This window comes from Acinetobacter sp. MB5 (assembly GCF_003261585.1).
GTDB lineage: Bacteria > Pseudomonadota > Gammaproteobacteria > Pseudomonadales > Moraxellaceae > Acinetobacter.
This window is the reverse complement of the sequence record NZ_POVU01000006.1, coordinates 173,015-216,423: the sequence shown is the minus strand read 5'-3', so window position 1 is coordinate 216,423 and position 43,409 is coordinate 173,015. Positions and strand designations below refer to the sequence as shown.

At 43.6% G+C, this 43,409-nt stretch carries 37 protein-coding genes and 1 pseudogene (1 of these 38 cut by a window edge); 26 read left to right on the top strand and 12 right to left on the bottom strand.

What is annotated here, in order from left to right:
* From C1A47_RS09990 to C1A47_RS09940, 11 genes are all read left to right on the top strand, one after another.
* On the top strand, window positions 1-657 hold a 657-nt coding region (locus C1A47_RS09990), incomplete at its 5' end, for an acetyl-CoA C-acyltransferase (RefSeq protein WP_162625934.1).
* 2 nt (window positions 658-659) lie between these two features.
* On the top strand, window positions 660-2,021 hold the full coding sequence (locus C1A47_RS09985; RefSeq protein WP_111894888.1) for a 3-carboxy-cis,cis-muconate cycloisomerase: 1,362 nt from the start codon (window positions 660-662) through the stop codon (window positions 2,019-2,021).
* Complete coding sequence (gene pcaD / locus C1A47_RS09980) at window positions 2,021-2,806, top strand: 3-oxoadipate enol-lactonase (RefSeq protein ID WP_111894887.1); 786 nt, start codon at window positions 2,021-2,023, stop codon at window positions 2,804-2,806. Before C1A47_RS09985 ends, pcaD begins: the two co-directional genes overlap by 1 nt.
* 44 nt (window positions 2,807-2,850) lie before the next feature.
* Window positions 2,851-4,206, top strand: coding sequence for an MFS transporter (locus tag C1A47_RS09975; RefSeq protein ID WP_111894886.1), 1,356 nt, complete (start codon window positions 2,851-2,853; stop codon window positions 4,204-4,206).
* 16 nt (window positions 4,207-4,222) lie between these two features.
* Window positions 4,223-4,642: a 4-carboxymuconolactone decarboxylase gene (gene pcaC / locus C1A47_RS09970; RefSeq protein WP_111894902.1), complete on the top strand. Its 420-nt coding sequence runs from the start codon at window positions 4,223-4,225 to the stop codon at window positions 4,640-4,642.
* A gap of 26 nt (window positions 4,643-4,668) precedes the next feature.
* Window positions 4,669-5,394, top strand: coding sequence for a protocatechuate 3,4-dioxygenase subunit beta (gene pcaH / locus C1A47_RS09965; RefSeq protein WP_111894885.1), 726 nt, complete (start codon window positions 4,669-4,671; stop codon window positions 5,392-5,394).
* A 15-nt stretch (window positions 5,395-5,409) separates the two neighbouring features.
* The gene (pcaG, locus tag C1A47_RS09960) at window positions 5,410-6,039 is read left to right on the top strand and encodes a protocatechuate 3,4-dioxygenase subunit alpha (protein ID WP_111894884.1); all 630 of its coding nucleotides are present in this window, start codon (window positions 5,410-5,412) and stop codon (window positions 6,037-6,039) included.
* 99 nt (window positions 6,040-6,138) lie between these two features.
* Window positions 6,139-6,942 carry a type I 3-dehydroquinate dehydratase gene (gene aroD / locus C1A47_RS09955; protein ID WP_413772957.1) on the top strand — a complete coding sequence of 268 codons (804 nt, stop codon included), beginning with the start codon at window positions 6,139-6,141 and terminating at the stop codon, window positions 6,940-6,942.
* Between the two features lie 27 nt (window positions 6,943-6,969).
* Window positions 6,970-8,430: a nitrous oxide reductase family maturation protein NosD gene (locus tag C1A47_RS09950; RefSeq protein ID WP_111894882.1), complete on the top strand. Its 1,461-nt coding sequence runs from the start codon at window positions 6,970-6,972 to the stop codon at window positions 8,428-8,430.
* Window positions 8,431-8,495: 65 nt separating this feature from the next.
* A complete protein-coding gene (locus C1A47_RS09945) occupies window positions 8,496-9,812 on the top strand; it encodes a carbohydrate porin (RefSeq protein ID WP_111894881.1) in 1,317 nt (438 codons plus the stop codon).
* A 363-nt stretch (window positions 9,813-10,175) separates the two neighbouring features.
* Window positions 10,176-12,611, top strand: coding sequence for a glucose/quinate/shikimate family membrane-bound PQQ-dependent dehydrogenase (locus tag C1A47_RS09940; RefSeq protein WP_111894880.1), 2,436 nt, complete (start codon window positions 10,176-10,178; stop codon window positions 12,609-12,611).
* 320 nt (window positions 12,612-12,931) lie between these two features.
* On the opposite strand, the gene C1A47_RS09935 is transcribed toward C1A47_RS09940, so the two are convergent.
* A complete protein-coding gene (locus tag C1A47_RS09935; protein ID WP_111894879.1) occupies window positions 12,932-13,129 on the bottom strand; it encodes a heavy-metal-associated domain-containing protein in 198 nt (65 codons plus the stop codon).
* Between the two features lie 193 nt (window positions 13,130-13,322).
* On the opposite strand from C1A47_RS09935, the gene C1A47_RS09930 reads away from it, so the two are divergent.
* The 3 genes from C1A47_RS09930 to C1A47_RS09920 all read left to right on the top strand — a co-directional run bounded on the left by C1A47_RS09930 (window position 13,323) and on the right by C1A47_RS09920 (window position 17,474).
* Window positions 13,323-15,800 carry a heavy metal translocating P-type ATPase gene (locus C1A47_RS09930; protein ID WP_111894878.1) on the top strand — a complete coding sequence of 826 codons (2,478 nt, stop codon included), beginning with the start codon at window positions 13,323-13,325 and terminating at the stop codon, window positions 15,798-15,800.
* Window positions 15,797-16,186, top strand: coding sequence for a Cu(I)-responsive transcriptional regulator (gene cueR, locus C1A47_RS09925; RefSeq protein ID WP_111894877.1), 390 nt, complete (start codon window positions 15,797-15,799; stop codon window positions 16,184-16,186). Before C1A47_RS09930 ends, cueR begins: the two co-directional genes overlap by 4 nt.
* Before the next feature lie 88 nt (window positions 16,187-16,274).
* Window positions 16,275-17,474, top strand: coding sequence for an aromatic amino acid transaminase (locus C1A47_RS09920; protein WP_111894876.1), 1,200 nt, complete (start codon window positions 16,275-16,277; stop codon window positions 17,472-17,474).
* 26 nt (window positions 17,475-17,500) lie between these two features.
* On the opposite strand, the gene C1A47_RS09915 is transcribed toward C1A47_RS09920, so the two are convergent.
* Window positions 17,501-18,679 carry a YbfB/YjiJ family MFS transporter gene (locus C1A47_RS09915; RefSeq protein WP_111894875.1) on the bottom strand — a complete coding sequence of 393 codons (1,179 nt, stop codon included), beginning with the start codon at window positions 18,677-18,679 and terminating at the stop codon, window positions 17,501-17,503.
* Between the two features lie 188 nt (window positions 18,680-18,867).
* Here C1A47_RS09915 and C1A47_RS09910 point away from each other — a divergent pair, with 188 nt between their 5' ends.
* Window positions 18,868-19,446, top strand: a complete 579-nt coding sequence (locus C1A47_RS09910; protein ID WP_111894874.1) for a DJ-1/PfpI family protein — start codon at window positions 18,868-18,870, stop codon at window positions 19,444-19,446.
* 47 nt (window positions 19,447-19,493) lie between these two features.
* Here the strand turns inward: C1A47_RS09910 and betA are convergent, their stop codons facing one another.
* From betA to betI, 3 genes are all read right to left on the bottom strand, one after another.
* Window positions 19,494-21,200, bottom strand: a complete 1,707-nt coding sequence (gene betA / locus C1A47_RS09905; protein WP_111894873.1) for a choline dehydrogenase — start codon at window positions 21,198-21,200, stop codon at window positions 19,494-19,496.
* 85 nt (window positions 21,201-21,285) lie between these two features.
* Window positions 21,286-22,755, bottom strand: a complete 1,470-nt coding sequence (gene betB, locus C1A47_RS09900; protein WP_111894872.1) for a betaine-aldehyde dehydrogenase — start codon at window positions 22,753-22,755, stop codon at window positions 21,286-21,288.
* Window positions 22,748-23,371 (bottom strand): transcriptional regulator BetI, encoded by a 624-nt coding sequence (betI, locus tag C1A47_RS09895; RefSeq protein WP_111894871.1) that lies wholly within the window; start codon window positions 23,369-23,371, stop codon window positions 22,748-22,750. The genes betB and betI overlap by 8 nt, the downstream gene beginning before the upstream one ends.
* 368 nt (window positions 23,372-23,739) lie before the next feature.
* Between betI and C1A47_RS09890 the strand changes: the two genes are divergently transcribed.
* Together C1A47_RS09890 and C1A47_RS09885 are read left to right on the top strand one after the other, a co-directional pair.
* Window positions 23,740-25,818 carry a choline transporter gene (locus C1A47_RS09890; protein ID WP_111894870.1) on the top strand — a complete coding sequence of 693 codons (2,079 nt, stop codon included), beginning with the start codon at window positions 23,740-23,742 and terminating at the stop codon, window positions 25,816-25,818.
* Window positions 25,819-25,824: 6 nt separating this feature from the next.
* Complete coding sequence (locus C1A47_RS09885; RefSeq protein WP_111894868.1) at window positions 25,825-26,439, top strand: MarC family protein; 615 nt, start codon at window positions 25,825-25,827, stop codon at window positions 26,437-26,439.
* Window positions 26,440-26,479: 40 nt separating this feature from the next.
* On the opposite strand, the gene C1A47_RS09880 is transcribed toward C1A47_RS09885, so the two are convergent.
* Both C1A47_RS09880 and lpxO read right to left on the bottom strand, forming a co-directional pair.
* Window positions 26,480-27,148, bottom strand: coding sequence for a flagellar biosynthesis protein (locus C1A47_RS09880; protein WP_111894866.1), 669 nt, complete (start codon window positions 27,146-27,148; stop codon window positions 26,480-26,482).
* 156 nt (window positions 27,149-27,304) lie between these two features.
* Entirely contained in the window at window positions 27,305-28,210 is a 906-nt protein-coding gene (lpxO, locus tag C1A47_RS09875; protein ID WP_111894864.1) for a lipid A hydroxylase LpxO, read from the bottom strand.
* A 949-nt stretch (window positions 28,211-29,159) separates the two neighbouring features.
* Between lpxO and sbmA the strand changes: the two genes are divergently transcribed.
* The gene (gene sbmA / locus C1A47_RS09870; RefSeq protein ID WP_111894862.1) at window positions 29,160-30,356 is read left to right on the top strand and encodes a peptide antibiotic transporter SbmA; all 1,197 of its coding nucleotides are present in this window, start codon (window positions 29,160-29,162) and stop codon (window positions 30,354-30,356) included.
* 294 nt (window positions 30,357-30,650) lie between these two features.
* On the opposite strand, the gene C1A47_RS09865 is transcribed toward sbmA, so the two are convergent.
* Both C1A47_RS09865 and C1A47_RS09860 read right to left on the bottom strand, forming a co-directional pair.
* A complete protein-coding gene (locus tag C1A47_RS09865) occupies window positions 30,651-31,172 on the bottom strand; it encodes a chromate transporter (protein WP_111894860.1) in 522 nt (173 codons plus the stop codon).
* Window positions 31,169-31,723, bottom strand: a complete 555-nt coding sequence (locus C1A47_RS09860) for a chromate transporter (protein WP_111894858.1) — start codon at window positions 31,721-31,723, stop codon at window positions 31,169-31,171. The genes C1A47_RS09865 and C1A47_RS09860 overlap by 4 nt, the downstream gene beginning before the upstream one ends.
* Window positions 31,724-31,825: 102 nt before the next feature.
* Here C1A47_RS09860 and C1A47_RS09855 point away from each other — a divergent pair, with 102 nt between their 5' ends.
* From C1A47_RS09855 to C1A47_RS09830, 6 genes and pseudogenes are all read left to right on the top strand, one after another.
* Window positions 31,826-32,728 carry a LysR family transcriptional regulator gene (locus tag C1A47_RS09855; protein WP_111894856.1) on the top strand — a complete coding sequence of 301 codons (903 nt, stop codon included), beginning with the start codon at window positions 31,826-31,828 and terminating at the stop codon, window positions 32,726-32,728.
* Window positions 32,729-32,856: 128 nt separating this feature from the next.
* Window positions 32,857-33,651: a hypothetical protein gene (locus C1A47_RS09850; RefSeq protein ID WP_111894854.1), complete on the top strand. Its 795-nt coding sequence runs from the start codon at window positions 32,857-32,859 to the stop codon at window positions 33,649-33,651.
* 408 nt (window positions 33,652-34,059) lie between these two features.
* Window positions 34,060-35,523 (top strand): autotransporter outer membrane beta-barrel domain-containing protein, encoded by a 1,464-nt coding sequence (locus tag C1A47_RS09845; RefSeq protein WP_111894852.1) that lies wholly within the window; start codon window positions 34,060-34,062, stop codon window positions 35,521-35,523.
* Window positions 35,524-35,867: 344 nt separating this feature from the next.
* Window positions 35,868-36,575: pseudogene (locus tag C1A47_RS09840) on the top strand (hypothetical protein).
* Between the two features lie 107 nt (window positions 36,576-36,682).
* Window positions 36,683-37,189, top strand: a complete 507-nt coding sequence (locus C1A47_RS09835) for a hypothetical protein (protein ID WP_111894850.1) — start codon at window positions 36,683-36,685, stop codon at window positions 37,187-37,189.
* 338 nt (window positions 37,190-37,527) lie between these two features.
* Complete coding sequence (locus tag C1A47_RS09830; protein WP_111894848.1) at window positions 37,528-38,757, top strand: hypothetical protein; 1,230 nt, start codon at window positions 37,528-37,530, stop codon at window positions 38,755-38,757.
* 29 nt (window positions 38,758-38,786) lie between these two features.
* On the opposite strand, the gene gatB is transcribed toward C1A47_RS09830, so the two are convergent.
* From gatB to gatC, 3 genes are all read right to left on the bottom strand, one after another.
* Window positions 38,787-40,262, bottom strand: coding sequence for an Asp-tRNA(Asn)/Glu-tRNA(Gln) amidotransferase subunit GatB (gene gatB / locus C1A47_RS09825; protein WP_111894846.1), 1,476 nt, complete (start codon window positions 40,260-40,262; stop codon window positions 38,787-38,789).
* On the bottom strand, window positions 40,262-41,740 hold the full coding sequence (gene gatA, locus C1A47_RS09820; protein ID WP_111894844.1) for an Asp-tRNA(Asn)/Glu-tRNA(Gln) amidotransferase subunit GatA: 1,479 nt from the start codon (window positions 41,738-41,740) through the stop codon (window positions 40,262-40,264). Before gatA ends, gatB begins: the two co-directional genes overlap by 1 nt.
* Before the next feature lie 89 nt (window positions 41,741-41,829).
* Window positions 41,830-42,141 carry an Asp-tRNA(Asn)/Glu-tRNA(Gln) amidotransferase subunit GatC gene (gene gatC, locus C1A47_RS09815; protein WP_004750883.1) on the bottom strand — a complete coding sequence of 104 codons (312 nt, stop codon included), beginning with the start codon at window positions 42,139-42,141 and terminating at the stop codon, window positions 41,830-41,832.
* Between the two features lie 131 nt (window positions 42,142-42,272).
* Between gatC and C1A47_RS09810 the strand changes: the two genes are divergently transcribed.
* Together C1A47_RS09810 and mreC are read left to right on the top strand one after the other, a co-directional pair.
* Complete coding sequence (locus tag C1A47_RS09810) at window positions 42,273-43,319, top strand: rod shape-determining protein (RefSeq protein WP_111894842.1); 1,047 nt, start codon at window positions 42,273-42,275, stop codon at window positions 43,317-43,319.
* 14 nt (window positions 43,320-43,333) lie between these two features.
* Window positions 43,334-43,409, top strand: the start of a protein-coding gene (gene mreC / locus C1A47_RS09805) for a rod shape-determining protein MreC (RefSeq protein WP_111894840.1). The gene runs 782 nt beyond the window's last position; the window shows 76 of its 858 coding nt (coding positions 1-76); the start codon lies at window positions 43,334-43,336; its stop codon lies beyond the right edge, outside the window.

Here is a 43,409-nt window from a genome sequence, read left to right as displayed (position 1 = left end):
AAGTTTGCCTTAAACAGCCAGCAACGTACGGCTGCTGCACAAGCCAAAGGTTACTTTGCCAATGAAATCGTGCCTGTCACCATTCCACAGCGCAAAGGTGATCCGATTGTTGTGGATACTGATGAACACCCGCGTGCAACCACCATTGAAGCGCTCACCAAACTCAAACCTGTGGTGAAAGCGGAAGGTAGCGTAACTGCGGGCAATGCCTCAGGCATTAACGATGGTGCAGCAGCACTGCTGATTGCATCGGATGAAGCCGTTGCCAAATACGAACTGAAAGCGCGTGCCAAGATTGTTGCAGCCACTACGGTGGGTGTTGAACCGCGCATCATGGGCTTTGCCCCAGCCCCTGCGATCAAGAAATTACTGAAACAGGCCAATCTGACTTTGGCACAGATGGATGTGATTGAACTGAACGAAGCCTTTGCAGCACAAGCACTCGCTTGTACCCGTGACCTTGGTTTGGCGGATGACGATGCACGTGTCAATCCAAACGGTGGTGCGATTGCATTGGGTCATCCACTCGGCGCATCAGGTGCGCGTCTAGTAACTACAGCCTTGAACCAGCTTGAACAGACTGGCGGTAAATACGCCTTATGTTCAATGTGTATTGGTGTCGGTCAGGGCATTGCTTTGATTATTGAGCGAGTTTAAGTATGAGCCAGTTATATGCCAGCTTATTTTATCAGGAAGAAGTGACTGAGATTTTTAGTGATCAGTCCTTGGTTTCTTACATGATTCAGGCTGAAGTTGCACTGGCAAAAGCTCAGGCGCAGGTTGGGGTCATTCCTCAATCTGCGGCAGATTCAATTGACGCAATTGCACAAAAGACGGCATTGGAAAGCATTGATTTTGCAGGCTTAGCAATAGCAACTGGTCTTGCAGGCAATATTGCGATTCCATTTGTAAAACAGTTGACTGCGATTGTGAAACAGCATGACGAAGATGCAGCACGTTATGTGCACTGGGGCGCAACCAGTCAGGATATTTTAGATACAGCTTGTATTTTGCAATGCCGCGATGCGTTGCAATGGGTCGAACGTAGTGTGCAACATAACTATCAAACGGCTTTAGCACAAGCACAAGTTTATCGTGACCAAGTCATGATTGGGCGGACATGGCTACAGCAAGCCTTGCCAATTACCTTGGGTCACAAGTTTGCTCGTTGGGCAAGTGCGTTTAAACGTGATTTGGATCGGATTCAGGCAATGAAAGCCCGCGTATTGGCTGTTCAGCTCGGCGGTGCAGTGGGTTCATTGGCATCACTGCTTGATCAGGGATCCGCAGTTGTCGAAGCATTTGCCCAACAGCTCCAGTTAAGTGCACCAAGTTGTACTTGGCATGGTGAGCGTGACCGTATCGTTGAGATTGCCAGTGTGCTCGGCATGATTGTGGGTACAACAGGCAAAATGGCGCGTGACTGGTCATTGATGATGCAGACCGAAATTGCAGAGGTGTTTGAACCGACAGCCAAAGGTCGTGGTGGTTCATCAACCATGCCACACAAACGTAATCCTGTTGCAGCAGCATCTGTTTTGGCGGCTGCAAACCGAGTTCCAGTACTGATGGCAAGTCTGTATCAGAGCATGGTTCAGGAGCATGAACGTAGTTTAGGTGCATGGCATGCTGAATGGTTGGCATTGCCTGAAATTTTCCAGCTTTGTGCGGGTGCATTGTGGCGTACGCTAGATGTGCTACAGGGTATGGAAGTGAACACCGAAAACATGCAGCGCAACTTGGAATGCACGCAAGGTTTGATTATGGCTGAAGCGGTCATGATGGCACTGGCACCAAAACTAGGGCGTTTAAATGCACATCATGTGGTGGAAGCTGCATGTAAAACCGCAGTCGCTGAGCAAAAACATTTAAAAGAAGTGATCGCTAAGCTCGATGACATTAAAAATAATTTTTCTACAGCAGAAATTTCCGCAATTTTTAAACCCGAATCGTATTTAGGCAATATTCAAGCCCAAATTGATGCGGTGTTACAGGAAGCAAGGACAGGAGTGGCAAAGTGATGATCACGATTACCAATCGTCAAGGCAAGCATTTATCGGTTGTTGTGGAAGGTCTTGAAAATGCACCTGCCATTATCTTTTCCAACTCTTTGGGAACCGATCATGGGATGTGGCAACCTCAAGTTGCTGCACTTAAACAGCAGTTCAAGGTTATTACTTATGACACGCGTGGACATGGTCAAAGTGATGTCATTGCGGACACCACAGTTCAAAACCTTGCTGAAGATGTGGTTGATATTTTAGATGCGTTAGACATTGAAAAAGCACACTTTTGCGGTATTTCAATGGGCGGACTGACTGCACTGTATTTAGGTATTCACCATGCTGCTCGTTTTAACAGCATTACAGTTGCTAACTCCGCAGCAAAAATTGGTACGGCAGAAGCTTGGCTGACTCGAGCTAACGCGGTAGAACAAAATGGCTTGGCTGATTTGGTGGCGTCGACCCATAGCCGCTGGTTTAGCAGTGAATTTGACTACCTAGAAGATGCATTGGCGCAACAAACCATTCAAAGTTTGGCCAATACACCTGCTCAGGGTTATGCCAATGCCTGCCGTGCTTTGGCACATGAAGATTTACGTGAGCAAATTGCTCAAATCCATATCCCAACTTTATTGGTCGCTGGGAAGTTTGACCCGATCACGACTGTTGCTGATGCTGAATTTATGCAACAGCAGATTGAACATAGCCAGCTCAGTATTTTGCCAGCATCGCATTTGTCAAATATTGAGCAGCCTGAAGGATTTACTCAGGCTCTGCAGCATTTTATTGAAAAGATTTCATAAAGATACTGCAGTTTTAAAAGGATTTTCGCCTAAGGAGGCAAAATATGGCGTCTCAGGATACTACACGCTCAAATATCAGCATGGATGCACAAGCACTAATTAATGATTCTCCATTAAGTGCTTTTCAGTGGATGATTGCAGCGATTTGTTTTTTCATCATTTTCTTAGATGGTATTGATACAGCCGCAATGGGCTTTATTGCACCTGCATTGGCTCAAGACTGGGGGCTAGATCGCTCTCAGTTGGGCCCTGTCATGAGTGCTGCACTTGGCGGCATGATCATTGGAGCGTTGGTGTCTGGCCCAACGGCTGACCGTTTTGGTCGTAAAGCTGTTTTATCTGTCTCGATGTTGATTTTTGGTGGTTTTACCATTGGGTGCGCTTACGCCAACAACCTCGATACTTTGGTTCTTTTGCGTTTCTTGACAGGAATCGGTTTGGGGGCAGCCATGCCAAATGCCACCACACTGTTTTCTGAGTACTGTCCAAACCGTATTCGTTCATTACTCGTTACGGGCATGTTCTGTGGTTATAACTTGGGCATGGCAACTGGCGGTTTTTTAAGTAGCTGGTTGATTCCAAAATTTGGCTGGCACAGTTTATTTCTGTTCGGTGGCTGGAGTCCGTTAATTCTGGCGTTCTTTGTGGTTACTGTATTGCCAGAATCTTACCGCTTCTTGATTGTTCATGGTAATAGCACAGAGAAAGTACGCAAAATTTTGAGTCGTATTGCGCCTACTCAGATTCAGAACGTGACTGAGTTTCATGTGCCTGAAGAAAAAAGCCCAGTACAGAAAAAGCAGAACGTATTTGCAATGCTATTTTCACCAAGCTACGTGAAAGGCACATTATTGCTTTGGTTCACTTATTTCATGGGCTTGGTGATGATTTACCTGCTGACTAGCTGGTTACCAACCTTAATGCGTGAAACAGGCGCAAGCATGGAACGAGCAGCATTTATTGGTGGCATCTTCCAGTTCGGTGGTGTTCTCAGTGCACTGTTCATTGGTTGGGCAATGGATCGTTTCAACCCGAACCGTATTATTGCTGGCTTCTATTTTGTTGCAGGGATTTTCGCTTTTGCTGTAGGTCAAAGTTTAAGTAGCCCAATTTTGCTTGCTGTGCTCGTGCTTTTTGCAGGGGTTGCTATCAATGGTGCGCAGTCTTCTATGCCAGCGTTAAGTGCTCGTTTTTACCCAACACAGTGCCGTGCAACAGGTGTTGCTTGGATGACAGGTATCGGGCGTTTCGGTGCCGTATTCGGTGCGTGGATTGGTGCAGTACTGTTAGGTCAAAACTGGTCATTTACCGCAATCTTAAGCATGTTACTGATTCCTGCTACGGCAGCAGCAGTTTCTATTTTTGTTAAATCTTTGGTTGCGCATACCGATGCAACCTAAATCTGAGGGTCTTCTTATGAATGATGATGAACGCTATACACAAGGCATTCAAGTTCGAACGGAAGTTTTAGGCGAAAAGCACGTCAATCGTTCGATTGAAAATCTCAACGATTTCAATAATGACTTTCAGAATTTTATTAGCCGTTTTGCTTGGGGCGAAGTGTGGTCTCGCCCAGGTATGCCGCGTCATACCCGTAGTTTGGTGACGATTGCAGTCTTGTTGGCACTGGGGCGTGAGGCAGAGTTGCGTATGCATTTACGCGCATGTTTTAACAATGGGGTAACGAAGGACGACTTAAAAGAGTTGATTCTACATTGTTCACTTTACGCAGGGTTACCCGCAGCAAATGCAGCCATGCATATGGCAGAAGAGGTTTTTGCAGATTTGGGCATTGCACCGAAAAAGTTAAACCAAGAACAAACCAACGAAGAGTAATGGAACAAAATTAAGAGGGACGTCACATGTCGCAACTTATTTTAGGTGCTTATGCACAACGTAATACAGATGATCATCCGCCAGCATATACACCTGGCTATAAAACCAGTGTTTTACGTTCGCCTAAAAATGCATTGATCTCAATTGCAGAAACTTTAACTGAAGTCACAGCACCACATTTTAGTGCAGATCAGTTTGGTCCTAAAGATAACGATTTGATTCTGAACTATGCCAAAGATGGTTTACCCGTTGGTGAGCGCATTATTGTGCATGGTTATGTTCGCGATCAGTTTGGGCGTCCTGTTAAAAATGCATTACTCGAAGTATGGCAAGCCAATGCATCAGGTCGCTATCGCCATCCAAATGATCAGTTCATTGGTGCGATGGATCCGAACTTTGGTGGTTGTGGTCGTATGTTAACAGATGCCAATGGTTACTTTGTATTCCGTACCATTAAACCAGGTCCGTATCCTTGGCGTAACCGTATCAATGAATGGCGTCCAGCACACATCCACTTCTCTTTAATTGCAGATGGTTGGGCTCAGCGCTTGATTTCGCAACTTTATTTTGAAGGCGATACGCTCATTGATTCATGTCCGATTATTAAAACCATTCCTTCGGAAGAACAACGTCGTGCATTGATTGCCTTAGAAGACAAGAGCAACTTCATTGAAGCAGATAGTCGTTGTTACCGCTTTGACATCACTTTACGTGGTCGTCGTGCGACTTATTTCGAAAATGATTTGACTTAATTCAGGGAGAACAACATGAACAATTGGAATTTTCAAGAATTGCATGAAACTCCATCTCAAACAGGTGGTCCTTACGTTCATATCGGTTTGTTACCAAAGCAAGCCAACATTGAAGTGTTTGACAATAACTTCAACAACAATCTGCTACAAGAGCATACACAGGGCGAGCGTATTCGTCTTGAAGGTCAGGTCTTTGACGGTTTAGGTTTGCCACTACGTGATGTCTTGATTGAAATCTGGCAGGCCGATGCAAATGGTGTTTATCCAAGCGATGCAGATATTCAGGGTAGAACAGCAGACCCGCATTTCCAAGGTTGGGGACGTGCAGGTGCAGACTTTGAAACTGGTTTCTGGCACTTTGACACGATTAAACCTGGTTCAGTTCCTGGACGTAAAGGCACTCAACAAGCACCGCATATTGCAATGGTGATTTTTGCCCGTGGTATCAACATTGGTTTGAATACCCGTGTTTATTTTGAAGATGAAGCAGAAGCCAATGCCAATGACCCGATTTTAAAAGGAATCGAGTGGGCACCACGTCGCAATACTTTAGTGGCTAAACGTGAAGAACGTGACGGTCAGATCGTTTACCGCTTTGATGTTGTGATTCAAGGCGACAATGAAACAGTTTTTTTTGATATCTAAGCTGCGCGCTGTATGGAGCCCCCATACAGCGACATTACACAAGGAATGGTAATGATGAACCTTAAACATGAAGCCCTTCAAATTGCACTTGCATGCAGCATGCTGACTACAGCTACAGTTGCTTTGGCAGAGCCAATGACAACAGATCACTATGTTGTGAAAAATGTTGATATTGGTGTAATGCCAGTAAAAACAATTGTGCCAATTACTGCAAAAACAGCTGAAGAAGCGATTGCTCAGGCAAAAGTGATTGAAGCGAATCCAAATGCAGATTTGGCTGAGTTTCGTATTGATTTGTTAAATTTTGCATCTGATACCAAACAAGTGATTGCTTTAGGTCAACAGTTGAATCAGATTTTAAAAGACAAACCATTAATTGCAACAATTCGTACTGCCAATGAAGGTGGGAAACTTGCAGTGAGTGATGAAGAGTACGGCAAAATTTATAGCGCGTATTTGAAAAAACCATTCATGCAATTACTTGATGTCGAAATGTTCCGTGATGGTAAAGTAGTACGTAAAGTCACCGACTTGGCACATCAGAAGCATGTACTGGTCATTATGTCGAATCATGATTTTGCGAAAACACCAAGCGAACAGGTCATTGTGGATCGTTTGATGAAACAGGATCAAATGGGTGCTGACATTCTTAAAATTGCGGTCATGCCACAGTCAAAAGCTGATGTGTTTACGCTCATGAATGCGACTTTAAAAGTGAGCCAGCACAGCAAAAAACCATTGTTGACGATGTCGATGGGCCGTTTAGGAACGATCTCTCGTATTGCAACAGCAAGTTCAGGTGGTAGCTTGAGCTTCGGTATGATTGGTCAAGCTTCAGCTCCAGGTCAAATTGATGTGACCCAGCTACGTCAATTCTTACAAACAGTACAACCAACACCATAATAAAAAGTGAAAAAAGGAATATTTACAATGAAAGCAATGGCTTTGCGAGTGACTGCATTAAGTTTAGGTTTAATGGCTTCAGGCTGGGCGGCGGCAACAACGTATGTAGTTGACCGTTATCAGGATGACCAAAATCAGGGTTCATTACGTTGGGCGATTGAGCAATCGAATGCCAATCCGTCTGATGACAACGAAATTTTGATTCAAGCCGTAGGTAAGGCACCTTATAGCATTAAGGTGGATTCACCACTGCCTGAAATTAAAGGCCCTGTAAAAATTATTGGAACACAATGGGATAAAACTGGTGAGTTTATTGCCATTGATGGTTCTAACTACATTCATGGTGAAGGTGCAAAAGCTTGTCCAGGCGCAGTTCCTGGTCAGTATGGTACCAATGTGCGTACTATGACTTTACCAGGCTTGGTTTTACGTGACACACACAATGTTGTGCTTAAAGGCCTAGACATTCACCGTTTCTGTATTGGTATTTTGATTAACCGCGCAAGTAATAACGTGATTCAACATAACCGTATTAGCAATAACTACGGTGGTGCTGGGGTTATGTTTACTGGCGACGATGGCAAGGGTAACCCGACATCAACCACAACCAACAATAACAAATTCATGAACAATATCCTTCAGGATAATGGTGATGGTTTGGAGTTGACTCGTGGTGCAGCGTTTAACTTGGTTGCCAACAACTTGTTTACCAACACCAAAGCCAATCCAGAACCATCACAAGGTATTGAAATCTTGTGGGGCAATGACAACGCAGTTGTAGGCAACAAATTTGAAAACTATTCAGATGGTTTACAAATTAACTGGGGCAAACGCAACTATGTGGCATACAACGAATTGACAGCAAACTCAATTGGTTTAAACCTCACTGGCGATGGCAATATCTTTGACAGTAACAAGATCCATGGCAACCGTATCGGGATTGCACTGCGTTCAGAAAAAGATGCCAATGCACACATTACCTTGACCAAAAACCAGATTTGGGACAACAGTAAAGACATTAAACGTTGTGAAGCGGGTGGTTCTTGCGTACCAAATCAGCGTTTAGGTGCAATTGTGTTTGGTGTACCTGCACTTGAACATGAAGGTTTTGTCGGTTCACGTGGCGGCGGTGTTGTGATTGATCCGAGCAAATTGCAGAAGACCTGTACTGCACCTGGTCAACAAGGCTGTAATCCTCAACCAAACCAATGGATTCAAGCGCCTAAATTGAGTGCACATCAAGGTCAACTTGTAGTGAGTATCAATGGCGAAGCAAATCAGCGTTACCGTGTTGAGTTCTTTGGAAATCACAATGTGAAGTCTAAAGAAGCTGAGCAATTTGTAGGTGCTGCAACAGTAGCGACCAATGCACAAGGTCATGCGACTTTGACATGGAAACCAACTGAGAAATTTGCTAATTACACAGCAAATATCACAGATCACTTGGGTGCTAGTTCAGAACTCAGCCAACCAGTAAAATTAAAATGATGAAATACAGGCATTTTGGCTTAAAGTTAGAGTGCCTAACTTTATTAGGCTAAGGAAGAGCAAATATGAAGAAAACAAATTTAGTCAAATTGAGTGCAGTTTCGCTCGCAATTTTATTTAGCCAAGCTGCTTTGGCAAATGAGCCATGGTCTCAAGACCGCCAATGGCTTTTTGGGGATTGGAATGGTGAACGTCAGCACTTAGAAGATCAAGGCTATAAGTTTACAGCATCAATTATGAGTGAAGGCGCAACCAATATTGATGGGGGCTACAATGACAACAACACTTTTACAAATGCTGCACAACTGACACTTGGGGCAAATTTCGATTTAAATAAAATCGCAGGTTGGAAGGATACAACGGCAGCTATCATGATTACCAAACGTGATGGTAATGCATTAACCAATGAACGTATCAAAGACCCACGTGCGACAACTTTAGGGAATTCACAAGAGATTTACGGACGCGGGAAGATTTGGCGTTTAACTCAGGCATGGGTGAAAAAAGGCTTTGATGACAACAAAGTTCAAGTCAAAGTCGGTCGTATGGGCATGTCCGATGATTTCAACAGCTCACAATGTGAATTTCAGAACTTACTGCTTTGTGGTGGCCAGCTCGGTAAATCGATTGGTTCAATCTGGTACAACTGGCCAGTAAGCGTATGGGCTGCCAATGTAAAGTATAACTTTGCTCCTGAGTGGACGTTTGGCATTGGTGTTTATGAAGTGAACCCCGATGACATTAAAACCAAGTCAGCGAGTGACGGCTTTAATTTGGATATGCGAGGAACCAATGGTGCCACCATTCCTGTAGAACTGGCATGGAAACCAAAACTGAATGGTTTACCAGGTGAATATAAAGTAGGTGCTTTGTATTCGACTGCTGAAGCCAATGACATTAAAACATCAGGCAAAGTTCATGATGGTAAACACAGTTTCTGGTTCAACTCACAACAACAGTTAACTCAGCGTGGTGATGATCCGAAACGCGGGTTGTATGTAGGCTTCAATGCTGTATTTAACGACAAAGCGACGACATTTGTAGAAAGCACACAGCAATTGGCATTTTGGTATAAAGGCCCATTTGACAGCCGACCAGCCGATGAAATTGGACTCGGTTTTGCTCGTTATCAGGTTAATGATCGTGCGCGTGATAAAGAGATTGCGACCAATATTGCAAATGGTTTTACGGGTTACGATCCAACCGACAGTGCTTATGTCCCAGTACAAAGCAGTGAGCTGAATGTGGAATTAAACTATACCTATCAATGGTCGCCAGCAGTCATGATCCGTCCAAACTTACAATATATTCACCAACCATCTGGGGTGAAGCAAGTGGACGATGCTTGGGTTGCAGGTCTAACTATGCGTGTGAATTTCTAAAGTGGGCTTAGGGCTTGTTGAGTATCCCTGTGGTGCTCAGCGAGATCCCAAATATAGTTTCGACGATTGAGCACTCTTTTTTCGGTTAGGCTTTGGGTTGTGTACAGATCTAAAGCCAACTGTTTTTAACTGCGCTGCTTTATGAGTTGATGAGCTATCTGATTTAGATCCGCTGCATCAACATAAAGATGAAAGGAATCATCGTGACTATAGCGAAGGAGTGAAGCCGTTTTTATGCCATGGGGCATAAAGACGTTTTTTGGTTTTTGTTTTGGCGCATCGTGCAAATTGGTTGCAGTGCTGCAAAGTACTGTTCTGTTTCAGATGAAAAACTGATTTGACATTAAAACTGGAGATAGTTGTATGTCTGATTCACATACTCAGCCACACCCCATATTTAAGATATGGTGTGCGATTTTAGCGTTGGCGTTACTGGCTACAGGATTATTTTATGTGATTGGTGGTGCTAAGCTCATCAGTCTCGGTGGTTCTTGGTATTTCTTGCTTGCAGGGATTTTTATTACCCTCGCATCTATTCTTACTTTTAGAAGAAAAGCACTCGGTGGATTGGTCTACGCGGGTGTGTTCGTTGTCACGGTCATTTGGTCATTGTTCGACAAAGGCTGGGATTTTTGGGGCTTGTTCTCAAACCTCATGTTCCCGTCTGGACTTTTTGTCGCAATGATGCTGACTCTGCCAAGCTTACGTTGTTATGAACAAAAAGCACGTTGTGCTGCACCGACTTATGGTTCAGGTTTAGTGGTGCTTGTTGGAATGCTGGTGGCGTTTTATCAAATGTTCCAGCCTCATCCGACAGTTGCAAGCTCAGGTCAAGATTTGCCTTTGGTTCCTGTAAATGCAAGTACGCAACAAAAGAACTGGGATAACTATGGTAATGATGCAGGCGGTAGCCGTTTTGCTGCATTAGACCAAATTAACCGTGACAATGTGAAAGACTTGAAAGTCGCTTGGACATACCGTACGGGTGACATGACAACAGGTTCAGGTAATGGTGCTGAAGATCAGGAAACACCGTTACAAGTCGACAATAAAGTCTTCTTGTGTACCCCACATAACAATGTAATCGCGGTTGAAGCCGATTCAGGCAAGCAACTGTGGAAAGCGGAAGTGAATTCACATGCTGATGCATGGGAACGTTGCCGTGGTTTAGCCTATTTTGATGCGACCAAAGCTGTGCAACAGCCAACCTTACAAGGTGCAAGCCCTGTAACTGCTGTAGCAACCAATACGTCATGTCCACGCCGTTTATACACCAATACTCCAGATGGTCGTTTAATTGCAATCAATGCAGACAATGGTCAACGCTGTGAAGACTTTGGTGATCACGGTACAGTGAACCTGCTTGAAGGCATGGGCGGTGGTACCAAAGCACCACGTTTTGAGGTGACTTCTGCGCCAACTCTTGCAGGAACAACGCTTGTGGTGGGTAGTCGTGTTGCCGATAACGTTGCCGCAGATATGCCAGGGGGGGTCATCCGTGGTTATGACGTGATTACAGGTAAATTACGCTGGGCATTTGATGCACGTAACCCTAATCCAAACTATGTGTTAAAACCAGGTGAAGTTTACAAACGTAGCTCAGCGAACTCTTGGGCGCCAATGTCTTACGATCCGAAAATGAACACTGTGTTCTTGCCAATGGGTAGTTCATCGGTAGACGTTTGGGGTGCAAACCGTACTGCACCTGACCATAAGTACAATACGTCTGTATTGGCACTTGATGCGACGACTGGTAAAGAAAAATGGGTTTACCAAACTGTACACAACGACCTATGGGACTTTGACTTACCAATGCAGCCAAGCTTGGTCGATTTCCCAATGAAAGATGGTACGACTAAACCTGCGGTGGTGATTGGAACTAAATCAGGTCAGTTCTTTGTACTTGATCGTGTAACAGGTAAACCGCTGACTAAAGTGATTGAGCAGCCTGTAAAAGTTGCAGACATTCCACACGAGCAATATTCAAAAACTCAACCACGTTCAGTCGAAATGCCACAAATTGGTAACCAGACGTTGAAAGAGTCTGACATGTGGGGTGCAACGCCATTTGACCAATTAATGTGTCGTATTAACTTTAAGTCAATGCGTTACGATGGCTTGTTTACTGCACCTGGTACAGATGTTTCACTCAGCTTCCCAGGTTCTTTGGGTGGTATGAACTGGGGTAGTATCTCGTTTGACCCAACACACCGCTATATGTTCGTGAACGACATGCGTTTAGGTTTATGGATTCAGTTGATCAAACAAACACCTGAAGACATTAAAATCCAAGCGAGTGGTGGCGAGAAAGTCAACACAGGTATGGGTGCTGTCCCAATGGCAGGCACACCATATAAAGTGAACAAAAACCGCTTCATGTCAGCTTTGGGTATTCCATGTCAACGTCCACCATTTGGAACCATGACTGCAATTGACATGAAAACTCGTCAAATCGCATGGCAAGTGCCATTGGGTACTGTACAAGATACAGGACCTCTAGGCTTCAAAATGGGCTTGAAAGCACCGATTGGTATGCCAACGATTGGTGGCTCAATGGCAACTCAAGGTGGCTTGGTATTCTTCGCTGCAACTCAAGACTACTACTTACGTGCCTTTGATTCTTCAACAGGTAAAGTATTGTGGAAAGCTCGCTTGCCAGTGGGTAGCCAAGGTACACCAATGACCTACATTTCACCAAAAACAGGAAAACAGTACATCGTGATTTCTGCGGGCGGTGCGCGTCAATCACCAGACCACGGTGACTACGTGATTGCATATGCGTTACCTGACAAAAAATAAGTGAAGTGCTGTTGTCGAGTTAGATGTAGCTCGACAATAGAGAAGAAACAGAAATGGGCTGATCTTGACGATTGGCCCGTTTTTTTATGCAGATGAATAACCGTGAAGTGATATGAACAACTTTTTAAGCAAACCTAAAATAAGGATGAATGCGCTGAGATGATTTGTTGGGCGTTAGATGACAGTTCTATGGATGAGCCAAAAAGCAAAAAACATAAGCATCGTGAGATAAAAAAAGGTAGGGGGAAACAGCGTGTTGAATTTGAAATTGAATATTTTGGGCATGCAACAGGCCATACCCAAAAAATCAAGTTTAAAACTTATGCTTTCAGTACAGGTGGAAAACCATCTTCAGTGAGGGCTTCGGTCAGTTGTTCAACAGTGGCACTGGTTTGTACTTCAACCAGTTTACTTGCAACATCAATATCCACCTGAGCATTTGGGTCAAGGTCTTTAATGGTTGCAGTGACGCTGCGTGCACAGCCGCCACAAGTCATATTGGCAATTTCAAATTTCATGATTGCTGCCTAATGGTAAGAAGAAAATCTTATTTTAAAGCTTCCCCTCATGGTAAGGTCAAGCCCATTTAAATGAGAATATGTTTTATTTGAAGCTTGACCTTGACATAATGTCAAGGTTTAAGCTGAATGGTGTAAACTATTTTTAACAGAATTGTATAAGCACTGCTTGGTTGCGGTACAAGGAGGCAGCATGAGCCAGTCACAACATCCTTATCATCAAACGCTTGAGATTGAGGGCATGACTTGTGCCTCATGTGTCGGGCGAGTTGAAAAGGCCTTAAAGAAGGTCGAAGGTGTGGCCGATGTTGCGGTGAATCTCGCGACTGAAAAAGCGGTGATTCAGAGCGATGTGGCGCTCCCTCGTGAAGCTTTAGTCCATGCGGTAGAGCGTGCAGGGTATGATGTGCGGACTCAACCCGAGCAACAGTTCGAGCTAAATATCCAAGGCATGACCTGTGCTTCCTGTGTCGGGCGGGTAGAAAAAGCCTTAAAAAAAGTGGAGGGGGTGAGTGATGCTAGTGTCAATCTGGCCACTGAAAAAGCCATTGTCCATGCTCATTTAGCCGATGCAACTGCATTACTGGCGGCCGTGCATAAGGCTGGCTATGAAGCGCAGCTACAACCACAACAAGCACTACAACCGACCAATGAATTGAGCGAACGCCGTGAACAGGAAGCCAGTCAGCTTAAACGCGACTTGATCATCGCGGCTGGTTTGAGTATTCCTGTGTTTATTCTTGAGATGGGTGGGCATTTGATTCCAGCCTTTCATCATTGGTTGATGCAGAGTGTGGGAACACAAAATAATTGGTTACTTCAGTTTGTATTGACTACTTTGGTGCTGATTTTCCCAGGACGCCGTTTTTATCAAAAAGGGATTCCTGCTTTACTACGTTTTGGCCCTGACATGAACTCGCTGGTTGCAGTCGGTACTCTGGCTGCTTATGGATTTTCCTGCGTCGCGACCTTTGCGCCAACATGGCTGCCTGAAAATAATGTGAATGTGTATTTTGAATCGGCTGCGGTGATTGTGACCCTGATTTTGCTTGGGCGTTATCTGGAAGCCAAAGCCAAAGGGCGGACATCACAGGCGATTCAGCATTTACTGGGTTTACAGCCTAAAACAGCGAGAATTATTGTCAATGGACAAGTGCAAGAGGTCGAAATTGCTCAAGTGCAACTCGGTATGCAACTCTTGATTCAACCTGGGGAGAAAATCCCTGTCGATGCCTCTGTTATTGAAGGGCAAAGCTTTATTGATGAATCGATGATTACGGGCGAGCCGATTCCTGTGGCTAAAACTGTTGGGATGACGGTTGTGGCAGGCACGATCAATCAGCAAGGTTCGCTCACCATTCAAGCCACTGCGGTGGGTGCAAATACCGTACTGTCGCAAATCATCCGTATGGTCGAACAGGCTCAGGGTTCTAAACTTCCAATTCAAGGTTTGGTGGATCGGGTTACCATGTGGTTTGTGCCTGTGGTGATGGGCTTGGCGTTGATCACATTTGTGGTGTGGTTATTCTTTGGCCCTGAACCTGCACTGACTTTGAGTCTGGTGAATGCGGTTGCGGTGCTGATTATTGCCTGTCCGTGTGCCATGGGACTGGCAACGCCAACCTCGATTATGGTCAGTACAGGTCGTGGTGCGGAACTGGGAATTTTATTTAAACAAGGTGAAGCTTTGCAGCAATTGCAGGAAACCCAAATTGTCGCGGTGGATAAAACGGGAACTGTGACCGAAGGTAAACCAACTTTGACTGATTTTGTCACACGAGATCGAAGCCAAGCGCAGCAGATTTTACAGGCTGTTGCTTCAGTCGAAGCCAAATCTGAACACCCGATTGCGGTGGCAATTGTGCAACATGCACAGCAGCAGGGTTTAGCCGTGCTGCCTGTGGAACAGTTTCAGGCGTTGACGGGTTATGGCGTTGAAGCAAGCGTTAATCAGCAGCAAATTCACTTGGGCGCTGACCGTTTAATGCAGCAATTGGGCTTAGATGTCGAGGTATTTTCCGAGCAAGTGCAGCAGTTGGCTGAACAGGGTAAAACCCCGATTTATGCCGCGATTGATCGCAAGCTGGTTGCCATGCTGGTGGTATCTGATCCGATTAAATCGACCAGTTATACGGCCATTCAAAGTCTGCATCAACTGGGCTTAAAAGTGGCGATGATTACAGGCGATCATCACATCACCGCTCAGGCGATTGCCAAACAGTTAGGCATCGATGAAGTGATTGCCGAGGTTTTGCCAGAAGGTAAGGTCAACGCCGTGCAGGCTTTGCAGCAAAAATATGGAAAATTGGCATTTGTGGGAGATGGCATTAATGATGCACCTGCCTTGGCCGCAGCCGATGTGGGAATTGCCGTAGGCACAGGCACAGATGTTGCGATTGAATCTGCCGATGTGGTACTAATGTCGGGCAACTTACAAGGTGTGAGCAATGCGATTGCGCTCAGTCAGGCGACCATTCGCAATATTCGCCAAAACCTGTTCTGGGCATTTGTCTATAACGCTGCGCTGATTCCTGTGGCAGCAGGCGCCTTGTATCCTGCTTATGGCATTCTTTTATCCCCGATGTTTGCAGCCTTTGCTATGGGCATGTCATCCGTCTTTGTATTGGGGAATGCCTTGCGTTTAAAACGATTTCGGGGAGTGTTTGCATGAACATTGGACAAGTCGCCAAGCAAACAGGGCTGTCGAGCAAGATGATTCGCTACTATGAAGAAGTCGGCTTGCTGCCCAATATTCAACGTAGCAGTGCAGGCTATCGGGTCTATAGCGCGCAAGATCTTCAAGCCTTGCGTTTCATTCGCCATGCACGAACACTGGATTTTTCAGTAGATCAAATCAAGGAATTGCTGAGTCTGTGGCGCAATCAGTCACGGCACAGTGCCGAAGTCAAACAGTTGGCTTTGGCGCATATTGAACAGTTGCAGCAACGTATTAAAGCACTGCAAAACATGGTGGAAATTTTGCAGCAGACGGCTGATTGCTGTGCGGGGAATGAAGCAGCAGATTGCCCGATTCTAGAGCAGATTGAACATGGCTAAACGGATTGAATAATCGATTAAAAAATCAGCGCCAAAATGGTGCAATCTGTGTTTATAATGCTGAGGCAACCATCAGGATAGAGAGTTTATGTTTCAGCATGTTGAGCCTTATGCAGGCGACCCGATTTTAACCTTAATGGAAAAATTCCAAAAAGATGAACGCAACAATAAAGTCAATTTAAGTATTGGTTTGTATTACACTGAAGAAGGGATTGTACCGCAGTTGAATGCCGTGAAACAGGCAGCGCTACGCACCGCTCAGGATGTTGATAAAGCTAAACTTTATTTGCCAATGTCGGGCTTGAAATCTTACTGCGATATTACCCAAGAATTGCTTTTGGGTGCAGAGAGCCAAGCACGTGCGGAACAACGTGCTGTGACCATTCAGACTTTGGGTGGTTCAGGTGCACTGAAAGTCGGTGCAGACTTCCTGCATAAATATTTCCCTGCATCTAAAGTATGGGTCAGCCGTCCAACATGGGAAAACCACATTGCGATTTTCCAAGGTTCAGGTTTTGAAGTTGCAGAATATCCATACTTCGATGCCAACACCAATGGCGTTGCGTTTGACGAGATGCTGGCTTGCTTGAAGCAAATTCCAGAGCAAGACGTTGTATTGTTGCACCCTTGCTGTCATAACCCGACAGGTGCAGACTTGACCCCTGAGCAATGGGATCAAGTGATTGCCGTTCTACTTGAACGCAACCTGATTCCATTTTTGGATATTGCATATCAAGGCTTTGCAGAAGATCTCGATAAAGATGCGTATGCGATTCGTGCCTTAGACCGCGCAGGTGCAAAATTCCTGCTGAGCAACTCATTCTCAAAAATCTTCTCGTTGTATGGCGAACGTATTGGCGGTTTGACTGCGATTTGCGAATCAAGCGAATCTGCTGAGCATGTTTTGGGTCAGTTCAAAGCAACTGTTCGTAAAATCTACTCAAGCCCACCAACCACAGGTGCGGTTCTTGTGGATACTGTTCTGCGTGACGATGCCTTACGTTTAGACTGGCAAGAAGAGTTACAAGAGATGTGTGACCGTATTGCCAAAATGCGTACCATCTTGCGTGATGAGTTAACCCAACGTGTGCCAGATCGCGACTTTAGTTACTTGGTGAAACAACGCGGCATGTTCAGCTATACAGGTTTAACAGGCGAGCAAGCGGATATTTTACGTGAAGAATTCGCGATTTATCTGCTTCGCAGTGGTCGTATCTGTGTGGCAGGTTTGAATCAGAAAAATGTGTATTACGTTGCTGAATCCATTGCGAAAGTTTTGACACGTTAATCGGTGTAAAAACCAAAATGACCGCTTTAAGCGGTCATTTTTTTCGGGGTACGCCATGTCCAGAACAGCCCCCAAATAAACGCCAGTACACCCACAGCAAAACTTTGTTGTAATGAACCTCCGTGTTCAATCCAGAATTTGGCCATCCACGGCCCAAACAATTGTGCCCCTGCATAAATAGTAATCATGGCCGCAGAAAGCTTTGGCCCTTGATGCGGCTGAAAAAAACGTGCCAGACGTTGGGTACACATCACTGAACCGAGAAAACCTGCACCGACAAAAACCGCACAAGCCAACACGCCCCAGATGTTTGGCATCACCAAGACCAATAATGCACCGAGTCCTTGTATCCAGTATGAACCGAGGAGTGCTTGACGATCTCCCCAACGTGCCCCCAAACTGTTCCAAATCGGAATAAACAGCGAGCAGGACAGCGAGGTGATCAGCCAAACATTTTTCACCAAAAATGCATGATCACCACCGACCTGGTGCGCCAATGCTGGCAAAAAGGTCATTGGTAAAATATAGCCCAAACCCGCACCAATATAGGAAATAAACAGGGGCGTACTGTTGGCATCAAACAGCTTTTGCCGAATTTGACTCGTTTTGACTTGAGGGTGAATCTGGATTTTTGAGATCTGATACAGACTAAAGATCAACAGAGGAATACAGGCGATGGCAATCGGTAACCAGCGCCATTGTCCTGTAAAAAATGGAGCTGTCCAGTCCACCAGAATACCGCTGACGATTAATCCTAAACCCACACCGAAGTACACCAGACCACTTAAACGAGTCAGTTGATGTTCACTCAGCCATTCCAAAATCAGTGCAGGCGCGAGCACAAACACCAAACCATTGCTGATACCATTGGCAAGGCGAAGCAATAACAGTGGTGTATAAGCAGCGGTGAAACATTGCAGCAGGGTCAAAGCTGCATTGATGATTAACCCCAAGCACACATAACGTTTTAGCCGATCAGGTCGGTTTAAATACACTGCCAGCAATGCCCCGATCAAATAACCCAGATAATTACTGGTGGCGAGGTCAGCCCCTTGGGTAATCGTGATGAGATGATCTTGAATGAAATAGGGCAAAAGTGGCGTAAATGCAAAGCGTCCAATCGCATGAACCAGCATTAAACTGCTAATGCCTGCTGCAATATAAGCGTACGCCTGATAGCGCAGTGCCTGATCGGTGGATGTCATTGCTTCTCCCTGAGCATTTACGTTATTTTTCCCGTTTTTTTATAGCATACGGTAAATAATGACTAAAAAGAACCAGTATAAAAAAACAACAGGGTGAACATTACACAAAGACATACAGCTCGAAATCTATTTATAAGCGCAATATGCTATTGTCTAAAAAATCATCCAAAAACAACACGGAGAATAACATGAGCAAGCAGCTACTCATGCTGGTTGGCGACTACGCAGAAGACTACGAAATCATGGTGCCATTTCAGTTTTTGACAGGACTCGGCTATGTGGTGCATGCGGTCTGTCCAAATAAAAAAGCAGGCGATCATATCGCTACCGCCATTCATGACTTTGAGGGCGAGCAGACCTATAGCGAAAAGCGTGGGCATAATTTTGCGATTAACTACGACTTCGATGCAGTCAATCCTGAGGATTATGTTGGCTTGGTAATTCCAGGGGGACGTGCGCCTGAATACTTACGCATGAACGCACGTGTTGTGGAAATTGTGCAGGCTTTTGATGCGGTCAAAAAACCGATTGCTGCGGTGTGTCATGGTGCACAGTTATTGGCTGCTGCCAATGTGTTACAAGGTAAAACCTGTTCGGCATATCCTGCTTGCGCAGCTGAGGTTAAACTGGCAGGTGGAACTTATGCCGATATTGCGGTGACTGATGCAGTGACCGATGGTCATTTGGTGACTGCACCTGCATGGCCTGCACATCCTGCGTGGTTGGCGCAGTTTGTGAAATTACTCGGTGCTGAAATTAAAATTTAACGGATCTCTTTCATTTCAAGAAAAAGGCTGCCGCGGCAGCCTTTATTTTATTGCAATAGATTGTCATGCCATGCACGTCGTGGTGCGCTGCGCACAGGAGCACCATCGGCACGGTAATAATCCGCCGTTGAAGCAGGTAGCTTTTTACCTTGAATTACATCGGCAATTTTCTCACCGATCATGATGGTAGTGGCGTTCAGATTGCCTGTGATAATCAGCGGCATGATTGATGCATCGACCACACGCAAGCCTTCAACACCATGCACTCGACCTTGTCCATCGACCACGGCCATGTCATCTTCACCCATTTTACAGCTACACGATGGATGGTAGGCAGTTTCCGCATGATTGCGTACAAACTCATCCAGTTCGGCATCGGTTTGCGCCAGTTTGCTTGGGCTAATCTCACGACCACGGTAGGCATCCAGCGCAGGTTGGTGCATGATTTCACGGGTAATGCGAATCGCATCGCGGAACTCTTGCCAGTCTTGCTCAGTCGACATGTAGTTAAATAAAATGCTTGGATGATCATGCGGATTGAGTGATTTAAGGCGAATCCGACCACGTGAAGGTGAGCGCATTGAGCCGACATGGGCTTGGAAACCATGTTCATTGACCGCATTTGAACCATTGTAGTTAATCGCTACAGGCAAGAAGTGATACTGAATATTCGGCCATGCAAATTCTTCACGGCTACGAATAAAACCACCCGCTTCAAACTGGTTGCTTGCCCCAATGCCTGAACCTAAAAATAACCATTCAGCACCAATTTTCGGTTGATTCTGCCACTTTAATGCGGGGTAAATCGAGACAGGTTTTTTGCATTCGTATTGGAGGTACATTTCCAAGTGATCTTGCAGATTTTCACCGACACCTGCCAAGTCCTGAACCACTGAAATGCCAAATTCTTTCAGCAAAGTTTGTGAGCCGATGCCTGAACGCTGCAAAATTTGTGGTGAAGCAATTGCGCCTGCCGAGAGCAAAACTTCAGCACGGGCATGCACGACAGTTGGTGTTGTGCTTGAACCTTCTAGGTATTGCACACCAATCGCACGTTTGCCTGAAAATAAAATTTTATCGGTGACAGCATGCGTGATAATGGTCAGATTGGAGCGCTGTTTGGCAATATCTAAGTAACCACGTGCGGTACTGGCGCGGCGACCTTGTGGGGTCACGGTTCGATCCATCGGGCCGAAACCTTCTTGCTGATAACCATTTAAGTCATCTGTTTGTGGATAGCCTGCCTGTACGCCTGCTTCAACCATGGCATGGAACAGTTCGTTATTGCCTTGTTTCGGAGTGGCAACACTGACGGGGCCTGAGTCACCATGGTAGTCATTTGCCCCAATATCACGAGTTTCAGCTTTACGGTAATACGGCAGGCAGTCGGCATAACGCCAGTCTTCCAAGCCTTTAAAAGTTGCCCAGTTATCTAAATCCATGGCATTGCCACGGATATAACACATCCCGTTAATTAGGGATGAACCGCCAAGCCCTTTACCACGACCACATTCCATACGACGGTTGTTCATATAGGGTTCTGGGTCAGTCAAATACGCCCAGTTGTAGGTACGACCCTGTAAGGGATAAGCCAGAGCCGCAGGCATTTGAGTACGGAAATCTAAACGGTGGTCTTTGCCACCTGCTTCAAGCAATAACACTTGAATATTCGGGTCTTCAGTTAAACGAGTTGCCAGCACATTGCCTGCTGAACCTGCGCCAATAATAATATAGTCATATTCATGTTGAGCCATGGTCTATCCTTATTGTTGAGCGAAAATGGAGAATGAAAAGAAAGCGGGCATCGCGCAAAAAAATAGCGATGCCGAAAGAGAAAAATTAGAAAATAGACACGTATTCGCCCATTTCCACCTGAATGGATTTGGTGCGTGTGTAATGAGACAGTGTGGCAAGTCCGTTTTCACGTCCGATGCCAGATTGTTTATAGCCACCAACAGGCATTTCCGCAGGCGATTCGCCCCATGTATTGATCCAGCAAATGCCTGCTTCAAGCTGATGAATCACGCGATGTGCTGTCGCCAGATTTTCACTGACCACACCCGCAGCCAGACCATATTGAGTTTGGTTAGCACGTCGAATCACTTCTTCTTCACTGTCATAGCTTAAAATGCTCATGACAGGGCCAAAGATTTCATCTTGCACAATCGCCATATCATCATGGCAATTGGTAAAAATGGTGGGTTCAACAAATGCGCCTTGAGCCAATGCACCTGCGGTTGCACGTTTACCACCACATAATAAAGTTGCGCCCTCAGCTAAACCTTTGCCCAAGTAAGACAAAACTTTGTCCAAATGTTGGAAGCTGACCAATGGGCCAAAGTTGGTTTGTGGATCGAGTGGATCACCCATACGAATCCGCTGAACACGTTCGAGCAGCAAGTTTTCAAAAGTACTTTGTAATTTTTTCGGAATAAACACGCGTGTGCCGTTGGTGCACACCTGACCTGTACTAAAGAAATTTGCCATCATGGCAATATCGGCAGCACGTTCAAGGTGAGCATCTTCACAAATAATCAGTGCAGATTTACCGCCGAGTTCCATGGTCACTTCTTTGAGTGAGGAACTGGCTGCGCTTGCCATGACGTTCTTGCCCGTTGGTACACTGCCTGTAAAGGAAATTTTGGCAATCTCAGGATGTTCAGCCAGCATGCGACCCACATCGGCTGCGCCTTGAACCACATTAAATACGCCATCAGGTAAACCTGCTTCGCTATAGATTTCTGCAAGTTTAAGTGCGCTCAGCGGTGTCACTTCACTTGGTTTAAAAATCATGGCATTGCCCGCAGCAAGGGCAGGGGCAGATTTCCAGAGTGCAATCTGAATCGGATAATTCCACGCGCCAATTCCTGCCACGACGCCGAGAGGTTCTTTACGGGTATAGAAAAAGCTGCTGTCACGTAAAGGCTGTTGTTCGCCCTGAATCGCCGTGGCTAAACCTGCGTAATATTCTAAAACGTCTGCACCTGTCACAATATCGACTGTGGAGGTTTCAGTGTAAGCCTTGCCTGTATCTTGGCTTTCGAGCAGTGCCAATTCATCGTTACGTTCGCGGAGTATATCGACCGCACGACGTAAAATACGAGAACGTTGCATGGCGGTCATGCTCGCCCAAACTTTTTGCCCTTGCTGGGCACTGTGTACCGCGCGATCTAAATCTTGTGCTGAGGCAACTTGAACTTTTGCCAGCAATTGTCCATTGGCAGGGTTAATGCTGTCGATGCTTTGCCCACTGCGGGCATCGACCTGTTGTCCGTGAAGATATAAACCCTGAACGGGGACATTACTCATTCTGTTCCTCCTGCAACCTGCTGTGCAGATTGATTTGCATCTCTAAATAGTCGTAGGCAATGCTGCGTGCCAGTTCACGGTCAAACTCCTCCTGTTGGCTGCTTAAACAGCCACGGAGCCATAAGCCATCAATCAGTGCTGCCATACCGCGTGCTGCAACATCGGCTTGTTCTTTGCTGAGTAATTGCAAGAAATGATGATGCAGATTGGAATACAAACGCTGATCATTGACGCGTTGTAATCGGTGCAATTCGGGCATATGCATACTGGCTGACCAGAACTCTAACCACACTCGCATGGCTTGCGATGTGGTCTGACTAGCATCGAAATTTGAATCAATAATGGCGCGGATCTGTGCTTGTGGTTCAGCTTGTGCCTCGGCTTTGTAGTCTTCGGTTTTACGCAATAAGACATTGAGCAGTTCGCGCATGCAGGCATCAATCAAGCCTTGTTTGTCACCAAAATAGTGACTGACGATACCCGTAGATAAGTCGGCTTGCTTGGCAATTTTTGCCATAGTGGTATTGGTTAAGCCTTCTTGAGCAATCACGGCAAAAGCCGCAGTCATGATCTGTTCACGACGAATATGCTCGGGTTGGACACGAGGACGATTCATACAAAGACACCACGCAGAAAAAAATTAGCGCCATTATTCATTCAAACACTGCCTGAAACAATGTTTACAACGATAATACGTTCCATTGATTGAACAATCAATCAATGGAACGTATAGTAACTGTTAATAATTTGTGCAAAATCGCAAGAGAAGGCTGAAAATGAGTTAAGAATTTTATTTAATTTCAGTCGATTATTGTTTTTTATGGCACATTTTTGATGTGATGCATGAAAGGGTAAAAATCTTTCCCAACTGTTTTTCCTGAAAAAATGATCTGAACTTTGGTCATTTTTATCATAAAAAACAAAATTTCATGTTCAATTTTTCAGCGACCTATGTCGTTTCCGCTAGCCAAAAAAGAGGAAGGTATGACTCAAGACAACCCCTCCAGTATGACTCGGACTGCACCTGCAAGTAGTCGTTTAAATCGAACTGTATTTTTTATTTCAGCAGGTCTCGTCCTGCTATTTTCTTTATTTACCATTTTTTTTAATACCGAAGCTGCTCGGCTTTTAGATTTGGTCCTTGACTGGGTGAGTGCCACATTTGGTTGGTACTATTTTGCTGCTGCAACGGCCTATATGGTTTTTGTGCTGTTTCTGGCCTGTTCACGTTATGGCGATGTGAAGTTGGGGCCAAAGCATGCCAAACCTGAATTCAGTTTAATGAGCTGGTCTGCCATGCTGTTCGCCGCAGGCATCGGAATTGACCTGATGTTCTTCTCGGTGGCTGAACCGATTATTCAATATATGCAGCCGCCTGTTGGACAAGGGCAAACCTTGGAAGCTGCGCGGACGGCCATTGTCTGGACCGTTTTTCACTACGGCTTAACAGGCTGGTGTATGTATGCACTGATCGGGATTGCGCTCGGTTACTTTTCGTATCGTTATAACTTACCACTCACGATTCGCTCTGCACTCTATCCAATCTTTGGTCAGAAAATTAAAGGCTGGATGGGGCACTGGGTCGATATCGCGGCAATTCTCGGCACGATCTTCGGGATCGCAACTACGTGTGGAATCGGCGTGGTGCAGCTCAATTATGGTTTGCATGTCACCTTTGGTGTACCTGAAGGCTTAAGCGTGCAGTTTGGCTTGGTGATTTTTGCGGTGATTATCACCATTATTTCAGCAACGACTGGGGTCGAGAAAGGAGTGAAATTCCTTTCTGAATTGAATGTTTACTTTGCGATTGGTTTGGTTCTCTTCATCTTGTTTATGGGGGACACCAAATTTTTGCTGAATGCCTTGATCCTGAATTTGGGGGATTATGTCAGCCGTTTCCCTTCAATGACACTTGACACATTTGCCTATCAGCAAGACCCGCATGCTGCACAGTGGATGAAGGATTGGACACTGTTTTTCTGGGCATGGTGGGTGGCTTGGTCACCATTTGTCGGTCTGTTTTTGGCACGTATTTCTAAAGGTCGAACCATTCGCCAGTTCGTCACAGGTTCGCTGATTATCCCATTTGTGTTTACCTTGGCATGGTTGTCCATTATGGGGAACAGTTCGCTGTATCAGGTCATTCATGGCAACTTGGGATTTGCTCAGGAAATTGTGGCAAAACCTGAACTGGGTTTTTATAAGTTATTGTCCTTTTACCCGTGGTTCAATGTTACAGCCATGTTGGCGCTGATTACTGGTTTACTTTTTTATGTGACCTCGGCGGATTCAGGTTCGATTGTGCTTGGAAATTTTGCTTATAAATTTACCGATGTGAATAGTGATGCTCCGAACTGGATTCGAGTATTCTGGTCGATTGCGATTGCTTTATTGACCATTGCCATGCTGATGACCGATGGGGTAAGTTCTCTGCAAAAAGCCACGGTCATTATGGGCTTGCCGTTTAGTTTTGTGATTTTCTTTGTGATGGCAGGATTATTTAAGTCTTTGCGCTTAGAGGATTTTCGTCATCAAAGTTCAACCATGAACGCCGCGCCTGTAGTGGGGAATGTCGACATTCTGAACTGGCGCCAACGATTATCACGAGTTATGCATCACCCTGGGCGTAAAACCACATTAAATATGCTGGATCAGGTGTGTAAACCTGCACTGGAAGCTGTGGTTGAAGAACTCCGCCGTAAAGGGGCACAGGTCAGTCTGACTGAGAAATTAATAGAAGATGACGAACAGCTTTATCATATTGATTTAATGATTGATCTAGTGACTGAGCAGAACTTTATCTACCAAATCTGGCCGCAGCGTTACCATGCACCAGAATTTAGTATGCGCAGTAGCAAGTTTGCCAAAAACTATTATTATCGTCTGGAAACTTTTTTGTTCGATGGCAGTCAGGACAATGACCTGATGGGCTATGATAAGGAACAGGTGATTAATGATGTGCTGGATAAATACGAACGTCATTTAACTTTCTTGCACATTAACCGAGAAACCGCAGGGAAGACCTTAAATTTCCCTGATCCACATGAGCATCACGCAGAGTAGAGTCATATGCTAAGCCCATATATTCATTCATTTGCCCTGTTTTTTTCCTTGCTGAATCCTTTTCTGATGAGTGTCTACATGATTGGAATGATTCGGCATATTGAAGCACGTGTTTTCAATAAGGCATTAATTCAGGGGAGTCTGATTGCGTATCTGGTCTTTATTTTCTTTGCATGGGGTGGCGAGCGGATATTTAATCAATATTTAAATGTTCGCTTTGAGTCGTTCCAGATATTTGGTGGCATCATTTTCTTGGTGATCGGTTACCGTTATGTGTTTCAAGGGGCAGACACGATTGGTGAAATACGTGGTGCACCTGAGCATTTGGCAGGAACGGTGGCTATGCCATTTATGATTGGCCCAGGAACCATCAGTGCTGCGGTGGTTACAGGGATGGACTTACGCTTGACTGGTGCAGCAATGGTGATGGCAGTCACGCTTGCATTAACCTGCATGATTCTAATTCTAATGAAATTCATGCATGACAACTTGCGTTATAAGCATGCCAAATATGTCGATTACTATTTTGATATTGTCGGACGTTTATCGGCCTTGCTGATTGGAACGATTGCCGTGGATATGATTGTGACAGGTATTAGTCATCTGGTTCAGCCTGCATAAAGTGAAATGACTCACTTTCACTTTATGCGATTTGTCTTGTTTAAGGCTGTTGTTTTTTGAGTTCAGCGACCAGTTTCGCTTCATAATCATCAAGTACTAGGTTGATGTTCTTAATCCATTTGCTGCCATTTGCAAATTGGGCAGATTTGGTTACTTGGCTATAAATGTGAATTGGTGGCAAAGCACTTTTGCTGTTGATCAGATCACTCTCAATTTCAGAATGAATTTTGACTGAACTAAAGCCAGGTTGGAACCATGACCAGAATTTATTGATTCTGACAGTCAGCACCATATCGGCTCTGGCTTGATTACTTTGGGTATTGGATACAATCTGATAACCTGCTTGGCTTAGGGCATGTTCTACACGTGCTTTGACCAGATCGGTCACCGTACCTTGTTCTAATAAAATATCTCCCAGTGCCATACCATAAGTATTTCGTTTACGTGCAACAGCGCGGGCTTTTTCATCGGCTGTGGCTTGGGCCAAACCACCTTTTAAAGAGGGAATGTCAGGTGATTTGGGCTTATCTTCAAAAACACGTCGATCTTCAACCACAGCAATGACTGCCACTTTGTGACTGATCGGTGAGCTTGACATCGTGGTTTCGGTGGCAGGTGAGGGTAACTGAATCAGCCCGCGTGAAGTTGCACAGCCTGTCAGTGTGATTGAGCATAATAGGGCATAGCTCAGTAATATTTTTGATTGCATGTCTTGTACCTGTTGTTATTGGAATTGATTATTAATTGATCATATTATCTTAATTTAAGATGATGGCATATCACAGGTTTATTGCTTTTTCAGTCGATCAGGCATAAAAAAACCGCATCTTTCGATACGGTTGATATGGTCATATGGTCTTCGTCGTTACAATATACTTGGAAGTAAAATGGCACCAATCACCACAAGGAACAACGCCCATTTGCTGAGATAATACATTTTGCGATTTTTTGCTTTAAGTTCACGACCTCTAGCATGAATCGCATAAAAATATTTAAAAATACGGTTAATAAAACCTGTTTGATCTTGTGCATCGTTTGGAGATGCTGATGCTGACATGACATTACGACCGAACCAGTGATTAAAGTTTTGTGCCCACTGCCATTTCATTGGACGTTCGATGTCACAAAACAAAATAATACGGGTCTGGTCCGCTTTGTTTTGCGCCCAGTGCACATAGGTTTCATCAAAAATCGTGGCTTCACCATCGCGCCAGCTATAACGTTCCTGATCGACTTCAATAAAACAATCATCACTGTTCGGTGTTGTGAGTCCTAAGTGATAACGCACTGAACCCGCATATGGATCACGATGTTTACCCAAGTAGCTGCCCGATGGTAGCTCGGCAAACATGGCGGCTTTAACGGATGGAATTTTCTCTAAAATCGCGACAGTTTTTGGGCACAGTTGTTGTGCAGATGGGTGGCTGTCCTGATACCATTTTAGATAAAAGCGTTTCCAGCCACGTTTAAAGAAGGTATTAAACCCTGCATCATTGTTGCTTTGCGCTGCTTTGATTTGGTTTTGCAGTGCAATTGCTTCGTCACGAATGATTTGCCAGTTGTCTTGCAGTGGTTTAAGTTCAGGAAAGTCTTCAACAGGATAAAAGGGTTGGGCAGGCAGGCGTGAAAAGCCCGTCATAAACATGTTGATTGGGCCTAAAAAGGTTGAATGATCGAACAGTTGTCGTGACAATTTTAGACGCTCTTTACCTCGAAAATAGGTATACAGCAGACTAATAATAAAAATTGTTACAATAAGAATCGCATACATAGAGAAGAACCACCGTCATGATGACAATCCTGGCCATGTAGGATTGTACTTTCGTTCATTCTGTCAAAAATCAGATTATTGGCGGATTTTAAACTGATTTTGTGTGAGCGGTCATGTATAAATTGTAAAAAAAAAATGTAATTTTCGGTGAAAATCTGCATTTAAACTGAGAAAACAATGTTCTAAAAATGGCATAGCATTTGCACAGCATAATATCTTGGTGTGGTTTGATTGGAGTATTGAGATGATGCAGCAGGAAAAATTGAAAAAGAAAGGCTGGTTCTGGTTTTCTGTGGTGATGTTGCTCCAGTTTCTATGTATTGGGTTGAATGGTTTATGGATCGCCAGTTCAGGCTAAACCAGTAACCAATTTATACCATTAAGGTCACTGTTGTTGATCCTGATCATAAATGATTGTCTTCACAGTGCTATTTGCATTAACCATGATTCTTTCATCCAATAAAAATGATTGGTGAGTAAAATACACAAAATAGCAGGGAATTATTTGAGGGTTGGTCATTGAATAGATCCCACAAGATATAAAGGTCGACTGACAGCGCAAAATATACAGTCCATACGCTCATTTTGTTTGGTGTAACATTGGAAAAGTCAAAAGTAGGCGAAAAAACTGCGGCACGATATGAATCGACTGTCGCAATGATTTGGGTCAAATGGCCTAAACCATCGATTTATCAGGCTCTTTAATAGAGCATGTAAATTGTCATGTATTTAAAATGAGCATGACGATTAAATTAAAGAGAAAACAACTTCTATTTTGATAACTGTGAAAAAGAGCACAAAAGCACTCTTTTTTGTTGCGCTTTACAAAAAATAAAAACATGATGTGCAAGAGTTACTTACACTGATGCCTGAAGTATCAGGCCTTTGTATTGATCACATCGTGCTGAGCTAAGAAGAATCTAATCATTAGACGGAATTCCAATACCCCATGTTTAAATCGTTTTTTCCTGCACCACGTGCATTCTTTATCTCGGTAATTGCATGGTTATCGTTTAACTTGATCTTATGGTATGCGGGAGGAAAAGCTTGGGGTACGATCATTGGTCTACCACATGGTTATGCCGATGCCGAACTGGCTATTGGTGTTAGCCGTTTCTGGTCGGCAGACTTCTTGTGGTTCTATTTATGGTTCTTGATTTCAACCAGCATTTTTGCAAGTTTTTGGCGCTTTTTTTCAGACAATAAATGGCAGCGCTGGTCGATTTGGGGCTCGGCGCTGATTCTGTTTAATATCTGGTTTGGTGTGCAAGTCAGTGTAGCGGTCAATGCTTGGTATGGGCCATTTTGGGATCTTATCCAGAAAATGCTGGCAGGTGGCGGTGGCAATATCAAAGACCTGTATATGGGAACCTTGACCTTTTTATATATTGCGATGGTTGCCGTGACACTGGCGGTGCTGAACTCATTTTTGGTGAGTCACTATATTTTCCGTTGGCGAACGGCAATGAATGAATATTACAGTGAGCACTGGCCGAAGCTTCGGAGTATTGAAGGGGCATCGCAGCGTGTGCAGGAAGACACCATGCGCTTTGCGACCACGATGGAAGACTTGGGCGTCAGCTTTGTCAAAGCGATTATGATTTTAATTGCCTTTTTACCAATTTTATTCCAATTGTCTGCACATGTGCCTGCGCTGCCTTTGGTTGGCGAGGTGAAGCATTCTCTGGTGTATGCTGCGGTTGCTTGGGCGGCTTTTGGAACCCTGTTACTTATGGTTGTCGGGATTAAACTGCCAGGTTTGGAGTTTAATAACCAAAAAGTTGAAGCTGCCTATCGTAAAGAACTGGTGTATGGCGAAGATTTTGTTGAGCGTGCCGAGCCAGTGACTTTAAGAGAGTTATTTGGAAATGTCCGTAAAAACTATTTCCGTCTGTATTTCCACTATACTTACTTTAACTTGGTGAGTACGTGGTACATGCAGCTCGATGTTTTATATAGCCTTGTGGTACTTTTCCCCTCGATTGCCGCAGGGAAAATGACGCTGGGTCTGCTGAATCAGATTGGGAACGTGTTTGATAAAGTGCGCGAGTCTTTCCAGTATTTGATCAACTCATGGAAGACGATTATTGAACTACTTTCGATTTATAAGCGTTTAAAAGCCTTTGAGTCGATTTTGTATAAATAAAGCCTTAAAAGATATAAATAAAAAAGCCAGTCATGCACGGTTTTGACTGGTTTTTTTGCACTCATTAAAAAGAAGCATGGTCGAAAATTTTTGCTCATCCATGAACGATGTTACGTACAACACCCATGAATATATTGGGTAAAAATTCAGATAGTGCTTCGTCGAACAATTCTTTCCAAATAGAAGATTCATGGTTGTTATTTTGAGATTCTGAAACAGGATCTTGCATCAAACACCTGAGTATTCAAAGAAGCAAAATTGCACTTTTATGATGTACATCACTGTGGCATAAAATTATAAGAAACACACACCCAAGACTGCACCTAGTAACATCACCCAAAGCGGATGGACTTTTTTAAACATGCCTAATGCTGCTGTGGCAATCACAATTCCACCGAGCAATAGATTTTGCGCCGATGCCGATGCAATCAACCATCCACTGACCAACACCAAACCCACAGTAATCGGTTTCAAGGCTTTTTCAAAACGGGCACGTAATGGATGATCTTTGACCTGTTTCCAGAACTTCATGGCATAGACCGTAATGACCGAAGAAGGGCCAAATTTCGCAATCGAGCTGACAATCAAGCCTGCTGTACCCGCAACATGCCAGCCGATTAAGGGTACAATCATCATATTCGGGCCAGGTGCAGCCTGAGCCATCGCAAACAGTGAACTGAATTCCTGCGCAGTGAGCCAGTGGTGAACATGAACCACCTGATGCTGCATTTCAGGCAAAATGGCATTGCCACCGCCAAAAGCCAATAAAGACAGCTCGGTAAACAATAAGGTGAGCGACCATAACACCCAGATCATGCGCGTTTTGCTCCCATATTTAACAGCCACATATTCAGCGCTAACAACAGAACCAAAGTGAACAGCAATGGTATTTTAATGATGATCATCAACAGAAACGTCAGCACAATACTGCTGATCGTTAAATAGCTTCTGGCAATCGGTTTCAGCATTTTAAAGCCTGTAGATAACAGTAAACCCGCGGCAGCCGCAGCCAAACCCTGAATGGCATGTTGAACGGCAGGCAGATTTTGAAACTGGCTATAAATTTGATAGATCAACAGCACAATAATTGTGGGCGCGCAGATCAATCCTAAAATGGCAGAAAATGCACCTTTTACTCCCTGAAATTCCATGCCAATGGCAACGGACATGTTGATGATATTGCCCCCTGGCAAGATTTGGCAGACACCGAGCAAGTCGGTAAATTGTGTGGTGCTGAGCCATTTATTTTCTTCAACAATCATGCGGTGTGCCAACGGCAAAACGCCGCCGAAGCCCATTAAGCCCAGTTTTAAAAAGCCTAAAAATAACGCTCGACAAGTCGGTGTATGCAGCACCCGTGTATCCACAATTTGATCCTAAAGCCATTGATTCTGTGTCATAGCATGCGGTGCTTGTGCTATATTTACCAATGCTATTTTTTGCATAAAACATACCTAAAAAGTATAGATATGATTGATATTCATAAACTCAACGCCTTTGTGGCTGTGGTTGAAGAAAGTAATATTTCCAAAGCGGCCAACCGTTTGTACATGCAACAGCCACCGTTGACACGGCTGATTAAAAGTTTGGAGCAGGAACTCGGTACAGCACTATTCAAGCGCTTGCCACGTGGAGTCGAAGTGACCGAAGCAGGGCGAGTGTTATATCAGGAAGCGCTGAGCATCTTGGCGCATGCGCAAGCCATTCCCCAGCGGGTACAAAATATCGCGCAGGGTTTAGAGGGACAATTGCATATCGGTTTTACCAACTCGGTGGGTTTGCATCCATTTTTACCCAATCTGTTACGCCAGTTCCGTGAACAGTTCCCTGCGGTGGCGATTCAGCTTGAAGAAGAAAGCAGTCGAGATCTGATCGATGCAGTGCTCAATGAAAAACTGGATATTGCTTTTTTGCGCCGTCCAGCATCGCTACATGCGGAACTTGCGAGTATTCATGTGCTTGATGAACCGCTGATTGTGGCGTTACCGAGTAATCATGCTTTAGCCGATAAAAGTGGAGCGATCCGTTTACTCGATTTGGAACTCTATGAATTTGTGTTGTATCGGCGGATGGCAGGGCAGGACTTGTTTGACAATATTTTGGCACATTGTTATCAGGCGGGGTTTAGTCCCAATATTGTCCAAGAAGCACCGCGTCTAACCTCCAGTTTAAACCTAATTGCAGCGGGAATTGGCGTGTCGATTGTCCCTGCATCGATTCAGGATTTTTGGAATAAACAAATCATTTATAAAACACTCAAAGCCGAACCGCCTTGTTTAGCGCCGATTTATGCGGTGTATCGGGCAGATGGAAATGTGCGGGTAGAACATGTGCTCAGGCTTTTAAAAAATCGAATTTCAACTTCAAATTGATTGAAATCATGCCAATCATAAAATATAGAGCAACTTTATTTTTTAATTAATATTAAGGGGTTGTTTGTTATTTTGTTCGTATTATGATCGATGACAGCCAATCAACACCGTTCTACAGGATTAAAACGATGCAACCCTATTTTGATGCTCCTATGCTTGAAGTTGCCCAGTCCGAAATTAGCGTTAATATTCAGGATACGCCTTATTTTTATAATGATCAGGGCGTGCCAACGTACCTGAAAACGTTGCCCGAAGGTGTGGAAGTTTTGGAGTTGATACCTAATACGAATGCAATTGGGAATGAATATGATGTTCCTGGCATCATTAATCAAAAAGATGATGGTACATCTGGTATCGAAACGCAGTTGGGATTTGCTGCGAATCAGGTTGAATATGAAGCCTTGTGGGCAACCAGAGAGATTGCGGCTGCATTTGGTATTCTCTTGGTGGAGCAAGGGCAGGCGGTAAAGATCTCCAGTCCTGTGGAGACACTGTCACAAATTGAATATGAATATGGTGTTTTTGCAGGGCACTGGTCGCCGTATCAGGGAACGGGCAATCAATTGCTGAGTGTGGTGTGTACCGACTTGGAGCATCATAACTTTCCACATGTGTTTGCCTCGACAGATCCTGACTTGCCACTGGTCATATCCGTAGGGCGTTACTGGCCTAAACTTGGCAAAATCCGTTTGGCTGATTTGTGGGTGCCTCAGGGCAGTGCTTTATATATTCCGCCAAAGCTTGAAATTGCCGATCAGGACTATATGGATTTGCACAATAATCGAAACTCGGCACATGCCTGTTGGGGCAATATTCATAAAAACAGTTTGCAAACCCATACCTTGCTTCAAGCTGACAATGGTTATTTCTATTGGTATTGGAACCCAACTCCAACAGTGCATCCGACTTTAACTTTGCCTTAATTTTATTTTGCAATCACTTTCATTGAACATGTGTGATGTCGGGATATGGGTATGCCGACATCAAGTTTTTATTTTATTGTGTATTTTTAAAACAATTAATGATATTTATAAATAATTAGTGTGATATTATTCACATTTTATACACACTTTGTTTTTTGTGTCACATTGTGTTTATGATGTGTACATATATTTATCTAGGTAGAAATATCTAAGATTAATGAAAAAATATGAAGTTTATAGTCTTAAAACAACAAGTTCTTTTATAAATATTTGTTTAAAAAAAATCCAAAGTATTTGCTGGAATTGTTGTTTAAAGGTGTTTCTATTAATGATTTACTTAATGCTGGGGTGATAAAAATGTACTTATTAAACAAAAGGATAGTTTCTAAGCTTCTTTTAGGTGGCTTAATGCTGGGAGTAACAGTAGTTAGTCAGGCAGAAGATGTAGTTAACCCTTCGAATGGTAGCTCTGTTAGTACTTGGGGAGATGTTTCAGGCACACAAGTTTATGGTCAAACATTTACAAGTAGTTCAACTCAAAATTTGACTAGCTTTACATTTTATTTAACAAAAACAAGTGGTACAACAGCAACTAATTTTCGTGCCTATATTTATGAATGGGACGAGGCAACAAGTAGTGTAGTGGGTTCAGCAGCATTTGCATCAGATGTTATTACACTAGATATGAATGTTTCAGATACCCAAGCTGTTACAGTAAGTACAAAAGGAACTACTCTGTCTCAAAATAAAACGTATGTAATCTTTTTTTCAACAGTCGGTGAATCAGGTACATCCAGTTATACTTGGCTGCTAGGGCAATCAACCGCAAATGGTAAGTTTGTATTTTATAATGTTGATGACTTAAACACACTTTTAACGACATCTTGGGTGTATTGGTTATCTAGTTATGATCTTGCTTATATATTCTCGTTTGGTCCTTCTGCTGCAGATACCTTAGCCTCTATGCAAGGTAATGTGACTGGTTTAAGACAAGTTTTTGCTTTGCAGTCTGACACTTTAAATGATGGCTTAAACCAGTCATGCTCATCATTTAATGATGATCGATCATGTATTTCTTTAATTGGTCGATATGTTCAAACCAATGGTTCAAATGGTACTGAAGCCACTACAGGTGGCGTCAATCTGGCGTATAAATTGACACCAAACTTTTATATAGGAGGTTCAATTGAACAAATTGCTTCGGATACAGAATCGGGCAATGTAAAATATCGACAAAATGCGCCCGATGTCGGCTTCTATACAGGTTGGACACAAGGTGAAAATGGGGATGGCTGGCAAGCCCGATTTGCCTATCGCCATAGCGATGGCCAAGTCACCGTGACACGTGAAGCAATCGGGAGTGCAGAAGCAGGTGTAGGGACTGCTAACCTTACAGGAGATGGCTATCAGTTTTCAGTTGGCAATGCTGTTCGTTTAGACAATCAGGCATTGATTACGCCATATATTGGCGTCCGTTATACCGATATCAAACGCCATGGCTATAGTGAAGCTGCCACTGACAGCGTGACACAACCGTTGCAATATGCTGCATTGTCGCAAAAAGCAACAACAGTACTGGCAGGAAGTAACTTTGAAGTGCCATTGATGAGTAAGCTTAATTTGACAGGAAATCTGGGTGTCGAAAAAGACGTACAGTTTAAAGTCGACAATTATGTTGCAACAGGAGTGGATGGCTTAGAACCAATTAAATTTGCCGATAAGCATAATGATATTCGTGCTGTAGCGGGTCTAGGCTTGAAATATAATTTTGCTGCCAATCAGCAGTTATCCATTCAAGCCAACTATAAAGAACAAGCTTATGCTGCTGATTCTTCGACCAGTGCCACACTTGCTTATACAACATCATTTTAATTAAAACTTTAAAAAGACCATCTATAAGATGGTCTTTTTTTTTGCTAAATTTTTAAAATGAGCAAATAATTTTTTAAAAAATAGGCAAATATAAATAAAATATCTAAATCAAGCTGCATGAATCCTCAATGGTAGCAATAAATATGGATATGGGAATAACACCAAAACGTTAATCGAAGATCTATTTACCTTCTGATTAAAGTTGATCTAATACATCAAGATATTTCTGCCCTAAAATGCCTTTAGCCTTGTGTTTTAAAAATAAATCTGGAATATGCTTGAATATGAACAATAAAAATCTCGATTCAAAAGTCCTCCTTGCCGTTTTGACCAGTGTAGTGAGTATGCTGACTGTTGCTGAACCACTCAAAATTGCTGAGTTTAAAAAAGCTCAACTAAGCCCCTCTTAGCAGCAATCCATTTGCCAGCAAGCCGCAACTTTATGTCATCAGCCTAAACTGATCAGAAGTCTAAAACTCCCTGATCAATCTATCTGGATCTTGTCCGAGGGCGATGTTGCTACATTTCAATCATCATCACAGGGCTTAAAATTGACGCAGCAATGGCATGTACTGACCCCAACTCAAGATGATGATCAACGAAGCAGCCAGTATGTTTACCCTAAACTCTTTCCACTCGATCAAAAGCGTTATGCAATTGCAGGTATAAAAACCTATTCTGAAATGTATTCAGGGGGTGGCGCAAACATCGAACGGGCAGATTTTTATGAACTTCTCGCCAATGGTCAGACAAAGCCATTGATGCAGAACTATCCTTTTAGTTTTGGTCGTATGATTCGTGCTTGTTTCTCTGAAGAAGACTATGAGCGTTCAAAAGGTGACTGTCACGATGAAGATGGGCTGAGTGTCGACATTCAAGTTCTCAAGCCGATGTTATGGCAGTTCCGATATGCCTATGGTTTGCATGTTTCTCCTGCTTCCGATTCGGACGAAAAATCCTATAAAGGTAGTCGAATTCTGAACATTGATTTAAATCATCCGCCGATTCAGCCAAAAATTCCTGAAACGTGGAACTTTGCAGGGCTTGAATAAATGCTTTGAACACAGTAGATGAGCACAGCATTTACACAGTTAGAACAACCGAGCAGATCGTCGTATGATACAACCAAGCCAATTATTTCATTTATGGAACTCAGCTTATGTCTGCACCACGTAAAGCTTCCTTTTTAGGTCGAGCCATTTTGCTCGCAGCCGCAGTTTTGGGCACAACTCAAGTGACTCAAGCAAGCCCAACCGTTGACCGACTCAGTGAATGTTTGGTGAAGGCTACCACGGCAAGTGATAAAACTACCGTGTTGCAGTGGACATTTGTGGCACTGTCGAATCATCCTGAGTTAAAGCAGTTTAGTCATGTGACCGAAGAACAGAAAAATGCGTTAGATCAAAGCGTGGCGCAGGTGTTGCAGCGTATTTTGGTGGATCAATGTTCGACACAGACCAAAGCAGTGATTCAGGCGGATGGCGTACAGGCAGTTGGGGAAAGTTTTCAGCAGTTGGGACAGATTACGGGTGAGGAAATTTTGAAAACGCCTGAAGTGAAGCATCAGCTTAATGGATTGTTGCGCTATGTGGATATGAATAAGTTGGTGGTGACGTTTTTGACGCCTGAGGTTTGGAATCAGTTGGGTGTGATCAGAGGGAAGTAGGTTTAAATCCTCTCCCTAGCCCTCACTTGCGCTTGGTTTTAAAGCAGTACTTTAAAACTTGCTCAGGAGAGGGGATCACGCGTATCAAATTAATCATATGACAAAGTCCCCTTTTTAAAGCTGAAAAGCGAAGCTTCGCAAGGAGAGGGATTCAGAAATCACACATAAAGAAGGACTTTGAAAGTTGGATACGTCTTAAGTCTTTGAGTTTGTGATGGAGGGTAGTTTTTTGATGAGAGGTTTTTTTGTTGATTTTATATGAAAAAATTACATATTAATTAAATAAGTTTGCAATATAATTTTCTTGTTTTATTGGGGATTTTTAAGAGGGTATATTGGTGTCCACTAAAGAAGAAAAAAGTTATATAAAGCAAGAAAGAATGTTTGATGAACGTAACATGTTTATTGATGAAAAAAATATATGTGATTTATCATCACTAATGATTTTAAAGTTTGATAATTTTTTAAAAACGGATTTACTAAAAGATATAGGTTTAAAAATTCATATCAAAGTAGTTAATAGAGCATCTATTAATGCATATGCAGGTTTTGTAGGTGATGAATATAAAGTTGCTCAAATATTAATTACACAAAATATGTTAATTGAGCTTTATAGATGGGCAGTTACATTTACGGCTTACTCAAAAAAATTTTATCAAGATTCACCGAAAAATATAGATGATTTAAATAATTTTTATTTATATAAAGATAGTGATTTTCTATTTAATGATTTACCTAAATTTGACTTAGATAAACTTGATGATTTTGCCGCTATAGCTGTGCAAGCCTTAAACGATAGTCAAAAGCATGATTTGATGGATGCAAATGTTCAAGCAAGTAAAACAATGTTTTGGCAATGGGCATTGATATCAGTTCTATCGCATGAGGTTTCTCATCTGCTCCAAAAACATATGAAAATATTGAAAGATATGGGGTATAAGTCAGGTCAATATTACTCAGAAATTAGTACTTCTTCAGATTTCGATAATAGTCAGAATTTAATTCCTTTTAGACAATCAATGGAGTTGTTAGCTGATATAAAAGGGATGATGATAACCTTGAAATATATGCTTCATAAGAAACAACTTACTTTCGCTAATGTATATATGCTTTTATGTGGACAAACCTGTATTTTTAATCAATTCTATTACGATGGCACTTACAGTGAGCAATTAAATATTTTTGAAAGTACACATCCACACCCTGTTATAAGAATGAAATTTTTCGAATATTTCACTTATTATGTACTCGAAGAGATAGCTTTCAAAAACTATGATAGAGATATTTTTCTTAAAACCTGTGCTTATCTTGGTACAAAATCTAATTTGTTGGTAGGATTGTATTGGAAATGGAGATATTTGACAGATGATAATGACGGACTAACTTCATTTTTAAATCTTAGTGCTGAACAGGGTGAACTGAGTGCGTATGAATATTATATTTACATAAAGAAATATATATTTGAGTTATGTGATTTGATTGAGAAAGAATACTTAGGAGATGCTACTCCATTATTATTTATTAAAAGTAGAATGCATGATTTTTTTGAAAAAAGAAACCCGCTCTAAAGCGGGTTTTCTTTTAAAGTTTGATAAGATTAACCAATCAATTTCTTCATCAATTCATTGACTTGAGCTGGGTTGGCTTTACCTTTTGCAGCTTTCATCACTTGACCGACAAGACCGTTAAAGGCTTTCTCTTTACCAGACTTATATTCCTCAACCATTTTTTCATTGGCTGCAAGCACGTCTTTAATAATCGCTTCAATCGCGCCTGTATCGGTTTCTTGCTTCAAGCCTTTTTCAGCAATAATGGCATCGGCAGTTTTGCCTTCTTCCCACATAAAGCCAAACACTTGCTTCGCGATTTTACCGTTAATGGTGTTATCGACAATACGAGCAATCATGCCACCAAGTTGCTCAGCAGATACAGGAGAGTCAGCCAAATCCAAGCCTGCTTTGTTTAAAGCACCTGAGAATTCACCCATCACCCAGTTTGCAGAGACTTTACCTTGAGCCGCACCGCCTGCCGCTGCAACGACTGCTTCAAAAAAGTCAGACATTTCACGATTCAGCGTCAATACATGTGCATCGTACTCAGTCACACCAAAGTCAGCCACGAAACGTGCACGACGTGCCGCAGGTAACTCAGGCAATGCTGCGCGAGCTGCTTCGATTTGCGCATCGGCAATAATCACAGGCAACAAGTCAGGGTCAGGGAAGTAGCGGTAATCGTTCGCTTCTTCTTTAGAACGCATTGAACGCGTTTCCATTTTCACAGGGTCGAACAAACGTGTTTCTTGATCTACCGTGCCATCCCATTCCAGAATTTCCATTTGACGTTCAATTTCAACATTGATCGCTTGCTCAATGAAACGGAATGAGTTGAGGTTTTTCAATTCACAACGTGTACCAAACGGCTGACCTGGGCGGCGTAAAGACACGTTACAGTCGGCACGGAACGAACCTTCTGCCATGTTACCGTCAGAAATACCGAGCCAACGCACCAGTGTGTGAATCGCTTTAATGTAGGCAACCGCTTCTTCAACCGAACGCATGTCTGGTTCAGACACGATTTCAAGTAAAGGTGTACCTGCACGGTTCAAGTCGATGCCTGACATACCTTCAAACTGATCATGAACAGATTTACCCGCATCTTCTTCAAGGTGAGCACGGGTTACGCCAATGCGTTTTACAGTGCCATCTTCAAGTTGAATGTCAATATGACCCAAGCCCACAATCGGGTTGTCCATTTGGCTAATTTGGTAGCCTTTTGGTGAGTCAGGGTAGAAATAGTTTTTACGGGCAAACACAGAGGCTTGGTCGATGTAAGCATCAATCCCCAAACCAAAGCGAATCGCAAGATCAACCACTTCTTTATTCAATACAGGCAAAACCCCTGGCATTGCCAAGTCAACCAAACTCGCTTGAGTATTTGGGTCTTGACCAAATTCAGTCGATGAACCTGAGAAGATTTTAGATTTAGTTGCAAGCTGAGTGTGAATCTCAATCCCGATCACCACTTCCCAACCATCAATCAGGTTTGATTTAGGCTTTTTTTGAGCTTGTGCCATTATGCATTCTCCTCAGCAATTGCCGCACGTTGGGTGTGGAAGTCAGTGTTTTGTTGGTATTGATGCACAATCGACAACAATTGAGATTCAGACCAGTAATTACCAATTAACTGTAAGCCGACAGGTAAGTTGTGATCATCTAAACCTACAGGTGCGTTAATCGCAGGCAGACCCGCCAAGTTCACTGCAAGCGTGTACACGTCACCCAAATACATTTCGGTTGGGCTAAGGTTCGCACCGATCTTATAGGCTGTGGTTGGTGCAGAAGGTGCAGCAATCACATCAACCTGTTCAAAGGCTTTTAAGAAATCTTGCTGAATTAAACGACGAACTTTTTGTGCTTTGACATAGTACGCATCGTAATAACCCGCAGATAGTGCGTAGGTTCCGATCAGGATACGACGTTTGACTTCTTCGCCAAAACCTTCAGAACGAGAACGCTTGTACAAGTCCATCAAGTCCACAGGGTTTTCACAGCGGTAGCCATAGCGCACGCCGTCATAACGTGACAAGTTTGAAGACGCTTCAGCAGGTGCGATTAGGTAATAAGTCGGCACATAAGCTTCAACCATATTCAGGTCAACTTCGACCAAAATAGCGCCCATGTCTTCAAGTTTCTTTAACGACGCTTCAACACGTGCTTTTACGTCAGCCGCTAAACCTGCAACATTGAAGTACTGTTTCGGAATACCAATGCGTAAACCTTTCACAGACGTTGCATTGAGGTTCGCGACATAGTCATCAACGTCTTTTTCTACAGAAGTTGAGTCTTTGGCATCGTGACCTGCAATCACATTCATCAGGTAAGCACAGTCTTCAGCCGAACGTGCCATTGGGCCTGCTTGGTCTAAAGATGAAGCAAACGCGATAATCCCGAAACGAGACACACGACCATAAGTTGGTTTTAAACCTGTCAAACCACAAAATGACGCAGGTTGGCGAATTGAGCCGCCTGTATCTGTGCCTGTGGCAAACGGGGCAAGGTCAGCCGCAACCACAGCAGCAGAACCCCCTGAAGAACCGCCTGGAACATAGTCCAAGTTCCACGGGTTTTTGGTTGCGCCATAGTACGAGCTTTCAGAGGTTGAACCCATGGCAAACTCGTCCATGTTCACTTTACCCAAAGTCACGAGACCTGCGGCTTTGGCTTTGCTCACTACAGTGGCATCGTAAGGTGAAATGAAGTTGTCGAGCATTTTTGAACCTGCAGAAGTGCGAACACCTTGGGTACAGAAAATGTCTTTATGTGCCAGTGGAATCCCTGCAAGGACAGAAGCATTGCCTGCTTGGATTGCAGCATCGGCAGCATCGGCTTGGGCAAGTGCCAGCTCAGGGGTTACCGTGACATAACTTTTAACCTGAGCATCAATTTTTTCAATACGCTTTAAATAATGTTGTGTCAGTTCGCGAGAAGAAAATTTGCTGCTTTGCAAACCTTCTGACAATTCGCGAATAGAGAGGCGATGTAAATCAGTCATAATTTAAAATCTAGTCTAGAAATGGCAGCCGAGCTGGTTTTTGTGAAAAGCGCCACAAAACTGCCAAAATTTACAAAATGAAACAAAGATTATTCGATCACACGAGGAACTAAATACAAGCCATCTTGGGTTGCAGGTGCAACAGCTTGATATTCTTCACGGTGGTTGGTTTCAGTGACCACGTCAGGGCGTAAAGGTTGTGGATGATCAAATGGACTTTTTAATGGCTCAATCCCTGTAGTATCAATGCCTTTTAAGGTTTCCATCATGCCTAAAATTTTATTTAGACTTTGAGCGTACTCCGCAGATTGCGTATCATTGAACGATAAACGTGCAAGATTGGCAATTTGCGATACGGTTTGAGCATTTAGATCTGAATGCTGAGCATCCGATGTAGACATAACATCACCTTGTCAGTATCAAAAAATTTCAAAATATCGTGCTATATGATAAGCGATTGACTTGTTCAAATCATCACATTTAGTTAAAGTTGCGACCTTGCGTCCACATTTGTAAAAACTGAGTACGACCCGTGATTTTAAAACGACTAATTGGCTTGTTTTCGCCAGATCTTGCGATTGATTTAGGTACAGCTAACACACTCATTTATGCACCAGGGCGGGGCATTATTTTAAATGAACCGACTGTGGTTGCAATTCGCCATAGTGGCTCACAGAAAATTGTTGCAGCTGTTGGTCTAGATGCGAAACAAATGCTAGGTCGTACCCCTGCCAATATTTCTGCGATTCGACCAATGAAAGATGGTGTGATCGCGGACTTTGAAGTCACCGAAACCATGTTAAACCAATTTATTGGTAAAGTGCATGAAAAACGCCTATTTCCACCTGCTCCGCGCGTAGTGGTGTGTGTGCCATGCAAATCAACGCTTGTTGAGCGCCGTGCGATCCGTGAAGCAGTATTTAATGCTGGTGCACGTGATGTACGTCTGATTGAAGAGCCAATGGCTGCTGCAATCGGTGCAGGCTTACCTGTTGAACAAGCATGTGGTTCTATGGTTGTTGACGTCGGTGGTGGTACTTCAGAAATTGCCATTATCTCTTTACAAGGTTGTGTATACGCAGATTCTTTACGTATCGGTGGCGATGTCTTTGATGAGCAAATCATTAACTACGTGCGCAAAGCACATGGTTGCGTGATTGGTGAAACGACTGCTGAACAGATCAAGAAAGAAGTGGGTATGGCGATTGCCGATGAACACACTGAAAAACTTGAAATTGAAGTGCGTGGTCGTAACTTGGCAGAAGGTGTTCCTCGTTCGATTACCGTGACTTCTGACGAAGTGATGCAAGCGATTGCTGATCCACTACAAAGCATCGTGAGTGCGGTTAAGTCTGCGCTTGAGCAAACCCCTCCTGAACTTTCATCAGATATTGCTGAGCGCGGTATTGTGTTGACTGGCGGTGGTGCATTGCTTCGCAACTTAGACAAACTATTGGCACAAGAAACTGGCTTGCCAGTGGTTGTTGCTGAAGATCCTTTAACTTGCGTGACACGCGGTGGTGGTAAAGTCCTAGAATTCTTTGACAATCCAAACCATGACATGCTTTTTGTAGGGTAAAATAGGACAGGGCGGTGCAACCGAATATTTTTTCAAGACAACCGCCATCTTTTCGCTCATTTATTATTGCGGTCATTACCTGTTTACTTG

Excerpts from the sequence above, each read along its gene's own strand:
- C1A47_RS09985 (WP_111894888.1), top strand. The coding sequence starts at position 660 with ATGAGCCAGTTATATGCCAGCTTATTTTATCAGGAAGAAGTGACTGAG.
- pcaD (WP_111894887.1), top strand. The coding sequence starts at position 2,021 with ATGATCACGATTACCAATCGTCAAGGCAAGCATTTATCGGTTGTTGTG.
- C1A47_RS09975 (WP_111894886.1), top strand. The coding sequence starts at position 2,851 with ATGGCGTCTCAGGATACTACACGCTCAAATATCAGCATGGATGCACAA.
- pcaC (WP_111894902.1), top strand. The coding sequence starts at position 4,223 with ATGAATGATGATGAACGCTATACACAAGGCATTCAAGTTCGAACGGAA.
- pcaH (WP_111894885.1), top strand. The coding sequence starts at position 4,669 with ATGTCGCAACTTATTTTAGGTGCTTATGCACAACGTAATACAGATGAT.
- pcaG (WP_111894884.1), top strand. The coding sequence starts at position 5,410 with ATGAACAATTGGAATTTTCAAGAATTGCATGAAACTCCATCTCAAACA.
- aroD (WP_413772957.1), top strand. The coding sequence starts at position 6,139 with ATGCTGACTACAGCTACAGTTGCTTTGGCAGAGCCAATGACAACAGAT.
- C1A47_RS09950 (WP_111894882.1), top strand. The coding sequence starts at position 6,970 with ATGAAAGCAATGGCTTTGCGAGTGACTGCATTAAGTTTAGGTTTAATG.
- C1A47_RS09945 (WP_111894881.1), top strand. The coding sequence starts at position 8,496 with ATGAAGAAAACAAATTTAGTCAAATTGAGTGCAGTTTCGCTCGCAATT.
- C1A47_RS09940 (WP_111894880.1), top strand. The coding sequence starts at position 10,176 with ATGTCTGATTCACATACTCAGCCACACCCCATATTTAAGATATGGTGT.
- C1A47_RS09935 (WP_111894879.1), bottom strand. The coding sequence starts at position 13,129 with ATGAAATTTGAAATTGCCAATATGACTTGTGGCGGCTGTGCACGCAGC.
- C1A47_RS09930 (WP_111894878.1), top strand. The coding sequence starts at position 13,323 with ATGAGCCAGTCACAACATCCTTATCATCAAACGCTTGAGATTGAGGGC.
- cueR (WP_111894877.1), top strand. The coding sequence starts at position 15,797 with ATGAACATTGGACAAGTCGCCAAGCAAACAGGGCTGTCGAGCAAGATG.
- C1A47_RS09920 (WP_111894876.1), top strand. The coding sequence starts at position 16,275 with ATGTTTCAGCATGTTGAGCCTTATGCAGGCGACCCGATTTTAACCTTA.
- C1A47_RS09915 (WP_111894875.1), bottom strand. The coding sequence starts at position 18,679 with ATGACATCCACCGATCAGGCACTGCGCTATCAGGCGTACGCTTATATT.
- C1A47_RS09910 (WP_111894874.1), top strand. The coding sequence starts at position 18,868 with ATGAGCAAGCAGCTACTCATGCTGGTTGGCGACTACGCAGAAGACTAC.
- betA (WP_111894873.1), bottom strand. The coding sequence starts at position 21,200 with ATGGCTCAACATGAATATGACTATATTATTATTGGCGCAGGTTCAGCA.
- betB (WP_111894872.1), bottom strand. The coding sequence starts at position 22,755 with ATGAGTAATGTCCCCGTTCAGGGTTTATATCTTCACGGACAACAGGTC.
- betI (WP_111894871.1), bottom strand. The coding sequence starts at position 23,371 with ATGAATCGTCCTCGTGTCCAACCCGAGCATATTCGTCGTGAACAGATC.
- C1A47_RS09890 (WP_111894870.1), top strand. The coding sequence starts at position 23,740 with ATGACTCAAGACAACCCCTCCAGTATGACTCGGACTGCACCTGCAAGT.
- C1A47_RS09885 (WP_111894868.1), top strand. The coding sequence starts at position 25,825 with ATGCTAAGCCCATATATTCATTCATTTGCCCTGTTTTTTTCCTTGCTG.
- C1A47_RS09880 (WP_111894866.1), bottom strand. The coding sequence starts at position 27,148 with ATGCAATCAAAAATATTACTGAGCTATGCCCTATTATGCTCAATCACA.
- lpxO (WP_111894864.1), bottom strand. The coding sequence starts at position 28,210 with ATGTATGCGATTCTTATTGTAACAATTTTTATTATTAGTCTGCTGTAT.
- sbmA (WP_111894862.1), top strand. The coding sequence starts at position 29,160 with ATGTTTAAATCGTTTTTTCCTGCACCACGTGCATTCTTTATCTCGGTA.
- C1A47_RS09865 (WP_111894860.1), bottom strand. The coding sequence starts at position 31,172 with ATGATCTGGGTGTTATGGTCGCTCACCTTATTGTTTACCGAGCTGTCT.
- C1A47_RS09855 (WP_111894856.1), top strand. The coding sequence starts at position 31,826 with ATGATTGATATTCATAAACTCAACGCCTTTGTGGCTGTGGTTGAAGAA.
- C1A47_RS09850 (WP_111894854.1), top strand. The coding sequence starts at position 32,857 with ATGCAACCCTATTTTGATGCTCCTATGCTTGAAGTTGCCCAGTCCGAA.
- C1A47_RS09845 (WP_111894852.1), top strand. The coding sequence starts at position 34,060 with ATGCTGGGAGTAACAGTAGTTAGTCAGGCAGAAGATGTAGTTAACCCT.
- C1A47_RS09835 (WP_111894850.1), top strand. The coding sequence starts at position 36,683 with ATGTCTGCACCACGTAAAGCTTCCTTTTTAGGTCGAGCCATTTTGCTC.
- gatB (WP_111894846.1), bottom strand. The coding sequence starts at position 40,262 with ATGGCACAAGCTCAAAAAAAGCCTAAATCAAACCTGATTGATGGTTGG.
- gatA (WP_111894844.1), bottom strand. The coding sequence starts at position 41,740 with ATGACTGATTTACATCGCCTCTCTATTCGCGAATTGTCAGAAGGTTTG.
- gatC (WP_004750883.1), bottom strand. The coding sequence starts at position 42,141 with ATGTCTACATCGGATGCTCAGCATTCAGATCTAAATGCTCAAACCGTA.